Consider the following 51158-nt stretch of genomic DNA (forward strand, 5'->3'; position numbering starts at 1 on the left):
ATTTTTGGCACGCTGTTGAGTTCTCAAGGAACGGACGCTTCCTTTGTACTCACCCTCTCGGGCTTTCCTCCGGGCGCTTCCCTTCGGTCTTGCGTTTCCGACTCTATCAGACTCTTTCGTGTCCGATTTCCTCGGTGCCTTTCAGGTTCCCGCTTTCGCGTTTCCCTTTCCGGCGACTCCGACTTTATCAGAGATTCTGAGTCGGAATTTCCACTCTGTTTCGGTCCCGTTCAGACACACGAGTGTGCCGCGTTCCCTTCAGGTGGAGCCGTAAACGTACTGGAGCGGGCCGCCCGATGCAAATCGAGCGGCCCGCTCCAGGATCGTCGCTCGTCAGACCTCGACGACGACGGGAAGGATCATGGGACGTCGGCGGTAGTTGTCCGACACCCACTTGCCCACCGTGCGGCGGATGAGCTGCTGCAACTGGTGAGGTTCGACCACGCCGTCCTGCGCGGACTTGTTCAGGACCTCTTCGATCTTCGGCGCCACGCCGCTGAACGCCGAGTCCTCGATGCCGGAGCCGCGAGCGTGCAGGTTCGGGCCGCCGACGATCTTGCCGCTGCTGCTGTCCACGACCACGAAGACCGAGATGATGCCCTCGTCGCCGAGGATGCGGCGGTCCTTGAGGGACGCCTCGGTGACGTCGCCGACCGAGAGGCCGTCGACGTACACATAGCCCGCCTGGACCTTGCCGGAGATCCGGGCCTTGCCGTCGACGAGGTCGACGACGACTCCGTCCTCGGCGATGACGATGTGGTCCTTCGGGACGCCCGTCAGGGCGCCGAGCTCGGCGTTGGCGCGCAGATGACGCCATTCGCCGTGGACCGGCATCAGGTTCTTCGGCCGGCAGATGTTGTAGAAGTACAGCAGCTCGCCGGCGGAGGCGTGGCCCGAGACGTGGACCTTGGCGTTGCCCTTGTGGACGACGTTCGCGCCCCAGCGGGTCAGGCCGTTGATCACGCGGAAGACCGCGTTCTCGTTGCCCGGGATGAGCGACGACGCCAGGATCACGGTGTCGCCCTGGACGATCCGGATCTGGTGATCGCGGTTGGCCATTCGGGACAGGGCCGCCATCGGCTCGCCCTGGGAGCCCGTGCAGACCAGCACGACCTCGTGGTCGGGGAGGTCGTCGAGCGTCTTGACGTCGACGACCAGGCCCGCCGGGACCTTCAGATAGCCCAGGTCACGGGCGATGCCCATGTTGCGGACCATCGAGCGGCCGACGAACGCGACACGGCGTCCGTACTCGTGGGCGGCGTCGAGGATCTGCTGGATGCGGTGGACGTGGCTGGCGAAGCTCGCCACGATGATGCGCTTCTGGGCGTTCGCGAAGACCGTGCGCAGGACGTTGGAGATGTCCTTCTCCGGCGGGACGAAGCCCGGGACCTCGGCGTTCGTCGAGTCGGAGAGAAGAAGGTCGATGCCCTCCTCGCTCAGTCGCGCGAAGGCGTGCAGGTCGGTGAGGCGGCCGTCCAGCGGGAGCTGGTCCATCTTGAAGTCGCCGGTGTGGACCGCCATGCCCGCAGGCGTGCGGATGGCGACGGCCAGCGCGTCGGGGATGGAGTGGTTGACCGCCACGAACTCGCAGTCGAACGGGCCGATGCGCTCGCGGTGGCCCTCGGTGACCTCGAGGGTGTACGGGCGGATGCGGTGCTCCTGCAGCTTCGCCTCGATCAGGGCGAGCGTCAGCTTGGAGCCGATCAGCGGGATGTCCGCCTTCTCGCGGAGCAGGAAGGGGACGCCGCCGATGTGGTCCTCGTGGCCGTGCGTGAGCACGATGCCGTCGATGTCGTCGAGGCGGTCCCGGATGGAGCTGAAGTCCGGCAGGATCAGATCGATGCCGGGCTGCTCCTCCTCCGGGAAGAGGACGCCGCAGTCGACGATCAGCAGGCGGCCGCCGTACTCGAAGACGGTCATGTTCCGGCCGATTTCGCCGAGCCCGCCGAGCGGGGTGACGCGCAGGCCGTTCTTGGGAAGCTTCGGCGGGGCGCCGAGTTCAGGATGCGGATGACTCAAAAGACTCTCCTCACCACGCACGCCACGTACCGCGATGGCACGTGGCGTACATGACATTCGTGCACTTGCTGTTGTCTGTGCGCCGGCCGTGAGGGCCGGCGTTCTTCACGTATTCAGTTATGAAGTCTGTGTATTTAGAGCTGTACCCCGCCGGCAGCAAGGTCGATCTTGAGCTGGGCGGTTTCCTCCGGGGAGAGCTCCACCAGGGGGAGCCGGAGCGGGCCGGCGGGGAGGCCCTGGAGGGCCAGTGCCGCCTTGGTGGTGATGACGCCCTGGGTGCGGAACATCCCCGTGAAGACGGGGAGCAGCCGCTGGTGGATCTCGGTGGCCTTCTGGACGTCGCCGTTGAGGTGGGCGTCGAGGAGGGCGCGGAGCTCCGGGGTGACGACATGGCCGACGACGGAGACGAAGCCGACCGCGCCGACCGAGAGCAGCGGGAGGTTGAGCATGTCGTCGCCGGAGTACCAGGCCAGGCCCGAGCGGGCGATCGCCCAGCTGGCGCGGCCGAGGTCGCCCTTGGCGTCCTTGTTGGCGACGATCCGGGGGTGCTCCGAGAGGCGTACGAGCGTCTCGGTGTCGATCGGGACGCCGCTGCGGCCCGGGATGTCGTACAGCATGACGGGCAGTTCCGTCGCGTCGGCGATGGCCGAGAAGTGACGGTACAGGCCCTCCTGCGGGGGCTTGTTGTAGTACGGCGTCACGGCGAGCAGGCCGTGTGCGCCGGCGCGCTCGGCCGTACGGGCGAGCTCGAGGCTGTGGCGGGTGTCGTTGGTGCCGATTCCGGCGACGACGTGGGCTCGGTCTCCGACCGCTTCCAGTACTGCTCGTACGAGCAGGTCTTTCTCCGCGTCGCTGGTGGTCGGCGACTCGCCGGTGGTGCCGTTGACGATCAGGCCGTCGTTGCCTGCGTCCACCAGATGGGCGGCCAGCCGCTGGGCGCCGGGCAGGTCGAGTGCGCCGTCCGCCGTGAAAGGCGTGACCATAGCGGTGAGGACCCGCCCGAAGGGGGTCTGCGGAGTGGAGATCGGAGCCATGGGTAACACGCTACTCGCTGCTCAGCGCACAGTGTCCCCTCGGGGGACGTGACGTACGCCGTGTAATGAGGAGCCCGGCACTGCCTGCTCGGGGGTTCAAGCAGTGCCGGGTCCGTTTGATCAGCCTAGATGAACTTCATGAAACACCGCAATGCGGACACTTCGCGAGGTTGATCCGTACACCAGTGCCGCAGAGCCGGCACGGCAGTGACGGCTGTGGCAGCCGAGGCAGCGGAGGCTTATGGAGCGACGCGACCATTGGCGTTGAAGGCGGCGTAGGTGAGGGGCATGAGCTTGGCCCACCGCTCCTCCATCTTCTCGCCGACCATCTCGATCTCCCGCTGCGGGAACGAGGGGACCTTCGCCAGCTCGTGCTGGGTGCGCAGGCCGAGGAAGTGCATCAGCGAGCGGGCGTTGCACGTGGCGTACATCGAGGAGTACAGGCCGACGGGCAGGACGGCGCGGGCCACCTCGCGGGCCACGCCCGCGGCCAGCATCTCCTGGTACGCCTCGTACGCCTGGAGGTAGGAGTCCTCCATCGCGCGGCCGGTGAGCTCCTGCTGGGCCTGGGTGCCCTCGACGAAGACGTACTTGCCGGGGCGGCCCTCCTGGACCAGCTTGCGCGACGCGTCCGGGATGTAGAAGACCGGCTCCAGCTCCCGGTAGCGGCCCGACTCCTCGTTGTACGACCAGCCCACGCGGTGCCGCATGAACTCGCGGAAGACGAAGATCGGGGCGCTGATGAAGAAGGTCATCGAGTTGTGCTCAAAGGGGCTGCCGTGGCGGTCCCGCATCAGGTAGTTGATGAGCCCCTTCGAGCGCTCCGGGTCCTTGGAGAGCTCGTCGAGGGACTGCTCGCCCGCGGTGGAGACGCGGGCGGCCCACAGCACGTCCGAGTCGCCGGCGGTGTGCTTGACCAGCTCGACGGTCACTTCGCTGCGGAAGCTCGGCTTGGGCTGGGCGGGGGTGTCGGTCACCGGCGGGGTCCTTCCATCTGCATCGCTCGGGCGGCGCCCACTCTACGGCGCGGCGCCGACGGCGACGGACCGGGCGGCCGTCCGAGGGGTTCTTTGGTCAATTCGGCGAATTCAGGCACCGAATGGCCTCGGGATTCGTCTGTACCAGTAGAACCATCCCGTCACGAGAGCCAAGAGGTGTCCCTGATGTTCCGCCGGCCGGAGGCCGTCCCGTTCGCATTCGTCGCCGAGTCCGACCGCTTCCGCAGTAACGTCACTCCCCCGCCCCGCGAACGTCCCAGCGTGTCGCAGCTCATGGGCCGTACGCTGGTCGGGCTGACCGTCGTGTCCGGGCTGGTCGGCTCGCTGCTCTTCGGGCTTCCCGCGCTGGACACCGGCCAGTCGGCGGCGCATTCGCAGCGTTCCGAGGCGTCCGACGGCCGCTGACTCGCCCCCCGACCGCCCTCGGGCCGGGGCGCACCCCCCTGGCCCCCTGGGGTGGTCGGTCGGCAGCCGCCTCGATAGCCTCACCGGGCACAGCCCAATCGAGTGTGTGCTGGTGAGTGAGGTTCAGTCGTGCCCCTGCCCTTCCTGACGGCCGACCGTGCGTTCGACACGGCTGCGGACGACGTCGCGCTGCCCTTCGACGACCACGACCGCTGGCGGCGTCCGTACCGCCCAGGCCCCTGGCGGGTCGGGGCGGCGGCGCTGTCGCTGCTGCTCTCGTCGTTCGTGCTCCTCGCCGCGATGATCATCGCCTTCGCCGGGGCCCTGCCGGGCGCGGGAGCCTGCCTCGGCATCGGGCTCGTGCTGATCTGCTCGGCGCTGCGGCTGCTGCGGATGGGCGTCTGGGTCAGCCGGCACGGGCTGCGGCACGTCGCCTTCTTCACCACGTCCACGCTGCCCTGGAACGACGCCACGGCCGTGCGGACCGTCCAGCAGCCGGTGCGCTGGCTGGGGCTGCCCCGAACGGTGCAGGGCCAGGCGCTCGTGCTCCAGCGGCCGAGCGGCGAGCCGCTGCAGCTGCTCACCGACCACAACGCCGACTTCCTGTCGCGCGCGGAGGCGTTCGACCGGGCGGCGGACTCGGTGGAGGCGTGGGGCTCGCAGTACCGGGAGAACTGAGGGCGCCGCCGCCAGGCCGCGCCCCCGCTCTCCTCACCGCTCTCCTCATCGCGCCCAGAGTGCCGCGACCGGCCGGAGTGCCGCGGCCGCCCTCACACGCCCGACGGGGTGGACTGCCGCAAGGTGATCGCCTTCTGCATCGCCTTGCGGGCGCGCGGGGTGTCCCGGGCGTCGTGGTAGGCCACCGCCAGACGGAACCAGCAGCGCCAGTCGTCCGGGGAGTCCTCCGTCTCGGCCTTCCGCCGGGCGAAGATCTCGTCGGCCGCGTCGCGGTCGATGCGCCCGCCCGCCGTGCGCCGCGCCTCCTCCGCCGGGAGGCCGCCCTCGGCCTCCAGCTCGCGCGCGAGCCGGTGGGCGTTGCGCGCGAAGCTGGTGTTGTGCCAGAGGAACCAGACCCCCACGCACGGCAGCAGGAACGCCACCGCGCCCATCCCCATCGCGGCCGGCTCCCCGGTCAGCAGGAGCAGCACGCCTTCCAGCGCCACCACGCCGAAGACGAGGACCAGCACCGTGGCGAGGAAGAAGTACGTGATCTTTCCGCCCATGACCGTCAGTCCAGGTCGAGGAAGTTTTCCAGGCCGAAGGTGAGGCCTGGGGCGGACACCACACGGCGCACGCCGAGCAGGATGCCCGGCATGAAGCTGCTGTGGTGCAGGGAGTCGTGCCGGATGGTGAGCGTCTCGCCCTCGCCGCCGAGGAGGACCTCCTGGTGGGCGAGGAGGCCGCGCAGCCGTACCGCGTGGACCGGGACGCCGTCGACGTCGGCGCCGCGGGCGCCGTCCAGGGCGGTGACCGTGGCGTCGGGCTGCGGGGCGCAGCCGGCCTCGGCGCGCGCCGCGGCGATCAGCTGGGCCGTGCGGGCAGCGGTGCCGGAGGGGGCGTCCGCCTTGTTCGGGTGGTGCAGCTCGACGACCTCGACGGACTCGAAGTAGCGCGCGGCCTGCGCCGCGAACTTCATGGTGAGGACCGCGCCGATGGAGAAGTTCGGCGCGATCAGCACTCCGGTCCCCGGGGACGCGGCGAGGGAGGCGTCGAGCTGCGCGAGGCGTTCGTCGTTCCAGCCGGTGGTGCCGACCACCGCGTGGATGCCGTGGCCCACGCAGAAGTCGAGGTTGGCCATCACCGAGTCGGGCGTGGTCAGTTCGACCACGACCTGGGCGCCGGCGTCCACGAGGGCGTCCAGGCTGTCGCCCCGGCTGAGCGCCGCGACCAGTTCCATGTCGTCGGCGGCCTCGACGGCTCGTACGGCCTCGGAGCCGATGCGGCCCTTGGCGCCGAGAACGGCCACGCGCAGCTTGCTCATTGCACTTCCTTAAAGGGTTAGGAGACCGCTTCGTGCAGGCGGTCGGCCTGCTTGTCCTTCAGCGGGCCGATCACCGACAGGGACGGGCGCTGTCCCAGCACCTCGCGGGCCACCTCGCGCACCTCGTCGGGGGTGACGGCGGCTATCCGCGCCAGCATGTCGTCGACCGACATCTGCGTTCCCCAGCACAGCTCGCTCTTGCCGATGCGGTTCATCAGCGCGCCCGTGTCCTCCAGGCCGAGGACGGTGGAGCCGGAGAGCTGGCCGACGGCGCGGCCGATCTCCTCGTCCGACAGACCGTCCGCGGCGACCCGGTCCAGCTCGGTGCGGCAGATCTTCAGCACGTCGTGGACCTGGCTGGGGCGGCAGCCCGCGTAGACGCCGAACAGGCCGGTGTCGGCGAAGCCGGAGGTGTACGAGTACACGCTGTAGGCCAGGCCCCGCTTCTCCCGTACCTCCTGGAAGAGGCGGGAGGACATGCCGCCGCCGAGGGCGGTGTTGAGCACGCCGAGCGCCCAGCGGCGCTCGTCGGTGCGGGCCAGGCCCGGCATGCCGAGGACGACGTGCGCCTGCTCGGTCCTGCGGTTCAGCAGCTCGACGCGGCCCGCGGTGCGCAGGGAGCGGCGCCCGTCGCGGGGCGGGGTGGGCACGGCGTCCGTACGGGACAGGGCTCCGGCCTTCTCGAACGCCCGGCGGACCTGGCGTACGACCGTCGCGTGGTCGATGTTGCCCGCGGCTGCCACGACCAGATGCGTCGGGTCGTAGTGCTTCTTGTAGAAGCGGCGGATGCGGTCCGCGGTGAGCGCGTTGACGGTGTCGACGGTGCCGAGGACCGGCCGGCCCAGCGGGGTGTCGCCGAGCATGGTGTGCGCGAACAGGTCGTGCACGCAGTCGCCCGGGTCGTCCTCGGTCATGGCGATCTCTTCGAGGATGACGCCGCGCTCGGCGTCGACGTCCTCCTGGAGGATCAGCGAGCCGGTGAGCATGTCGCAGACCACGTCGATGGCGAGCGGCAGGTCGGTGTCGAGCACCCGTGCGTAGTAGCAGGTGTACTCCTTCGCCGTGAAGGCGTTCATCTCGCCGCCGACCGCGTCGATCGCCGAGGAGATGTCGAGGGCGGAGCGCTTGTGCGTGCCCTTGAAGAGGAGGTGCTCGAGGTAGTGCGTGGCGCCGTTGAGCGAGGGCGTCTCGTCCCGGGAGCCGACGTTCGCCCAGATCCCGAAGGTGGCGGAGCGGACGGACGGCAGGGTCTCGGTGACGACGCGCAGGCCGCCGGGGAGGACGGTGCGGCGGACCGTGCCGATGCCGTCCTTGCCCTTGAGCAGGGTTTGGGTACGGGCGACGGCCCGCGCCTCCGAGGAGGTGCGGGCCGTCGTCGTGGAACTACGCGACGTCACTTGGCAGCGTCGTCCTTGTTCTCGTCGGTCTCGTCGGCGCCTTCGCCCTCGATCACGGGGATCAGGGAGAGCTTGCCGCGGGAGTCGATCTCGGCGATCTCGACCTGGACCTTGGCGCCCACGGCCACCACGTCCTCGACGTTCTCCACGCGCTTGCCGCCGGCGAGCTTGCGGATCTGCGAGATGTGGAGCAGGCCGTCCTTGCCCGGGAGCAGGGAGACGAACGCACCGAAGGTCGTGGTCTTGACGACCGTGCCCAGGTAGCGCTCGCCGACCTCCGGCATGGTCGGGTTGGCGATGCCGTTGATCGTGGCGCGGGCGGCCTCGGCGGCCGGGCCGTCGGCGGCGCCGATGTAGATCGTGCCGTCGTCCTCGATCGTGATGTCGGCGCCGGTGTCCTCCTGGATCTGGTTGATCATCTTGCCCTTGGGGCCGATGACCTCGCCGATCTTGTCCACGGGGATCTTGACGGTGATGATCCGCGGGGCGTTCGGGGACATCTCGTCCGGGACGTCGATGGCCTCGTTCATGACGTCCAGGATGTGCAGACGCGCGTCACGGGCCTGCTTCAGCGCGGCGGCCAGGACCGAGGCGGGGATGCCGTCGAGCTTGGTGTCGAGCTGGAGCGCGGTGACGAAGGTCTTGGTGCCGGCGACCTTGAAGTCCATGTCGCCGAAGGCGTCCTCCGCACCGAGGATGTCGGTGAGGGCGACGTAGTGGGTCTGGCCGTCGATCTCCTCGGAGATCAGGCCCATGGCGATGCCGGCGACGGGGGCCCGCAGGGGCACGCCGGCGTTCAGCAGCGACATGGTGGAGGCGCAGACCGAGCCCATGGACGTCGAGCCGTTGGAGCCCAGCGCCTCGGAGACCTGGCGGATCGCGTAGGGGAACTCCTCGCGCGACGGCAGCACCGGCATGATGGCGCGCTCGGCGAGCGCGCCGTGGCCGATCTCGCGGCGCTTGGGGGAGCCGACGCGGCCGGTCTCGCCGACGGAGTACGGCGGGAAGTTGTAGTTGTGCATGTAGCGCTTGCGGGTCACCGGGGAGAGGGTGTCCAGCTGCTGCTCCATCCGGAGCATGTTCAGGGTGGTGACGCCCAGGATCTGGGTCTCGCCACGCTCGAACAGCGCCGAGCCGTGCACGCGCGGGATGGCCTCGACCTCGGCGGCGAGCGTACGGATGTCCGTGACGCCACGGCCGTCGATGCGGACCTTGTCCTTGATCACGCGCTCGCGGACCAGCTTCTTGGTCAGCGCGCGGTAGGCCGCGCCGATCTCCTTCTCGCGGCCCTCGAACTGCGGGAGGAGCTTCTCGGCGGCGATCTCCTTGACGCGGTCCAGCTCGGACTCGCGCTCCTGCTTGCCGGCGATGGTGAGCGTCTGTGCGAGCTCGCCCTTGACGGCGGCGGTGAGCGCCTCGAGGACGTCGTCCTCGTAGTCCAGGAAGACCGGGAACTCGCCCTCGGGCTTGGCGGCCTTGGCGGCGAGGTCCGACTGGGCCTTGCACAGCACCTTGATGAAGGGCTTCGCGGCCTCGAGACCGGCGGCGACGACCTCCTCGGTGGGAGCCTCGGCGCCGTCCTTGACCAGCTGGATGGTCTTCTCGGTGGCCTCGGCCTCGACCATCATGATCGCGACGTCGCCGTCCTCCAGGACGCGACCGGCGACCACCATGTCGAAGACGGCGTCCTCGAGCTCGGTGTGCGTCGGGAAGGCGACCCACTGGCCCTTGATCAGGGCGACACGGGTGCCGCCGATCGGGCCGGAGAAGGGCAGGCCGGCCAGCTGCGTGGAGCAGGAGGCGGCGTTGATCGCGACCACGTCGTACAGGTGGTCGGGGTTGAGCGCCATGATCGTCTCGACGATCTGGATCTCGTTGCGCAGGCCCTTCTTGAAGGAGGGGCGCAGCGGGCGGTCGATGAGGCGGCAGGTGAGGATCGCGTCCTCGGAGGGCCGGCCCTCACGACGGAAGAAGGAGCCGGGGATCTTCCCGGCTGCGTACATCCGCTCCTCGACGTCCACCGTGAGGGGGAAGAAGTCGAGCTGGTCCTTGGGCTTCTTGGAAGCGGTGGTGGCCGACAGCACCATGGTGTCGTCGTCCAGGTACGCGACGGCGGAGCCGGCGGCCTGCTTGGCCAGGCGGCCCGTCTCGAAGCGGATGGTGCGGGTGCCGAAGGAACCGTTGTCGATAACGGCCTCGGCGTAGTGGGTCTCGTTCTCCACTAGCGTTTTCTCCGATGCGTTCGTCTTTCGTCCGCTCGCCCGTGTGGCGGAGGACGGTGGCGGAGAAGCGCTCCTTCTGCGGGCCGGTCTTCGATCGAAGCACCCGGGGTTTGCTCTCCGGGGGCCACTACCGAGGACCGGCGGCGGGGAGGCGGCTTCTCCTCGTTCTGTTGTTGCTCTGTGCGACCAGACTAATTGGCCCGCGCGGGATCGCGCACGTACAGCTACGGCACAAACGGCGAAGGGAGCGGCCCCCTCAGTGTGGGAACCGCTCCCTTCACGGCGTCTTACTTGGCGCCGCCGGCCGCACCGCGGCGGATGCCGAGGCGGTCGACCAGCGTACGGAAGCGCTGGATGTCCTTCTTGGCCAGGTACTGCAGCAGGCGGCGACGCTGGCCGACCAGGATCAGCAGACCACGGCGGGAGTGGTGGTCGTGCTTGTGGGTCTTGAGGTGCTCGGTCAGGTCCGAGATGCGGCGGGAGAGCATCGCGACCTGGACCTCGGGGGAGCCGGTGTCGCCCTCCTTGGTGCCGAACTCGGTCATGATCTGCTTCTTCGTAGCGGCGTCGAGAGACACTCGGTACTCCTCTTGGTGTTCGATGCGCCCACGAGTGCCCCTGGTCTTGGTCTCAGGGGAGCTTCCGTGACTCGGAGGCGAAGGTCCGATGAGCGCGGCTCCCAGATGATCCAGAAGCGCGTATACAAACGGCCGTCACACAGAGTACCAGCAACCCGGGTGCCCCCTGCCGTCCGCCCGGACGGGGCGACGCGGCCGGACCGGGCCGGCGGGCTCTATTTGCTGGTCAGCGAGCGGGCCGCGTTGAAGACGTCCAGGACCGCGAGGCAGAGCGGCACCAGCGAGAGCAGCACCGCGCCCTCGGTCAGGTCGAGCAGCCGGCCCCAGAAGGGGGACAGCCCCTTCTTCGGGATGACCAGGCCGATCGCGGTGACCAGGGCGGCGCCGGCGGCGACCGCGGCGGTCAGCCAGATCGTACGGATGTCCAGGCCGGCGCGGTCCCCGTAGATCACCAGATCCTTGACCAGGTCGACCGGCGGGTTCAGGGAGAGGCCGAGCACCAGCAGCGCGATGGCGGCCAGGCCCGCCACCAGGGCGCAGGCGACCTGCGAGGTGTAGCGGAAGAGCCGGGCGCGCATCAGCATGGCCAGTCCGGCGCCGAGGGCGAGGAGCTGGGCCCACACGCTGTCGGAGAAGCCGAGCACGGCCGCGCAGGCGACGACGACGGCCGCGCAGCCGCCGACCAGGCCGAGGAGCATCTCGTGGCCGCGGCGGGCCTGGAGCGCGATGCGCTCGCCGTCGACGGGCTGGGCCTCGGGGGTCTCGTTCGGGTCGGCGTTGAAGTCGTCGTCGGCGGCGCTGCGCGGGGAGGCGTAGCCGATGGGCAGCCGGGCGAAGCGGGCCGAGAGGCCGGGCAGGAAGGCGACCAGGCCGATGGCGACGGGGGCGACGACGGCGGCGGTCTCGGTGGCGGAGGACTCGGTGACGATCGCCAGGAAGGTGGCGAGGGTCCCGACGGCGCTGAGGAAGGTGGTGGCGACGAAGGGCGCGTCTCCGCTGGGGGTCAGTGCGACGAGGGTGACCGAGGCGACCAGCACGGCGACGCAGCCGAGCAGGAACTGGAGCTTGCCGGGGCCCGCGCCGGCGTCCGCGCCGATGATGCCGGAGCCGGCGATGAGCAGCAGCGGCAGCGCGCCCAGGCCGAGGGCGACGGCGGTGGCGCGGTCGGCGTAGACCCGGGCCCGCACGCCCGCGAAGGCGGTCAGCAGCAGTCCGCCCGCGCCGGCGATGATGCCGGGCAGGCTGTGCATGTCGTGGCGGAGGGGGTCGGCGAACCAGAGCACGAAGCCCATCAGGACGAGCAGCATGACGCCGCCGACCTGGCCGGCGGCGCGCAGCAGTTCGTCGCTCCACAGGTGGCGGTCGCGCACCACGGCGGAGGCCACGGCGTCGGAGACGTCGTCGAAGACCGCCGGCGGCAGCGACTGGGCGAACGGGCGCAGGCTCAGCACCTCGCCGTCCAGGACCTGTTGGGCGGCGAGCGTGCGCGCTCCGTCGAGGACGGTGCCGTCGCGGCGCACCAGGTGGTAGCCGGTCGGGGCGCCCGCGGCCTGGGTCTGGCCCGTGAGGCGGAGGATCTCCGGGTAGACGTCGGCGACGGCGATGTCCTCGGGAAGAGCGACATCGATACGGCTGTCTGGCGCCACGACGGTGACGCGGCAGAAGCCGGTCGCTGCGGTCGTACTCACGTGTCTGGACCCCCTGATTCGCGGTTGCGCACGATGCGCGCGCCACCCTACCGGGACACCGGGGATGGGTCTGCAAGTAGGATCACCGTCGCGCGGAGGGAAGTCCGCAGCAAAGGCAGTCACGGGGGCGCCGGTGCGGAATTTGCACGTCCGTCTTCCGTACGTATCGAGGGATTGATGCTCCGGTGAGCCAGATCGTCGTGAAACGCCCGCCGAGGTCTTTGCCGCCTGAAGTGCCCACTGAGCAACTGACTCTGGAAGCACCTCCGGAGCTGCCCAGGGGTCAGCAGGAGGGCATGCTGATGCAGATCCTGCCGGTCCTCGGCATGGGCTCGTCGGTCGTCTTCTTCTTCTCGCCGCAGGCACCGCCGTTCATGCGCATCATGGGCGTGCTGATGCTGATCTCGACCCTGGCGATGGTCGTCGCACAGGTCGTCAGACACCGGCGCGGTACGCAGGGGCAAATGGCAGATGTCCGCCGCGACTACCTCAAATACCTTGCGCAGACGCGGCGTACGGTCCGCAAGACCGCGCGCAAGCAGCGCGACGCCCAGCTGTATCTGCACCCCGCGCCCGAACAGCTGTGGTCCGTGGTGGCCGAGGGCTCGCGGGTGTGGGAACGGCGGGTGGGCGACAACGACTTCGCGCAGGCCCGCCTCGGGCTCGGCGCGCAGCAGCTGTCGACCCCGCTGGTCGCGCCGGACACCGCGCCGGTGGACGAGCTGGAGCCGCTGGCGGCCGGCGCGATGCAGCAGTTCCTCGCCGTGCACGGCTCGCTGGACGGGCTGCCGATGGCGGTCTCGATGCGGGCCTTCTACCACGTGACGGTCTCCGGCGACCCGGAGTCCGCGCAGTCGTCGGCGCGGGCGCTGGTCTCCCAGCTGGCGACGCTGCACTCCCCCGAGGACCTGATGGTCGCCGTCGTGGCGGCGCCGGGCGCGGTCGAGCGCTGGGACTGGACGAAGTGGCTGCCGCATTCCCAGGCGCCAGGACCGATCGACGGCGCGGGCTCCAAGCGGCTGTTCGGGGACGACCTCGGCGAGCTGGAGCAGCTGCTGCTCAGCCGCCTCGACGGCAGGCCGCGGTTCAGCCGGGACAACAACCCGGTCATGGACCAGCCGCACATCGTGGTGGTGCTGGACGGTGGAATGGTGCCCCCGGACTCGCTGTTCGCGGCGGCCGAGGGCCTGCAGGGCGTGACCATCGTCGAGGTGGTCTCCGGCGATCTGGACGAGCCGCGCGGCGGCCTCTCGGTGGTCGTGCGGCCGGGGCGGCTGCGGCTGGAGATGGGCAGCCGGGTGGCGTACGAGGGCGTGCCGGACGGGATATCGCTGCCGGCCGCCGAGGCGCTGGCGCGTCAGCTCGCGCCGCTGCGGATGGGCGGGGGCGACGACGACGAGCCGCTGCTCGCCAACCTGGACTTCACGGATCTGCTGAACCTCGGCGACGCGGCCGGCGTCGACGTGGCCCGCACCTGGCGGCCGCGCTCGGTCGCGGAGCGGCTGCGGGTGCCGATCGGCGTCGGCGAGGACGGCCAGCCCGTCATGCTCGACCTCAAGGAGGCCGCGCAGGAGGGCATGGGCCCGCACGGTCTGTGCGTGGGCGCGACCGGCTCCGGCAAGTCGGAGCTGCTGCGCACGCTGGTGCTGGGCCTCGCGGTCACGCACTCCTCGGAGACCCTCAACTTCGTCCTCGCGGACTTCAAGGGCGGCGCGACCTTCGCGGGCATGTCGCAGATGCCGCACGTCGCCGCCGTCATCACCAACCTGTCGGACGACCTCACGCTCGTCGACCGTATGGGCGACGCGATCCGCGGCGAGCTGCAGCGCCGTCAGGAGCTGCTGCACAAGTCGGGCAACTACGCCAACATCCACGACTACGAGAAGGCGCGTGCGGCCGGGGCGCCGCTGGAGCCGCTGGCCTCGCTGGTCCTGGTGCTGGACGAGTTCTCCGAACTGCTCACCGCCAAGCCCGACTTCATCGACATGTTCATCCAGATCGGCCGGATCGGCCGTTCGCTGGGCGTGCATCTGCTGCTCGCCTCGCAGCGCCTGGAGGAGGGCAAGCTGCGCGGCCTGGACACCTACCTGTCGTACCGGATCGGTCTGCGGACCTTCTCGGCGGCCGAGTCGCGCACGGCGATCGGCGTGCCCGACGCGTACCACCTCCCCTCGGTGCCCGGCTCCGGCTATCTGAAGTTCGGCACGGAGGAGATGACCCGCTTCAAGGCGGCGTACGTCTCGGGCACCTACCGCACCGGCGGTCCCGATCTGTCGGTGGGCCAGCTGCCCATCGAGCGCCGCCCGGTGCTGTTCACCGCGGCGCCGGTGCCGGTGGTGTACGCGGCGCCCGACCCGGCCGCGCAGGCCGCCCGGCGCTCCTCCGACGACGACGCGCTCGCGGACACGGTGCTCGACGTGATCGTGCGCCGGCTCGAGGGCCAGGGCGTGCCCGCGCACCAGGTGTGGCTGCCGCCGCTGGACCAGGCGCCCACGCTGGACCAGCTGCTGCCCGGTCTAGCGCCGACCGCGGACCGCGGTCTGACGGCGACCGAGTACACGCGCCCGGGCGGGCTCGTCGTCCCGCTGGGACTCATCGACAAGCCCTTCGAGCAGCGGCGCGAGGTGCTGTACCGGGACTTCTCCGGCGCGGCGGGCCACATGATGGTGGTCGGCGGTCCGCAGTCCGGCAAGTCGACGCTGATGCGCAGCCTGATCTCGTCGTTCGCGCTGACGCACACGCCGAGCGAGGTGCAGTTCTACGCCCTGGACTTCGGCGGCGGCGGTCTGTCCTCGCTCGCCGACCTGCCGCACGTCGGCGGCATCGCCTCGCGTCTGGACCCGGAGCGGGTGCGCCGCGCGGTCGCCGAGGTGCTCGGCGTGCTCAACCGGCGCGAGGAGTTCTTCCGCGCCAACGGCATCGACTCCATCTCCACCTACCGGCGCAAGCGCGCCGCGGGCGAGCTGCCCGGCGAGGCGTGGGGAGACGTCTTCCTCGTCATCGACGGCTGGGGAGGCTTCAAGAACGACTACGAGATGCTGGAGCCGGTCGTCAACGACCTCGCCGCGCGGGGTCTCGGCTACGGCGTCCACGTCGTCATCACCGCCGCCCGCTATATGGAGGTGCGCGCCGCGCTCAAGGACCAGATGCTGGGCCGTCTGGAGCTGCGGCTCGGCGACACGATGGACTCGGAGTTCGACCGCAAGGTCGCGGCGAACGTGCCCGCGGGCGTCCCCGGTCGCGGTCAGGTGCCGGAGAAGCTGCACTTCATGACGGCTCTGCCGCGCATCGACTCGGTCAGCGACGCCGGCGACCTCTCGGAGGGCACGGCCGCCTTCGTCCAGTCGGCCAAGGCGAGCTGGGCGGGCCAGCCCGCGCCGGCGATCCGGCTGCTGCCGCGCCGCCTCCCGGCCGAGCAGCTGCCGAAGGGCTTCGAGTACCCGCAGCACGGCATCGCGATCGGCATCGACGAGACGAACCTGGAGCCGGTGTTCGTCGACTTCGAGACCGACCCGTTCTTCATGATCTTCGGCGAGAGCGAGTCCGGGAAGACGAATCTGCTGCGGCTCATGGCCAAGCAGATCTCCGAGCGCTACACCCCGGACCAGGCGCGGATCGTGGTCGGCGACTACCGGCGCACGATGCTGGAGGGCGTGCCCTCCTCGCACCTGCTGGAGTACGCGCCGATGTCGTCGGCGATGGAGGTCCACATGGACGCCATCGGCACGCTGATGAAGAAGCGCGCGCCGAAGCCGGACATCACCCCGCAGCAGCTGCGCGACCGCAGCTGGTGGACGGGCCCTCAGCTCTTCGTGGTCATCGACGACTACGAGCTGGTCGCCACCAACTCCGGCAACCCGCTGCAGGCGCTGGTGGAGCATCTGCCCTTCGCCCGCGACGTCGGCATCCGCTTCATCGTCGCGCGCAGCGCGGCGGGCGCCTCGCGTGCGATGTACGAGCCGTTCATGCAGCGGATGAAGGAGCTGGGCTCGCAGGGTCTGATCCTGTCGGGCGACCCGAGCGAGGGCGACATCCTGGGCAACGTCCGGGCGCGGCCGATGCCTCCGGGGCGCGGCACGTTCGTCTCCCGCAAGCGGGGCGCTCCGCTGGTGCAGGTGGGCTGGCTGCCGGACCGCTGAGCCGGCGCTGCACAGGTTCCGGCGGTCGTCAAGGCCGCCGGAGCCCACCGAGTACTGTGGTCGCGCACCTCGTTCGTCGTATCTGTGGGAGGGACCGCGCCGATGGCTGACGCAAGCGAGAAGGAACGCCAGAAGGAAGAGCTGTACGCCCTGGACATCTCGGGGGTGGAGTGGCTCGGCGCGCCCGGCACGCGCCAGGACGAGGAGCGGGTGGAGATCGCGCACCTGCCGGGCGGGGCGGTGGCGATGCGCTCGTCCCTGGACCCGGACACGGTCCTGCGCTACACGGAGGCGGAGTGGCGCGCGTTCGTGCTGGGCGCGCGCGACGGGGAGTTCGACCTCCAGTAGGAGGTTGCACGGACACGGCAAGGGGGGCTGCCCGCTGGTGCGGGCAGCCCCCCTCTGCTGTGGACTGGGTTCTGCTGTGGTCTGGGTCAGCCCATCATCATGCGGAACCGCGCGGCGTTGCCCTTGTCCGTGTCCTGGTAGCCGACGACGGCGTCGCCGAGCAGGCGCGCGATCGTGTGCAGGTCCTGGGTCAGGCCGTCCATGTCGGTGTCGATCTGGGCCTGAATGGCGATGTAGGCCTCGCGGGCCTCACCCTTCCATTCGCTGGCGACGGCGTTGACGTGGCCGAGCAGCACCCTGAGCTGCTCCTTCAGGTCCGAGGCGGTCTTGATGGTGTCGCGTGCCGCCTGGGTCACTGTGTCGTAATTGACGGCAGTGGTCATTCTTTGCTCCTAGTGACGAAGTTCAGCGGAAGGGGTGCGGACGGCTCACATGTCCAGGATGGCGCTGGACTTGCCGTTGGACGTCTCCATGTTGGAGAACGAGGCCAGGCGGCGGCGCTCTTCCTCGTCGAACCCGTCGGCGCTCATCTTCACCAGGTTCTGCAGGTTCTCGAGGTCCTGCTGAAGGCTCTTGAGCCGTTGGTTCAGGCGGTTCTGAACCTCGTCGTACTGCCCCTTCGCCGAGCCCTTCCAGCCGGACTCGATGAGGTTCACCACGCGGTTGAGGTCGCCGATGCGATCCCCCACGTTCCGCTGGTAATTGTCGATCTTGCCGGAGAGTTCTCCGATTTTGCCACTGGTTACATTCAGATCTTGACCCGACATCTTGCCCCTTCTCTCTACGACGGCGCTGTAGACGGAAGCCGATTGGATGCCGCCCCCGTGCCGGACTCAGCCCTCACCGAGTCCTACTGTCACTCTATCCACTCCATACGACAGTTCCAACTGCAAAGAAGCGTATGGAGACTTGGCTCACTGGGCCCTTTTGCGCCGGGTGTCCCGGATGACTGTGGCCGTACCAGCGATCACCGCAACCACTACGACGCCGATTCCCAACGCGTAGGTTGCATAGCGCTCGTTGCGTTCTTGCGGGGTCTCGCTCATCGCCAGATGCGCGGGCTCCGGCGCGGGCGGCTTGGGCGGTCCCGGGTCCGCGCGCGGGGCGTCGATCGGGCCCTCGTCGCCGTCCAGGGCGCGCACCGGGTCGACGACGCCCCAGCCGACGTAGTCGTCCCGGCCGTTGATGCTGCGCTCCGCGGTCTGCTCGATCTGCGCGACGATCTGCGCCACCGACCACGTGGGGTACTTGGCCTTCAGCAGCGCCGCGACGCCGGCGACGTACGGCGCGGAGAAGCTGGTGCCGTTGTCGACGCACTGGCCGTTGCCGGGGACGGTGGAGACGACGTCGACGCCGGGGGCAGCGACGCCGACGAAGTCGCCGGCCTGGGAGAAGACGGCGCGTTCGTTGTTGCGGTCCGAGGAGGCGACGGCCAGCACGCCCGGGAAGGCCGCCGGGTAGGTGTTCTTGAGCTTGCCGTCCATGCCGTCGTTGCCGGCGGAGGCGACCACGACGGCCTTCGCATTGATCGCCCGCTGGACCGCCTTGCCCAGCGTCGAGTCGGCCGCGAGGGTTTTGGTGGTGTCCTGCGAAATGTTGATGACGTCGGCCTTCTTGGCGATCGCGTGGTCGATCGCGGCGGCCATCGTCTTGTCGTTGCCGCTGTTCTTCTCGTCGTTCTGCCGGATCGGGATGATCGTCGCCTCGGGGGCCAGGCCCACGAAGCCGGTGCCCTCGCGGGGGCGCGCGGCGATGATGCCGGCGACCTTGGTGCCGTGGCCGACCTCGTCGACGGTGCCGTCGGTCTTGCCCCGCTTGTCGTCCGAGCCGGCGTCCTTGTCGGGCTTGAGCAGGTCCGCGCCCGCGGAGGCGTCGACCGCCGTCTTCAGCTGGACGTTGTCGTTGTCCACGCCGGTGTCGATGACCGCGACGCGCACGCCCTTGCCCTTGGTGTCCTGCCACAGCTCGTCGAGCAAAACCCGCTGGAGCTGCCAGGGGATCCCCTCGATCTGCTTCTTCATCGGGAAGGTGCACTCGCCGCTGCCGTCGAGGGTCAGCTCGCGCGGGACGTCGTCGGCGTACGCGGCCGGGGCCGCCGCCGCCAGCCCCGTCAGGGCTGTCGCGGCGGCCAGCAGAGCGGTCTTCCTGCCGAGGTGGAGCATCGGTCCTCGCACTCCCTCGTCACGAACCCTGCGGCTGGCGCGCGCTGTTGGTGTCCAGCCGCGGGCCCTTGGAGAGGAACTCCGACCACACGATCGGGACGAGAGACGGGACGATCTTGCCGTAGCCGAGCCGGATCTGGGCCTGGCTGGGCTCGGGGCGGCCGTCCTGCTGCTGCTCCTGGTCGCCCGCGCCGATGTCGGAGCGCTCCGCGTCGCTGTCGCCGTTGGCCTGCACCGCGTACCGCAGCCCGGTGTCGGTCACCAGGAACAGCGAGCCGTCGGGCTTCGTCTGCTTGCCGCGGACCTGGGTGTAGAGGAGACCCGAGCCGGGCGTGACGTACGTGCTGGTGCCGCCCGCGGTGATCTGGGCGGGGTACTCGGAGCCGGCCCAGGTGGACAGGGTCGTCCGGCCCTTGTCGTCGACGCCGCGCAGCACGCTGCACACGGTGTCGCGGTCGCCGCTCGCGGAGTTGACCTGCTTGGCCTTCAGGGCGGGCCAGCGGTACTGCGCGCCGAAGACCTCGTCGTCCGGGGCGAAGGAGGCCACGTCGACGCTGGTCGCCTCGCCGCGCATATTGAGCTTGAGCGTCTGCGGGGAGTTGATGAGCAGCCAGGCGGTGAACTCGGAGACCGGCTGGACCTTGCCCTGCAGAACGACGTAGTAGACCCGGCCCGCGCCGGTCTGCGCCTGCAGGACCATGCCGACCTTGTCCTGCTCGGGCTTGAGCCCGCCGCCGACGCCGGCCGCGGCGCCGACCGTCCCCGGGATCAGCGGGAAGTCGACGGGGCTGCCGTCGTGCAGGGTCGCCAGCCAGTCGTCGGTGACGGACTGCGGCTCGACCCGGTCGCCGACGAGCGCGCGGGTGAGGAAGTCGGCGTCGGTCTCGGTGCCGCGCACCAGGTACTTGGTGCCGGACGCGTCCACCAGATAACGGGCCTGGTCCTTCTGCCCCTTGACGTACAGGACCTGTCCGCCGCTCAGCTTCTGCTCGCCCTCGGTGAGCTTCAGATCGCGCTCGCCGAAGACGAAGGTCGCCTTCTGTACGGCGCCGCCCTTGCCGCCGCCCGGCTGCTCGCAGACCGCCCAGCGCTTGGACTTGGCCGCCTCCTTGTCGCTGGGCAGCCGGTCGGGTGCGTACGGGATGCCGAGGATCGGGCCGCGCGGGGGCTCTCCGGCGTCCAGGATGTCGTCGCTGACCGTGATGACCTTGAACTGCTCGGGGGTGAGCAACAGCCGGGCGGAGGCCAGGTTGAGGACCGGGTGCAGCAGGACCTTCTTGCTCTTTCCCTTGCCCGTCGAGAGCACGACGTAGCGCGAGGTGGAGTCCTTGCCGACGATGACGTTGGTGCCGGGTTTGGCCCAGTTCTTGGGGGCCTTGGGCTTGAACATCCCGTACGCCCCGAAGCCCGCGAGGATCAGCGCGCCCACGATCAGTCCGGGGACGATCGCGCGCAGGGGGCGGGGCGCCCCCTCCTCCGTGCCTGCGGGCGAGGGTTGGAGGAATGCCGCCACCGTGCGCTTCTTCGCAAAGGTGTATGCGTTGAGCTCATCCCGCCGTGATGCCATGAGTCCCCATTGGTAAAGAAGGCACTGTCTCCCCGAGGGGACCTTGTGGTGAGCGCGGTCCCCGGGCCCTGGTAGTCGGACCGGCCCCCTACTATGCCTGTTGATCGATGGTGGGTGTGGGGCGGGTAGGGTGATCCAACCGCCAGAAGCCTTGCTGGGCGGGGCCGGACAGGGGTGATCGGGATGAATTGGGGCCTAATGAACCGGGGGGTGCCTAAATAATGGCTTCCGCGACGCGGGTGCGTCCCGCAGGCCGCGGCCAGGCCCCCGCAGGGCCCGCCGCGACGCCCCGGACACCGGCCGCTCCCCGACTGCGGGCGCGGCCCGGGCACTTCGGATCGTTCCGACTGCAACAGCTCGTACTGATCGAGATCGCGGCCGCGCTGCTGCTCGTCGCCTGGGTCGTCGACCCGCTGCTGCTGGCGCCCGCAGGCGTGGTCGCCGTGCTGCTGGTGCTCCTCGCGCTGGTGCGCCGACACCGGCGCTCGCTCCCCGAGTGGCTCGCGACCGTCTTCGCGCTCCGCTCGCGCAGGCGCAGGGCCGCGGCGCTGGTCCTGCCGCCCGAGACCGAGCCGGGCCTCGCGCCCGCCGTCGAGTGCGATCCCGCCCTGCGCACCTACACGTTCAGCGACCGCGACCGCCGTCCCGTCGGCATGATCGGCGACGGCACCTTCCTGACCGCCGTCCTCCAGGTCGAGTCGGACGCCACGGCGCTGCGGCCGGACCGCACCGCGCGTCCGCTGCCCATGACGCTCGTACGGGACGTGATGGACGTCGACGGCGTACGGCTGGAGTCGGCGCAGATCGTCCAGCACACCCAGCCCGCGCCCGCCCCGCATCTGCCGGAGCAGTCGGTGGCCGCGCGCAACTACGCGCCGCTGCAGGCCCAGACCGGGTCGCCCGCGCTGCGCATCACCTGGATCGCGCTCAAGCTCGACCCCGAGCTGTGCAGCGAGGCGGTCGCCGCCCGCGGCGGCGGCCTCGAGGGCGCGCAGAAGTGTCTGGTGCGGGCCGCGGACCAGCTGGCGAGCCGGCTGACCGGCGCCGGGTTCCGGGCCACCGTGCTGACCGAGCAGGAGCTGACGGCGGCCGTCGCCACCTCCTCCTGCGCCAGCCCCATGGCCATCGCGCAGGCCGGCCGTGCGGACGCGCCCGCGCGGCGCACCCAGGAGACCTCCCGCACCTGGCGCGTCGACGACCGCAGGCACACCACGTACTGGGTGGGCCGCTGGCCCCAACTGGGCGGCGGCGGAGCGCCGATGCCGCAGCTCGTCGCACTGCTCACGTCCATCCCCGCGCTCGCCACGACCTTCAGCCTCACGCTGGGGCACGGCGACCGGCAGGGCGTCACCGTGACGGGCCATGTGCGCATCACCGGCCGCAGCGACGAGGAACTGGTCGCCGCACGCCACGAACTGGAGCGCGCCGCCCGCGGGATAAAGACCGGGCTGGTACGACTCGACCGCGAGCAGCTGCCCGGGATGCTCGCCACACTGCCGCTCGGGGGAGCTCGCTGATGTCTGCCGCACCTGCCGCGAAGCCGCGTATCGGCTTCGGACTGATAGGACCGCGCCGGGACCGGCACGCCATGTCCGTCGACCAGCTGACCGCGCTCGCGCTGCCGGTCGGCGACGACGGCGTGGTCATCGGCGTGGACGCCGAGAACAGACCCGCCGTTCTCGGCATCAACCGCCCCACTCCGTACGACGTCACGCTCATCGGCGGGCTGTGGACGGCGCAGGTGCTCGCGCTGCGCGCGGCCGCCACCGGCGCGCGGGTCACCGTCGAGACGGGCCGGGCCCCGGCCTGGACGGCGCTCGCACAGGCGGCGGGCGGCGGACAGCAGTGCATCGCGCTGCACGACGTGGGGCGCGTGCCGCCGCAGGGCGCATCGGCCGGCAGCCCGGTGGTCGTGGTGCGCGACTGCGGGATGCGGCCGCCGCGCGGCCGGGTGGTCTCGGCTCCGTGGCAGTCGGTGGTGACGCTGCTCCCCTACTTGAGCCCGGTCGCGCCGCGGCTGATGGAGAAGTCGGGTCTGGTCGGCGTCCAGCGGGTCTCGCCGGACGAGGCCCAGCAGATCGGGCGCATCATGCACCTCCCGCGGGCCGAGTCGGAGGCGCTGTCGACGCTCGCGGACGGGGTCACTCTCTGGTGCACGCCGCGGGACCGGCAGTTCGTCATGACGCAGGCCACGGACGCCGAGACCGGATTGTTGGGCAGTGCCCGACGGATGGACTGAGCGTCCCCGATTCCGTACAGAGTCGTCCCTATTTGACCCCCCGTTCACCCCTCGGTTCCCTCACGCTCTGCCGTACCCGCATTACTTGGGGGCAGGGCGTGACGTACGGGACACCGGACGTGGGGTGTACGGGCCTGCCGGACGAACGTTGATGACGATTAGGGTGGGTCAGGGAGCGGCACAAGAACCTCGGGCGTGCTCACGGCGTCCCAGAGGGAGAGCCGGGCCGGTCGGCAGAGTGCCGTCGCCCCCACCCACCACGGCACAAGGGTGCTGGACCACACCAGGAGGCAAAGTGAACGGCGATCGGGACGAGATCCACGGGGGCTGGAACGTTCCCGTCGATGATCAGTCCGACGCGGAGCCCGCCGAGCTGACGGGTGAGTTCACCATCGACTACACCCCGCCGGCCTGGTACACGCAGAACGCGTCGGGCGCCGACGTCTCGGGCGGGGCGGCGGGTCAGCAGTCGCCTCCTCCGCCGCCGCCGAACACCGCGCCGGTGGCCGTGCCGGGGCTGCCCGCGGGCAGTGGCTACGAGCCGAACTGGACGCCTGCGCAGCCGCCGGCCGCGGCTCAAGCGCCTGCTCCTGCTCCTGCTCCTGCTCCTGCGGTGCCTGCTCCTTCGCCCGCGGTGCCTGCTCCCGTTGAGCCGACGCCGCCGCCTGCCGCCGTCGAGCCGGCGCCTCAGGCTGCTCCGGCTCCAGCGCCCGCGCCCGCCGCCGAGCCCTTCGGGGGCGGCGATCTGGAGAGCGGGGCGACCATGCGGTTCTCGCCGGCCGCGCTGAAGCGTGAGATGGCCGAGCTCGCCGCGGCCCAGGACGCAGCGGCCCCGGTGCCCGCGGAGGAGCCCGCCGCCGCCGGGCCCGAGACGCCTGCCTCCCCTGCCCCCGCGCCCGTCGTCGACGCCGTCGCCGAGCCGGCCCCGGCCGAGGAGCCCGTAGCCGAGCCCGAGCCCGCGGTGGCCGAGTCCGCAGCCGCTGAAGACTCCGCCGCCGGGACGGACTCCGGCCAGGAGGCCGAGGCTCAGGACGTCGCAGCCCAGGACGTCGAGGACGACGCCGAGCCCCGCGAGGAGGCCGCGCCCGAGCCGGTGCCCGAGGCCGCTTCCGACGCCGTGCCGCAGCACGCCCCGGTGGCGCCCGCCGACGCCGTGCCGCAGGACGCGGTCCCGGCCGACGAGCCCCAGGACGCTCCGCCCGCGCCGGCGCCCGTGCAGCCCTGGGCGCAGACGCCGCCCGCCCAGAACTCCCCGCAGGACTCCGGACTGCCTCCGCTGCCGCCCGCCTTCCAGCCGGCCGCTCCGGCGCCGGCGCAGCAGTGGCCCCCGTCCCCGCAGACGGCGGAGCAGTCCGCCCCGCCGCAGGGCCACCCGCAGCACCAGCCGCAGCCTCAGCTGCCTGCGCAGACCACCCCGCAGTCCGCGCCCGCCTGGCAGACGCCGGCCGCAGCCGCGCCGCTGCCGCCCGCGACGCCGGACCCGAACGCCCAGGCTCCCCAGGGCGGTTACGGCTTCCCGCAGGCCGGCCAGCCCGCCCCGCAGGCTCCCCAGACCGCGCAGGGCGGTTACGGCTTCCCCCAGCCCGGCCAGCCGGGCCAGCCGACCCCCCAGACCCCGCAGGGCGGTTACGGCTTCCCGCAGCAGGGTGGCCAGCCCGGCCAGCCGAACGCCCAGGCCCCGCAGGGCGGATACGGCTTCCCGCAGCCGGGCCAGCCGGGCGCTCCCGGCCAGCCCACCCCGCAAGCCCCCCAGACCCCGCAGGGCGGATACGGCTTCCCGCAGCAGGGTGGCCAGGCGAACGCCCAGGCCCCCCAGGGCGGCTACGGCTTCCCGCAGCCCGGCGCGAACGCGCCCGTACCGCCGCAGGCGCAGGCGCACACGCAGACCCCCAGCCTGCCCGCGCAGCAGAGCCACCCGCACCAGCCCCAGCCCCAGAGCCCCCAGCAGCCCCAGCCGCAGGGCCAGCCGCAGCCCACGCCCCAGAACCAGGGCCAGAACCAGGGCCAGGCTCCGGCCGGCCCGCCCGCCGATCCGCGTGCCGGGGCCGCCTGGCCCACGCCAGTCGCGCACGACCAGCGCGAGCGTTCCGTGCCGGGCGCCCCGCTCGGCTACACCGCGGCCGTCGAGCTCTCCTCCGACCGCCTTCTGCGCAACAACAAGCAGAAGGCCAAGTCCAGCCGCAACCCCTCCGCCGGCGCCCGCTTCAAGCTCGGCGGCAAGAAGGAGGAGGCCGAGCGGCAGCGCAAGCTCGAGCTGATCCGCACGCCGGTGCTGTCGTGCTACCGGATCGCGGTCATCAGCCTCAAGGGCGGCGTCGGCAAGACGACGACCACGACCGCGCTCGGCGCGACGCTGGCCACCGAGCGGCAGGACAAGATCCTGGCGATCGACGCCAACCCGGACGCGGGCACGCTCGGCCGCCGGGTGCGCCGTGAGACCGGGGCGACGATCCGCGACCTGGTCCAGGCGATCCCGTACCTCAACTCGTACATGGACATCCGCCGGTTCACCTCGCAGGCGCCCTCCGGTCTGGAGATCATCGCCAACGACGTGGACCCGGCCGTCTCGACGACCTTCAACGACGAGGACTACCGGCGCGCGATCGACGTGCTGGGCAAGCAGTACCCGATCATCCTCACCGACTCCGGCACCGGTCTGCTCTACAGCGCGATGCGCGGCGTCCTGGACCTGGCCGACCAGCTGATCATCATCTCCACGCCGTCCGTCGACGGCGCCTCCAGCGCGTCGACGACGCTGGACTGGCTGTCGGCGCACGGGTACGCGGACCTGGTGCAGCGCTCGCTGACGGTCATCTCCGGAGTCCGCGAGACCGGCAAGATGATCAAGGTCGACGACATCGTGCAGCACTTCCAGACGCGCTGCCGCGGAGTGATCGTGGTGCCCTTCGACGAGCACCTGTCGGCGGGCGCCGAGGTCGACCTCGACATGATGCGGCCCAAGACCCGCGAGGCGTACTTCAACCTCTCGGCGCTGATCGCGGAGGACTTCGTCCGCGCTCAGCAGCAGCAGGGCCTGTGGACGGCGGACGGCAATCCTCCGCCGCACCTGGCGCCCCCGATGCCGAGCCACGGCGGCCAGCCGCAGCCGCAGGGCCAGCCGCAGTGGCAGGGCCAGCCCCAGGCGCCGGGCCAGCCCGGCGCGCCCGGGCAGCAGCCGTATCCGCCGCAGCAGCCGCAGCCTCCGTACGGCGGACCGCAGCCGCCCCAGCAGCCCTATCCGCCGCAGGGCTGGCAGCAGTCGCCGCCCTCGCAGGCGCAGTCCCCGGCGAGCCCGGCCGGCCCCCCGGTCGCCGGCCAGCCCGGACCGCAGCCGCAGCCCTACCCCGGCCAGCCGGGCGCTCCCGGCCAGGGCGCCCACCCGGGCCAGCAGGGCTTCCCCGGCGCCGCGTACCCCGGCCACCCGGGTGCTCCCGGACAGGCCGCCTACCCCGGTCAGCCCAATCAGCCCGCATCTCCTGAGCAGCCCGATCCGCAGGGTCCCGGGGCGCCCGCCGGATGGCCTCCGCAGCAGCCCGGACAGGCGCCGCCAGCCCCTCAGCAGTAACGCTGCAGAGGTCTCGACCAATGAGGGCCCACACCGTCTCCCACGGTGCGGGCCCTCAGCGTATTTCCGCAGCCCACACGGGGTCTGACGGGCCGTTGACTCGACTTGACCGGCGCTGATAGACCTTCGCTTCACCAACTGGCGAACGAGAGATCAACCTGCCTTCTCCAAGCGAGTGATGACGCGAGGTCACCGTCCATGGTCACGAAGATTCCGTCCGGCGTCCGACTTCTCCTGGCCTCCGGCGCAGCCGCCGCGCTGGCGGCCACCGCCCTGGCTCCCTCGGCCCGCGCGGCCGACGACGGCGGCAAGAAGGTCCTCACCGTCGCCGTCTCGCAGAGCGTGGACTCGCTGAGCCCGTTCCTGGCACAGCGGCTCGTCAGCACCACCATCCACCGACTGGCCTACGAGTACCTGACGAACTACGACGTCAAGGACGCGCGTCCGATCCCCGGCCTGGCCACCTCCTGGAAGCCGTCCCCGGACAAGCTGACGTGGACGTACACCATCCGGAAGGACTCCAAGTGGTCCGACGGCGAGCAGGCCACCGCCGAGGACGCCGCGTGGACGTTCAACAAGATGATGACGGACGAGAACGCGGCCACCGCCAACGGCAGCTTCACGGCCAACTTCAAGAAGGTCACCGCGCCGAACCCCGAGACGCTGGTCATAGAGCTGAAGAAGCCGCAGGCCACGATGGTGGCGCTGGACGTGCCGATCGTGCCGAAGCATGTGTGGGAGAAGGTCGGGGACTTCTCGAAGTTCAACAACGACAAGCAGTTCCCGATCGTCGGCAACGGCCCCTTCGTCGTGACCGACTTCAAGGTCGACCAGTACGTCAAGCTCAAGCCGAACAAGGACTTCTGGCGGGGCGCGCCCAAGTTCGACGAGCTGGTGCTCAAGTACTACAAGGACGGCGACGCGGCGGTCGCGGCGCTGAAGAAGGGCGAGGTCTCCTTCGTCCAGGGCCTGACGCCCGCTCAGGCGACCGCTCTCGAGAAGACGCCGGACATCAAGGTCAACGACGCCCCCGGCCGTCGCTTCTTCGCGCTCGCCACCAACCCCGGGGCGCGGTCGCAGGACGGCAAGTCCTTCGGCAACGGCCACAAGGCGCTGCTCGACCCGGCCGTCCGCAAGGCGCTCTTCCACGCCACCGACCGCAAGACCATCGTCGACAAGGTCTTCCAGGGGCACGCCGTGGAGGGCGAGGGCTATATCCCGCCCCGCTTCGGCGACTACTTCTGGCAGCCGTCCGCGGACCAGAGGATCGCGTACGACCCGGGCAAGGCGGCCGCGCTGCTGGACCAGGCGGGCTACCGGAAGAACGGCGACGGCAAGCGCGTCGGCAAGGACGGCAAGGCGCTCGACTTCCGCATCCTGTGCCATGCCACCGACCCCAACGACAAGGCGATCGGCAAGTACCTCCAGGAGTGGTGGGGCGATCTGGGCATCGGACTGAAGGTCGACTGCCTCGACAACGTCTCCGACCCCTGGCTCAAGGGCGACTACGACCTGGCCTTCGACGGCTGGTCCGTCAACCCCGACCCGGACTTCGTCCTGTCCATCCACACCTGCTCGGCGCTGCCGGCCACGCCCAAGGACTCGGGCGCGACCGACAACTTCATCTGCGACAAACAGCTCGACGAGCTGTACGCCCAGCAGACCGTGGAGTACGACCCGGCCAAGCGCAGCGAGCTGGTCAAGCAGTTGCAGTCACGGCTGTACGACACCGGGTACATGAACGTCATGGCCTATCCGAACGCCGTCGAGGCGTACCGCACCGACCAGATCAAGTCCATCAAGACGATGCCGGAGGCCGGCGGGAACCTCTGGGGCCAGGACGGCTACTGGAGCTGGTGGTCGGCCGAGCCGGCCGAGGGCTCGGCGGGCTCCGGCGGCGGCTCCTCGACGGGCGTGGTGATCGGGATCGCCGCGGCCGTCGTCCTGGCCGCGGCCCTCGGGTTCTTCTTCGCCATGCGCCGCCGCACGACCGCGGAAGACCGTGAGTAGTCGATGACCACGACGAGCACGACCGGCACCGCCGCCGTCGCGCGGGCCTCCGAAGCCCGCGCGACGAGCGGCAGCGCACGCGCGTATCTCCGCTATGTGGCGGGCAAGCTGGGCGGCGCGACGATCTCGCTGCTCGCGGTGCTGGTCACCAGCTTCTTCCTGTTCCGGATCATCCCCGGCGACCCGGTGAAGGCCATGACCCATGGCATGCCGACGTCGGCCGAGCAGCTGGACACGCTGCGCCGCCAGTTCGGGCTCGACCAGCCGATGTGGCAGCAGTTCACCGACTACTGCGCCAAGGCGCTGACCGGCGACCTCGGAACCTCGTACCAGTTCCGCGCCCCCGTGGGCGAGCTGATCGCCCAGAAGCTCCCGGCGACGCTGCTGCTCACCGGGGTCGCCGTGGTGATCTACTCGGCGCTCGGGCTCTGGCTCGGCACCCGCTCCGCCTGGCGGCACGGCAGCCGCGGCGACCGGCTCAACACGGGCGTCGCCCTGACGCTGTGGTCGGTGCCGTCCTTCTGGCTCGGGCTGCTGCTGATCATCACGTTCTCGGTGGGGGTCGGGCCGATCCCCGGCCTGTTCCCGACCGGCGGCATGGAGTCGGGCGACGCCACGGGCTTCGCCTACTTCCTGGACGTCGCGCACCACATGGTGCTGCCGGTGCTGACGCTGGTGGCCGTCGGCTACGCGCAGACGCTGCTGGTGATGCGCTCCTCGCTGCTGGACGAGATGGGCGGCGACTATCTGACGACGGCGCGGGCCAAGGGGCTGCGGGACGACTCCGTACGCCGCCGGCACGCCGTCCCCAACGCGCTGCTGCCGACCGTCACCATCGTGTTCATCAATCTGGGCCATGTGGCGGCCGGGTCGATCCTGGTCGAGACGGTCTTCTCCTGGCCGGGGCTCGGCGGGCTCTTCTACCAGGCGCTGAGCGTGCCCGACCTGCCGCTCGTCCAGGGCCTGTTCGTGGTCTTCGCGGGGGCGATGATCCTGATGAACCTCCTCGCCGACCTGCTCTATCCGCTGCTCGACCCCCGGGTGGGCCGATGACGACGTCGCTGACCTGGACCCGCCGCCGACACGCGGTCTCCCGGTTCTGGAGCTCCTACCGCACACACCGGGCCGGGCTCTTCGGGCTCGGCGCGCTGGCGGTGATCGCCCTGGTCGCTCTCGCCGCGCCGCTGCTGGTCGGCTCGGACGTCCAGAGCGTCACCCAGGCGCCGGGGAGCGCCCTGGAGTCGCCGAGCGCGCGGTTCCCGCTGGGGACCGACCAGTTCGGGCGGTCGCTGCTGGGGCTGCTGGTGTGGGGGGCGCGGATCTCGCTGACCGTGGGGCTGCTGGCGGCGGCGCTGTCGGTGGCGATCGGCACGCTCGTCGGCATCGTCGCCGGGCACTACGGCGGCTGGTTCTCGACCCTGCTGATGCGGGTGACGGACTGGTTCCTGGTGATGCCCACGCTGGTGCTGGCGATCGTCCTGGCCACGGTCATGTCCCGGAGCGTCTGGACGGTGATCCTGGCGATCGGCGTCACCAGCTGGCCGACCACGGCCCGGCTGGTGCGGGCGCAGACGATCGCGGTCGAGTCGCGTCCGTACATCGAGCGTGCCCGGGCGCTGGGCGGCGGGCACGGGCATGTCATGAGCCGCCATGTGCTGCCCAATGTGATGCCGCTGGTGCTGGCCCAGACGACGCTCGGGATCTCCACGGCGATCCTCACCGAGGCGACGCTCGCCTTCCTCGGCCTCGGCGATCCGACGGTCGTCTCCTGGGGCGGCATGCTCCAGGACGCGCGCGAGGCGGGCGCGGTCTCCTCGGGCCACTGGTGGTACCTGGCGCCGCCCGGGATCGCCGTCGCCCTGGTCGCGCTCGCCTTCACGCTGTGCGGCCGGGCGATCGAGTCCGTGCTCAACCCGAGGCTGGGGGTGGCTCGTTGAGCCTGCTCGAGGTCAGGAAGCTGCATGTGACATACGGCGCCGGGGCCCGCGCCGTGCCCGCCGTACGCGGTGTGGACCTGAGCGTGGCCGCGGGCCAGAAGCTGGGCGTCGCCGGCGAGTCGGGCTGCGGCAAGTCCACGCTCGCGCTCGCCCTGCTCCGGCTGCTGCCCGCCTCCGCCCGGCTCACGGGCGAGATCCTGCTCGACGGCGAGGACGTCCTCACCATGAAGTGGGGGCGGCTGCGGGCGGTGCGGTGGGCGGGGGCGTCGATCGTCTTCCAGGGCGCGATGCACTCGCTCAACGCGGTGCACCGCATCGGGGAGCAGATCGCCGAGCCTATTCTGCTCCACCACAGGACGACGCCGGCCGAGGCCAAGAAGCGCGTCGCCGGCCTGCTCCAGCAGGTGGGGCTGCCGGCCGCGCGCGCCGACGCGTATCCGCACGAGCTCTCCGGCGGTCAGCGCCAGCGCGTGATGATCGCCATGGCGCTGGCCTGCGACCCCCGGCTGATCGTCGCCGACGAGCCGACCACGGCGCTCGACGTGATGATCCAGGCGCAGATCCTGCGGCTGATCGAGCAGCTGGTCGCTGAGCAGGACATCAGCCTGCTGATGATCAGCCACGATCTGGCGGTGCTGGCGGAGACCTGCGACCGGCTGGCGGTGATGTACGCGGGGCGGGTGGTCGAGGAGGGTCCGGCGCGGGCGGTGTACGACGCGGCCCGGCATCCCTATGGACAGGCGCTGTCCGCGGCGTTTCCGCGGATCGGCGACCCGCTCTCGCGCCGCTCGCCGCGCGGACTCGCCGGCGATCCGCCGGATCCGTCCGACCTGCCCGGCGGCTGTACGTTCCACCCGCGCTGCCCGGTCGCGCTGGACGCGTGCGCCGAGGACGACCAGGTCCTGGCCGGCGCCGGGCACCGGGCGGCGTGCGTCCACGCGGCAAGGAGCCAGTCATGAGCGCCACTCCCCTCCTCTCGGCCGCCGGCCTGCACGTGACCTTTCCCGGGCGGCGCGGCGCCCCGGCCGCGCGCGCGGTGGACGGGGTCGACCTGGACGTCGGCGCGGGCGAGATCGTGGCGCTCGTGGGCGAGTCGGGGTGCGGCAAGACGACGCTGGCGCGGTCGCTGCTCGGCCTGGTCGCGCCGACGTCCGGGCAGGTGACGTTCGGCGGCGTCCCGCTCGCGTACGACTCCCGCGCCCTCAAGGCGTACCGCAAGCGCGTCCAGCTGGTGCTCCAGGACCCCAGCGGCTCGCTGAACCCGCGGCACACGGTGTACGACGCGGTGGCGGAGGGGCTGCGGATCCACGGGTACGCGGGCGACGAGCGGGCGGCGGTCTCCGAGGCCCTCGCCCGCGCCGGACTGCGCCCGCCCGAGCGCTTCTTCCTCCGCTATCCGCACGAGCTGTCGGGCGGTCAGCGCCAGCGCGTGGTCATCGCCGGGGCGCTGGTCCTGGAGCCCGAACTGATCGTCGCGGACGAGCCGGTGGCGTCGCTGGACGCGTCGGTACGGGGCGAGATCCTGGCGCTGCTGCTGCGTCTGCGGGACGAGCTGGGCCTGTCCGCGCTGGTGGTGACGCACGACCTGGGCCTGGCGTGGAACATCGCGGACCGGGTCGCGGTCATGTACCTGGGCCGGATCGTGGAGACGGGCCCGGTGGAGGAGGTCCTGACCTCCCCTCAGCATCCGTACACGCAGGCGCTGCTGTCGGTCCTGCCGGAGTCGGAGGGCGACCCGGTGGTCCTCACGGGCGAGCCCCCGGACCCGTCCCGCATCCCGACGGGCTGCCGCTTCCACGCCCGCTGCCACATCCTGTCCTCGGGCGAGGCGGACAGGGCGGGCGTCTCCGACGCCTGCCGCACAAGAGACCTGCCGGTCCTGACGGGAGGGGTCGGGGCGGGGGTGGCGTGCCACTGGGCGTGAGGGGTCTCCCCCTGACCTGAGGTCTCCGCCCCCAGCCCCCTCCGGGGCGTCGCCCGAGCCGTACGAGGGGACGCGGAGGGGTCGTGTTCTGGACGTAAAGCGGCGCAGGTCGCGCGAAGCGCGCTGAGGAAAGCAGTCCAGAACACGAGCCCCGGAGCGGCCCCGGGCCCGCACCTGCCGGAGGCAGCCTCACACCGGAGAGACCCGCACCGCCAGCAGCCTCAGGCCGGAGAAGCCCGCACCCCCGCCGCCCCACCCCTCACCGGTCCGCCGTAAGCTCCTTGCACTTCTTCACGTCCGCCGCGATCGCCTCCAGCAGCGCCTCGATCGACTCGAACTTCTCCTGGCCCCGCACATACGCCAGGAAGTCCACCGCCACGTGCAGGCCGTACAGATCAAGGCCCACCCGGTCGATCGCGTACGCCTCCACCGTGCGTTCCGTGCCGTCGAACTGCGGGTTCGTGCCCACCGAGATCGCCGCCGGCATCCGCTCCCCCGCCGCCGTCAGCCAGCCCGCGTACACCCCGTCCGCCGGGATCGCGGTGTGCGGCAGGGTCTCCACGTTCGCGGTCGGATAGCCCAGCTCGCGGCCGCGCTGCGCGCCGCGGACGACCACTCCCTCGACGCGGTGCGGGCGGCCCAGGATCTCTCCCGCGCCCTCGACGTCGCCCTGGGCGACCAGGCGTCGGGTCAGCGTCGAGGAGAAGGGCTCGCCGCCGCCCGCCTCGCCGCTCACATACAGGTCGACGACCTCGACCTCGTAGTCGTACGTCGCGCCGAGCTCCGCCAGGAACGCCACGTTCCCCGCCGCCCGGTGCCCGAAGCGGAAGTTCGGGCCCTCGATGACGGCCAGCGCGTGCAGCTTGTCGACGAGGACCTTCACGATGAAGTCGGCGGGCGACAGCTTCGAGAACTCCGTCGTGAACGGCAGGATCAGCACCGCGTCCACGCCCAGCTCCGCCATCAGCTCCGCGCGCCGGTGGTGCGGCGCGAGCAGCGGCGGGTGGCTGCCGGGGCGGACGACCTCGCTCGGGTGGGGGTCGAAGGTCACGACGACCGACGGCGCCCCCAGCTCGCGCGCCCGCTCCACCGCGCGGCCGATGATCAGCTGGTGCCCGCGGTGCACCCCGTCGTAGGAGCCGATGGTGACGACGCTGCGTCCCCAGTCCTCGGGGATGTCCTCCAAGCCACGCCAGCGCTGCACTGTGACCGCTCCTCGCCCGAACCTGTGTACGTGATTGCCGATTACGCAGGTCTAAGACTGCCATGCCCGCGGCTCCCGGTTCGCATCGGCACCGGGCTGGCGAGGGTCTCGACCGTCCGGCGCGCGCTCGGGCCGACCACCGCCGCCCACTCGTCCGGCGCCCTGGCCAGCCATCCCACGACGAGCGCGGCGAAGCCGGGGACCTCCCTGGCCAGCTCGACGAGCCGCCGGTCGAAGCAGGTCGCGCCCTCGGGGGTGCGGACCAGCAGCATCCCGGTGCGGTGCACCAGCTCGCGGGTGCGGGCGTCGGGACGGCTCCCGCAGCCCAGCGCGGCGGCCCGCAGCAGCGCGTCGAGGACGGCGAGGTCCCGGGTCTCGTACTGCTCGTAGTCCAGCAGCGCGGCCAGCAGCTCGGCCCGCAGCGACCGCGACGCCAGGCTGCCGGGCGCGGCGAGGACGGGGGCGAGGGCCCGCCGCACCTGCACCGGCCGCCCCCTCAGCAACGCGGTGACCAGCGGGAACAGCACCGCACGCGCGCCCGGTCCCTGTTCCAGGCGGCGCTCGACGTACGCCGCGACGTGCACCGCGCCCTCGGGCCAGTGCTCGACGTACTCGCTGACGAGGTCCGCCGCCCGGCGGGCCAGGGCGGGCGTGGTCACCTCGGCGAGGGCGCACAGCACCTCGCGCGCGCCGCCCCCGGGCTGCAGGAGCCGGGCCTGGAACGCGGCCAGCACCGAGTCGGGGTGGGTGGCGAGGGCCGGGGTCAGCGCGCTCACCGGCAGGCCCGTGTCGCCCGCCACGAACGCCGCGAGCGCCTGCGCCAGGTAGCGGGAGCGGGTGTGCGGGTCGCGTACGAGCAGGGCGAGCGCGGGGCCGTGCAGGGCGAGGTCGCCGGGGCGGGCGAGCAGGGCGAGCGCGGCGTACCTCAGCAGCTCGCGGTCCGCTTCGCCGCTCGCCAGCGGCGCGGCGGCGAGCCCGTAGGCGGCGGCCGCGAGGCGGCGCTCGGGCCGTGGGTCGTGGGCCCAGCGGTCCACGGCCCGGCACAGCGCCGACGGCTCGTCCTCGGCGAGCGCGACGAGCAGCTCGTCGGCCCGTGGGTGGGCGGTGGCGACGAGCGCCTCGGTGAGGTCGTCGACGGCCAGGCCGCGGCGGGCGTAGAGAAGGGCCTGCGCGGCGGCGGCGACGGTGGGCCGCAGCCCGGCGTCCGGGTCCGCCGGCAGGGGCGTCTCGTCGTCGAACCAGCCGCACAGCAGGGGCTGTACGGCCGCGGGGTCGGCGGCGAGCCGTCCGGCGACGGCGTCCAGATAGCGCGGCTGGGCCGCCCGCGCCCAGGGCGGCCCGTCGGCCGGCACGAGCCTGCGCAGCAGATCGAGCCGTTCGGCCTCGCTCAGCCGCAGCCGCTCCCAGAACCAGGGCCCGAACTCGGCGAGCCCGCCGGGGGCTGGACGGCCTCCTGCGGGCACGGAACGCTGGGTGATCCGCTCGGCGAGCAGCCGCAGCACGGGGAGGTGGGCCTCGGCGTCGGGGACGCGCAGCAGCGTCTCGCTCAGCAGCCGGGCGCCCCACCACCGCGCGTCGTCGAACCGCGCCCGCGCCTCCGCGTCGCACGCCACCGCACAGCCCGAATCCGCGTCGCACGCCTCCCCGTAGCCCGAACCCGCGTCACACGCCACCGCACAGCCCGAATCGCCGTCACACGCCTCCCCGTAGCCCGAATCCGCGTCACCCGTATCGGTGTCGTCCGCCCCCTGCTCGTACGCCGGCCGGTCCACGGCCTCGACCAACTCCGCCAGCCTGCGCGACAGTTCCGCGGCGCCGCGCCTGCGGCCCAGGAGCAGCAGGGCCTGGACGACCGTGCCGAGACGGTGGCGCGGCGCCGGCAGGGTGGGCGGCGGCGAGGGATCCGCGTCCGCCCCGGGCCGCGACGGCGCCTGACCGCTGCCCCGGCCCGCGCCGGGCCCCTCCCCAAGCCCCTCGCCCGGCCCGCTCGCGCCCAGGCGCGACGGCAGTCCCGCCGGCGCCCCCGGGCGCCACTGGTGCACCAACGAGTGCAGCGCCGCGTCCAGGTCCAGATGCGCGGCCTGGACCCAGTCCGCGAGCTCCTCGTGCGCGAAGCGGTAGCCCGCGCCCGCGGGGACCAGCAGGCCCTCGGTGAGGACCGCGGAGGCCCAGCCGGCGGCCCAGGGGAACAGCTCCTCGAAGGACTCTCGGTCCAGCTCGCCCTGGCCGGGGCCGAGGCACCGCCGGGCCGCCTCGTGGACCCGGCCGGCCGCCTTCGCGGCCAGCCTGCGCACGGCGGACCCGCGCAGCCGCGGTCTGGAGGCCGCGGCGACGCGGACCGCGATCCGCAGGCAGAGCAGGTCCAGATGGGCGGCGAAGACCTCTTCGCGACCGGGCCGCCCCAGGATCTCCCCGGGCCTGCCCGGCGTCTCCCCCGGCCTGCCCGGCGCCTCGCCGGGCAGCGCCTCCCGTACCTCCGCGAGCAGCCGCAGCGCCAGCGGGTGCCGCTCGTCGGCCGCGGCGACGGCGCCGGCGGGCAGTCCGTACCGCGCGCGGGCGTGCTCCGCCTCGAGGGCGGACAGGTCGCCGAGGCGGAGCGCGGGCGGCAGCCGGTCCGCAGGACCGGCCGGCCGGTGGAGGGCCTGGGGCGGGTAGAGCGCGCCGGTCTGCTCCCAGTGCTCGGGCCGGCAGCCGACGATCATCCGCACCCCGCAGGCGGCCAGCCAGCTCACGGTCCCCTCGGTCCACTCGCGCAGCCGGTGGGCGAGGACCGGCGGCATCTCCTCGGGCCCGTCCAGCAGGACGAGCAGCGGCCGCCCGGCCTCGCGGGCCAGCCGTGCCACCCGCTCCGGGGTGACGTGGTCCATGCCGCCCCGCGCGCCGGACGCGGCGAGGATCCGTCCGGCCTGGTGCAGGGCGCGCGCGACCGCGTCGGCGACGGAGGAGTCGTCGGCGCGCAGATCGGCGCCGCGCAGCCACACGGTGGGGGCGGGCTCCGCGCCGCGGGCGCGGCGGGCGGCGAGCGCGGCCAGCTCGGTCGTACGGCCCGTTCCCGGGTCGCCGACGAGTCCCATCACCAGTGCGGTGAAGGAGGCGAACTCCCTGACCACGTCCGGTCGTTCGACGGGGTCCGGCCAGTCGCTCGGCCCGCCCATGGCGCCCGCGGAGCCCGCGGACGTCGCGGTGAGCTCCAGGACGGCGGCGAAGTTCAGGTCCGCGCCGTAGCCGGGGACGGTGGCCGCGTTGCGCCGGAGCAGTTCGGCGAGCGGCCCGTCCGGCGGCAGGCCGGCGGCCCGCAGGGGCAGGGCGAACCCGGCCGCGCGGCGGTCCGACCGCAGCGCGGTGCCGAGGACGGCGAGCACCGAGCCGGTCGCGGCGTCCAGCACGGGCCCTCCGGCCGCCTCGCCGCCCAGCCGCAAGGCGTCGCTGCCGTCCGTCCCGATCGCGAGCTCCATGGCGTCGCCGAGCAGGTGGAAGCGGTCGGTCGCGGTGTACGTCACCTGTGCGGCGCCGAGGATCCGCGCCTCGCGCCAGCCGCGTGCGGCCAGTCGCACATAGGCACCCGGCTCGACTCGCTCCCGCGCGCTCACAGGCAGCGGCCTGACCCCGAGCCCCTCGGTGCGCACCAGCGCGAGTCCGGCCTCGGGCAGGGGTGTGATGGCGTCGGCCTCGGCGAGGCACGTCCGGTCGCCGTGCGCGTGCAGCACGACGCGTACCAGCCCGTCGACGGCCTCGTGGCTGGTCACCACCGTGCCGTCGTCGTCGGCGACGAACCCGGTCCCACGCGGCCGGCCCGCCAGATCGCAGATTCGTACCAGCGTCGCCAGGTTCCCGCGTCCCATGCTCCGACGCTAGTTCGGCAAGATCAGCGGGAGAAGGCCGTGCGGCGAAAGCGCCCCCCAGTGCCCCCGCGGTTCACTCCGAGCGCCCGTCCGATGGGGTGAAAGGCGGGGTCGGGGCGGATAGACCCTCTGGCGAGGGGGATCGTGGAACGGGCAGCGGCCCTGCCCGTTCCACGATGGAGCCGCTCGCGCGGTGCAACCGGTCACGCGATGGAGCCGCTCGCGCGGTGCAGCCGCTCGCGCCACGGCGGAGCCGGTCGCGGCGAAGGCCCGGCGGGCGGGCTCAGCCGAAGACGGCGAGGCTCTTGGCCTTGCCCTTCTGCTCCTCCACCAGCGCCAGGAAGCGCCCGTCGGGCGCGAAGGCCGCCACCGGCGAGGCGTCGAACGTCGGCATGTCCAGCCGTACGCCGTTGGCCAGCAGCCGGGCGTTCTTCTCGGACACGTCCCAGCGCGGGAACGCGGCCTCGGCGGCCTCGGCGATCGGCATCACGGTGAGCTCCTTCTGGAGCTCGTCGAGCGTCTTGGCCGCGTCCAGCCGGTACGGGCCGACCCGGGTGCGGCGCAACGCCGTCAGATGGCCGCCGACGCCGAGGCCGGCCCCGAGGTCGCGGGCGAGGGCGCGGATGTACGTGCCGGAGGAGCAGACGACCGAGACGACCAGGTCGAGGACCGGCGTCCCGTCCTCGGCGACGGCTTCGCGCACGTCGTACACCTGGAACGAGGAGACGGTCACCGGACGGGCCGGGATCTCGAACTCCTCGCCCCCGCGCACGCGTGCGTAGGACCGCTTGCCGTCGATCTTGATGGCGCTGACCTTGGACGGCACCTGCATGATGTCGCCGGTCAGCTCGGCCACGCCCGCGTCGACGGCCTCGCGGACGACCGCGGAGGCGTCCGTCGAGGACGTGATCTCGCCCTCGGCGTCGTCGGTGACGGTGTTCTGCCCCAGCCTGATCGTGCCGAGGTACTCCTTCTCGGTGAGCGCGAGGTGGCCGAGGAGCTTGGTGGCCTTCTCGACGCCCAGCACCAGCACGCCGGTGGCCATGGGGTCGAGCGTGCCCGCGTGCCCGACCCGCCGGGTCCTGGCGATCCCGCGCATCTTGGCGACCACGTCGTGCGAGGTGAAGCCGGACGGCTTGTCGACGATGACGAGCCCGTCGGGAGTCGCCTTCTTCGGCCCGCGGCCCGCCTCCGGGCGCTGGGAGCCGCCCTCGCCGCCTTGCGACACTGCCTTCGTTCCTCGCTCGTTCTCTTCCCCGGCTGCCGCCGGGAGGGTCCCGCTGTCGTCGACGGCGGCGGGCCGGTCGGCCCGCCCGCCTGCGGTGTCGCTCATTCCGCGGAGTCGTCCTCGTCGTCCGGCTTGCGGTACGGGTCGGCGTCGCCGGCGTAGGTCGCGCCGGAGGACGCGTCGCGCACCTTGGCGTCGGAGGCCCGCGCCTTGTCGAGGAGGTCCTCGATCGTCTTGGCGTTCTCCGGGAGGGCGTCCGCCACGAAGGTCAGGGTGGGCGTGAACTTCGTGCCCGCCGCCGCGCCGACCGCCGAGCGCAGGACGCCCTTGGCGCTCGCCAGCCCCGCGGCCGCGCTCGCCCGGTCCTCGTCGTCGCCGTAGACCGTGTAGAAGACCGTGGCCTCCCGCAGGTCACCGGTGACCCGGGTGTCCGTGATGGTCACGTGCGTACCCAGGCGCGGGTCCTTGATGCCGCGCTGCAGCTTCTCGGCGACCACCTCCCGGATGAGGTCCGCCAGCTTCTTCGCCCGAGCGTTGTCGGCCACTGGTCCTTCTCCTTATTTCCTTGCTCAGTCTTCGTCGCCGTGCAGCCGCCGTCGTACCGACAGCAGCTCCACTTCGGGCCGGGCGGCGACCATGCGCTCGCACCGGTCCAGTACGTCTGTGAGGTGCCCCGTGTCCCCGGAGACGACCGCCAAGCCGATTCTGGCCCTGCGGTGCAGATCCTGGTCCCCGACCTCTGCCACGCTCACCGCGTACTTGCGCTGGAGCTCGGCGACTATCGGTCGGACGACGGAGCGCTTCTCCTTCAGCGACCGTACGTCGCCGAGAAGCAGATCGAAGGACAGAGTCCCCACATACATGTATGTCCGGATGTCCCGCCGGTACGGGTTCGAGGGTCCGGGGCTGGTCCCCCGGACGGCACAGCCGCGCCCTCCCAGTGCCTGGCAGGGACACAAGAACCGTACACGCAACGGCCGGGGCCGCTCGACGGATTTCTCCGCCGACCGGCCCCGACTGATGAGGTACGGATCAGCCTCGCGGCTTCTCGCGCATCTCGTAGGTCGCGATGACGTCGTCGATCTTGATGTCGTTGAAGTTTCCGAGGTTGATACCGCCCTCGAAGCCTTCGCGGATCTCGGTGACGTCGTCCTTGAAGCGACGCAGACCCTGGATGTTGAGGTCCTCCGCGATGACCTTGCCGTCGCGGATGAGCCGGGCCTTGGTGTTGCGCTTGACCTCGCCGGAGCGGATGAGAACACCCGCGATGTTGCCCAGCTTGGACGAGCGGAAGATCTCGCGGATCTCCGCCGTGCCGAGCTCGACCTCTTCGTACTCCGGCTTGAGCATGCCCTTGAGGGCCGCCTCGATCTCCTCGATGGCCTGGTAGATCACCGAGTAGTACCGGACGTCGACGCCCTCGCGCTCGGCCATCTGCTGAGCACGGCCGGCCGCGCGGACGTTGAAGCCGATGACGATGGCGTCGGAGCCCATGGCCAGGTCGATGTCCGACTCGGTCACGGCGCCCACACCGCGGTGCAGGACGCGGATGTCGACCTCTTCGCCGACGTCGAGCTGGAGCAGCGAGGACTCGAGAGCCTCCACCGAACCGGACGCGTCGCCCTTGATGATGAGGTTGAGCTCTTGCACCAGACCGGCCTTGAGCGCCTCGTCCAGGTTCTCCAGGGAGAACCGGACGCCCTTGCGGGCGAAGTTGGCGTTCCGCTCGCGAGCGGCGCGCTTCTCGGCGATCTGGCGGGCGGTGCGGTCCTCGTCGACGACCAGGAAGTTGTCGCCGGCGCCGGGGACGTTGGTGAGACCCAGGACCAGGACGGGGGTCGACGGACCCGCTTCCTCGACGTTGTTGCCGTTGTCGTCGAGCATCGCCCGGACTCGGCCGTACGCGTCGCCCGCGACCATCGTGTCGCCGACGCGGAGCGTTCCGCGCTGGACGAGCACGGTGGCGACGGCGCCGCGACCGCGGTCGAGGTGGGCCTCGATCGCAATACCCTGCGCGTCCTGCTCGGGGTTGGCCCGCAGGTCGAGCGAGGCGTCCGCGGTCAGGACCACGGCCTCCAGCAGGGAGTCGATGTGCAGACCCTGCTTGGCGGAGATGTCGACGAACATCGTGTCGCCGCCGTACTCCTCGGCGACCAGACCGAACTCGGTGAGCTGACCGCGCACCTTCGTCGGGTCCGCGCCCTCGACGTCGATCTTGTTGACCGCGACCACGATCGGCACGTCGGCCGCCTTGGCGTGGTTCAGCGCCTCGATCGTCTGGGGCATCACGCCGTCGTTCGCCGCCACCACGAGGATCGCGATGTCGGTGGACTTGGCGCCACGGGCACGCATGGCGGTGAACGCCTCGTGACCCGGGGTGTCGATGAAGGTGATCTTGCGCTCTTCGTCGTTCACCTGGGTGGCGACCTGGTAGGCGCCGATGTGCTGCGTGATGCCGCCGGCCTCGCCCGCGACGACGTTCGTCTTGCGGATCGCGTCCAGCAGTCGGGTCTTGCCGTGGTCGACGTGACCCATGACGGTCACGACCGGCGGACGTGCGACGAGGAACTCCTCGCCGCCCTCGTCCTCGCCGAACTCGATGTCGAAGGACTCGAGAAGCTCGCGGTCCTCCTCCTCCGGGCTGACGATCTCGAGGACGTAGTTCATCTCGTCCGCGAGCAGGCGCAGCGTCTCGTCGGAGACGGACTGCGTGGCAGTGACCATCTCGCCGAGGTTCATCATCACGGCGACGAGCGACGCCGGGTTGGCGTTGATCTTCTCCGCGAAGTCGGTGAGGGACGCACCGCGCGACAGACGGACGGACTGTCCGTTGCCACGAGGCAGCATCACACCGCCGACCGACGGGGCCTGCATGGCCTCGTACTCCTGGCGCCTCTGACGCTTCGACTTGCGACCACGGCGCGCGGGGCCGCCGGGACGGCCGAAGGCGCCCTGCGTGCCGCCACGGCCGCCGGGACCGCCCGGACGTCCGCCGAAGCCGGGACGGCCACCGCCGCCGCCGGGACCGCCGGGACGACCGGCGAAGCCGCCGCCGCCACCGGGACGACCGCCGCCGCCACCGCCGGGACGGCCTGCGCCGCCGCCGGGACCGCGACCGCCGCCGCCGGGACCGCCGCCGGGGCGGGGTCCGGCAGCAGGACGCTGCGGCATCATGCCCGGGTTCGGGCGGTTGCCCGCGGGGCCGCCGCCGGGACGGGGCGCCTGCGGACGCGGCATGCCGCCGGGGGTCGGACGAGCGCCGCCCTGACCGCCCTGCGGACGCGGAGCGCCGCCGGGGCCGCCCTGCGGACGCGGGGCGCCGGGAGCGCCGCCGTGGCCGCCGGGACGAGGCGCGCCGCCGGGACGGGGCGCCTGCGGGCGCGCCATGCCGGTGGAGCCACCCGAGGTGAAGGGGTTGTTGCCCGGACGGGGACCGGCCGGACGAGCGCCGCCGGGGCGCGGAGCGCCCTGACCGCCGGACGCGGGGCGCGCGGGGCGCTCACCACGACCGCCGTCTCGCTGGCCGCCGTCGCGCTGACCGCCGGCCGGAGCCGGACGGGCGGGACGGGGACCGGGAGTGGCGCCTGCGGGACGCGGGGCCTGCGGCGCCGCGGGCTGGGCCGGGGCCGGAGCCGAGAACTCGGCAGCGGGCACCGGAGCCGCCGGAGCGGGCTTGGCCGGCGCGGGCTTGGGACCCGGACGCGGACCCGGAGAGGGGGCCGCGGAGGGGGTGCTGCTCGCCGGAGCCTCGGCTGCGGCCGGCTTGGGGGCCGGGGCGCCGGGCTTGGGGGCAGCGGGACGGGCCGACGTCGCCGGGGAGGGCGCGCCGGGCTTGGCAGGCGCGGCCTTGCGGGGCGCGCCAGGCTTCGCAGCGGACTTGCCGGCGTTGCCGCCGGGCCCCTGCAGTGCGTCAGTCAACTTGCGTACAACCGGCGCCTCGATCGTCGAGGACGCCGAACGGACGAATTCACCGAGTTCTTGGAGCTTGGCCATGACGACCTTGCTCTCTACGCCGAACTCCTTGGCGAGTTCGTATACCCGGACCTTAGCCACTTCGCTCCTTTTAGGTCCGGGTTACCGCCGGACCGTCGCTACTTCATGGGCGTACTCATCGCGTACTCATCGAGTGCTCATCGCAATCTCGACCTACTTCCAACTCGCGAGGTACCTGACCGCACGGGACTCCGTGCCGTACTTCTTCCTTACAGTGCTGCCTGCTCTACATACCGGCGTACATCCGCCACATCGAGCGGTCCCTGGAGCCTGAAGGCCCGGGGGAACGCCCGGCGGCGGACCGCCAGGTCGAGACAGACCGAGGCGGGATGCACATACGCACCCCGGCCGGGCAGCGTACCGCGATGATCGGGGACGCATGCGTCCTCGGTCGCCACGATGCGCAGCAGATCGCTCTTGGCCGCTCGCTCCCGGCACCCCACACAGGTGCGCTCAGGGCATGCGCGGGCATGCGTCCGGCCAGACACGTTTAAGTCTACCTCCCCGCACCGACCTCACCCCTTTGGGGCAAGAATCGAACGGTTGTTGTCGTGATCTCGCCATCACAGAACGCAGTCACGGCGAGATCTATTCCACAGACGCGGGTCCCGGGACCGATCCCGGGACTGATCCCAGGACTGAGGTGCTGCCGAGGGGCACGCAGTCGCGGACCCCGCGAACCGCGGCCCCGCGGACCGTCCCGAGCCCACCGGGCCCGAAACGCTCAGCGCTGAGCCGCGCCCTGGTCCTCGGTCTGCTCCGTGTCCGGGCGGATGTCGATGCGCCAGCCCGTCAGACGGGCGGCCAGGCGGGCGTTCTGCCCCTCCTTGCCGATCGCCAGCGAGAGCTGGTAGTCCGGCACCGTCACCCGCGCCGAGCGGGCGGCCAAGTCGACGACCTCGACCTTGCTGACGCGGGCCGGCGAGAGCGCGTTCGCCACCATCTCGGCCGGGTCGTCCGACCAGTCGACGATGTCGATCTTCTCGCCGAGCAGCTCGGCCATGACATTGCGCACGCGGCCGCCCATCGGGCCGATGCAGGCGCCCTTGGCGTTGAGGCCGGAGCGGGTCGAACGCACCGCGATCTTGGTCCGGTGACCGGCCTCGCGGGCGATCGCCGCGATCTCGACGCTGCCGTCGGCGATCTCCGGGACCTCGAGCGCGAAGAGCTTCTTCACCAGATTGGGGTGGGTGCGCGAGAGCGTGACGGACGGACCGCGCACGCCCTTGGCCACCCGTACGACGTACGTACGAAGGCGCAGACCGTGCGTGTACTCCTCGCCCGGCACCTGCTCCTGCACCGGAAGGATGGCTTCCAGCTTGTCGTCCAGCTTGACGAGGACGTTCTTGGGGTCCTTGCCCTGCTGGACCATGCCCGCGACGACGTCGCCCTCACGGCGGGCGTACTCGCCGAAGGTGACGTCGTTCTCGGCGTCCCGCAGCCGCTGCTGGATGACCTGGCGGGCGGTGGTGGCGGCGATCCGTCCGAAGTCCGAGGGAGTGTCGTCGAACTCCTTGGGCTCCTGGCCCTCCTCGAGGTCGGCCGGGTCCTCCTTCGCCCACACCGTCACATGACCGGTGTCGCGGCTGAGCACCACGCGGGCGTGACGGCGGCTGCCCTCGGTGCGGTGGTACGCGATGAGGAGGGCCGACTCGATCGCCTCGACCAGCAGGTCGAAGGGGATCTCCTTCTCCTGTGCCAAGCCCTTCAGGAGCTTCACGTCGATGTCCACGGCTACGCCTCCTCTTCTTTCTGAATGGCGTTCTTGTCCTTGCGGTTGAACTCGATCTCCACACGGGCCTTGGCGATGTCGGCGAAGGCCAGCCGGCGGGCGGTGGGCTTGCGCCCCTTCACGCCCGGCGCCTCGAGGTCGAGTCCCTCGTCGTCCACGGTGAGAATGCGGGCCACCAGCTCTTCGCCGTCGGCGAGCTGGAACTTCACCAGCCGGCCGACGGCGCGCAGGTAGTGGCGGTGCTGGGTGAGGGGGCGGTCGGCGCCGGGCGAGCTCACTTCGAGGACGTACTCGCCCTCTCCCATCGCGTCCGTCTCGTCCAGCTTCTCGGAGACGACGCGGCTCAGCTCGGCGCAGGCGTCCAGCTCGACGCCCTCGTCGGAGTCCACGACGATCCTCAGCATGCGGCGGCGACCTGCCCGGGACACCTCGATCTCTTCCAGATCCAGGTCCGCGGCGCTGACGAGCGGTTCCAGCAGCCCGCGCAGCCTCTCGCTCTGGGTGGTGCTCATCCGGGTGACTCCTCGGCCGCGTGTGCTGTTGTGGGATCGTCGCGTGTCAGATCAAAGGGTATCCGGTCCCGAGGGGTGTTGCCGTCCACCTGCGCCGGACCCGCGGGTACGCTCGCCAGCGGCGTTGATCACTGCTCACGAGGGAGACACACGTGGGGCGCACCGGGACGACACGCAGACGTGCGCTCGTGGTGAGCGGGGCGGCGGCCGCCGCGGTGTTGACGGGCTGTTCGAGTGAACCGGCGGACGGGGGGCGTACGCAGGACGCGGCCGCCGACCCGGCGCGCGCGCAGGCCGCGCGGGCCGCGCAGAAGCGGCGGCTCGCCGCGGCGAGCGGCGCGCTGCGGGACCGGTACGACGCCGTCATCGCCCAGCACCCCACGCTGGCCGGGCAGTTGAAGGATCTGCGGGCCGCCGCGGCCGAGCACGCCGAGGCGCTCGGCGGCCGCCGCCCGGCCTCCCGTCCCGGCGTCCCCGCCGAGGCGGGGGCGGCGCTGAAGGAGCTGGCCGCGGCCGAGCGCGGCGCGTCCGCCGCCTACACGGCCGCGCTCATGGACGCGGAGCCGGAGCTGGCACGGCTGTACGCCTCGGTGGCCGCGGCCGGGGCGGCGCACGCGTATCTGCTGACGAAGGGGCCGGGGCGATGACCGCGCTGGACGCCGTGCAGGCCGCGCTCGCCGCGGAGCACGCCGCCGTGTACGGGTACGGGGTCGTCGGCGCCCGGGTCGGCGAGGACCGCGCGGACGAGGCGGCGGCGGCGCACGGAGCGCACCGGGCGCGGCGGGACGCGCTCGCGCGCGCCGTGCGCGACCTGGGCGGTAGACCGGCGGCCGCCGAGGCGGCGTACGCTCTGCCCTTCGCCGTGCCGGACACGGCGGCGGCTGTGCGCCTCGCGGCGCAGCTGGAGGACCGGGTCGCGGGCGTCTACTCCGATCTCGTACGGGCCGCGGAGGGACCGCTGCGGCGGCAGGCCGCCGAGGCGCTGCTGGAGGCGGCGGTCCGCGCGGTGCGCTGGCGGGGCAGCGGCGTAGCCTTTCCGGGGCTCGCCGAGCGGACGCGGACTGTGAGAGAGCGCTGAAAGGGAACGACGAACGCATGGCTTTCGAACCGCCGGAGCGGCTCGTGCGGGCACTCGGGGAGAGTGACCCATGGCTGGGGCAGCTGCCCACGCTCGCCAAGGGGGCGGTGGACCGACTCGGGCTCGAGGTCGAGCGGGTGGTGGCGCCGGGGGGCAGGAGCGCTCTGGTCCTGCTCGTACGGCGGCCCGACGGCGAGGCGGCGGCGCTGAAGCTCTGCCCGCCGGCCGCGGCGCCCGGGCTGGAGCGTGCCGCGCTGGAGCACTGGGACGGCTGGGGCGCGGTGCGTCTGCTCTCCGCCGACGACGCCGACGACGGCCTTCTGCTGCTGGAGCGGCTGCACACCGAGGTGTCCCTGCGCTCCCTGCCGGAGGCGAAGGCGCTGCTGGAGGCGGCGGGGACGGTGCGGAGGCTATGGGTCGAGCCGCCCGCCGACTGGCAGGCGCACGGCTTCGAGACGGTCGCTGAGCGGACGGCGCGTCAGGCCGGGGCGGTGCGGGCGTTCGGGGAGGACCCGAGTGCGGCGGCGCTGGTGTCGGCGGCGCTGGCCGTGCGCGACGAGTTGACGGCGCTGCCGCCCGAAGTCGTCCTGCTGCACGGCAACTTCCGCCAGGGCAAGGTGCTGGCGGCGGACCGCACGCCGTGGCTCGCGGTGGGTCCGGAGCCGCTGGTAGGCGAGCGCGCCTACGATCTGGCGCGGCTGGCCCGGGACCGGGTGGAGGACCTGATCGCCTCCTCGGCGGGCGCCTCGGCGGCGCGGCGCCGGGTGAACAAGCTGGCCGACTCGCTCGAGGTGGACCGCGAGCGGCTGCGCGGCTGGACCCTGTTCCGGGCCGTGGAGTCGGCGGTCAGGGCCATCGCGGCGGGGAGACGGCAGGAGGGCGAGCTGTCCCTGGAGTTCGCGGGCTGGCTCTAGCCGGCCGCCGGGCGACCCGACCCTGGAGTCCGCCGGCCGGCTCCAGCCGGCCAATGGGCGACCCGACAGTTCCCCGGCTGCCTACAGCCCGCCCATGGGCAACCCGACCCTGGAGTACACGGGCCGACTCCAGCCAGCCGCCGGGCGACCCGACCCTGGAGTCCGCCGGCCGGCTCCAGCCGGCCAATGGGCGACCCGACAGTTCCCCGGCTGCCCACAGCCCGCCCATGGGCAACCCGACCCTGGAGTACACGGGCCGACTCCAGCCAGCCGCCGGGCGACCCGACCCTGGAGCTCGCGGGCCGGCTCCAGCCAGCCGCCGGCCGCGGCCGACGAGGCTGCGGGCCTGGGGGCGTCGCCCCCAGGCCCGCAGGCTCGTCCAGGCCCAGTCTCCGCTAGCCCCGCAGGCGGGCGATCGCCTCCGCGACCGGGAGCTCCTCCCGCTCCCCGGTGCGCCGGTCCTTCAGCTCCACGACGCCCTCGGCCGAGCGGCGCCCGGCCACCAGGATGTGGGGCACGCCGAGCAGCTCCGCGTCCGTGAACTTCACGCCCGGGGAGACCCCGGGGCGCTCGTCCACCAGCACCCGCAGGCCCGCGGCGGCCAGCTGGTCCGCCACGTCGAGGGCGAGCTCGGTCTGGAGCGCCTTGCCCGCGGCCACCACGTGGACGTCGGCGGGGGCGATCTCCCGCGGCCAGCACAGGCCCTTGTCGTCGGCCGTCTGCTCGGCCAGCGCGGCCACGGCGCGCGAGACGCCGATGCCGTACGAGCCCATCGTCACGCGGACCGGCTTGCCGTTCTGGCCCAGGACGTCGAGCTGGAAGGCGTCCGCGTACTTGCGGCCCAGCTGGAAGATATGGCCGATCTCGATCGCCCGGTCCAGCTTCAGGCCGGTGGCGCACGTCGGGCAGGGGTCGCCCTCCTCGACCACGACGACGTCGAAGTAGTCGTCGACCTGGAAGTCCCGGCCCGCGACGACGTTCTTCGCGTGCTTGCCCTCCTTGTTGGCGCCGGTGATCCACGCGGTGCCGGGGGCGATCCGGGGGTCGGCGATGTAGCGGACCTTCTCCAGGCCCTGCGGGCCGACGTAGCCGCGGACCAGGTCCGGGCGGTCCACGAAGTCCTCGGCGGTGACCAGCTCGACCTGGGCCGGCGCCAGGTGGTCGCCGAGCTTGCCCAGGTCGACCTCGCGGTCGCCGGGCACGCCGACCGCGACGATCTCGCCGTCGACCTTGACCAGCAGGTTCTTCAGGGTCGCCGACGCGGGGACGCCCAGGTGCTCGGCGAGCGTCTCGATGGTGGGGGTGTCGGGGGTGTCCAGCTCCTCGACGGGGCCGTGCGCCGCGGCGTCCTGCGCCTCGGTGCTGAACGTCACCGCCTCGGTGTTCGCCGCGTAGTCGCACGAGGGGCAGTAGACGAAGGTGTCCTCGCCCGCCGCCGCCGGGGCCAGGAACTCCTCGGACGCCGAGCCGCCCATGGCGCCCGAGACCGCGGAGACGATCTTGTGCTGGAGCCCGAGGCGCTCGAAGATCCGGACGTACGCCTCGCGGTGCAGGGCGTAGGAGTCGCCGAGGCCCTCGTCGGTGGTGTCGAAGGAGTACGAGTCCTTCATCAGGAACTCGCGGCCGCGCAGGATGCCCGAGCGGGGACGCGCCTCGTCGCGGTACTTCGACTGGATCTGGTAGAGGATCACCGGCAGGTCCTTGTAGGACGTGCACTGGTCCTTGACCAGCTGGGTGAAGATCTCCTCGTGCGTCGGGCCGAGGAGGTAGTCCGCGCCCTTGCGGTCCTTGAGCCGGAACAGCTCGGGGCCGTACTCCTCCCAGCGCCCGGTGGCCTCGTACGGCTCCTTGGGCAGGACGGCCGGCAGCAGCACCTCCTGCGCGCCGATCTCGTCCATCTCCTCGCGCACCACGCGCGTGACGTTCTCCAGGACCTTCTTGCCCAGCGGCAGCCAGGACCAGATGCCCGCGGCGTTGCGCCTGACGTAGCCGGCGCGCACCAGGAGCTTGTGGCTGAGCGTCTCGGCGTCCGCCGGGTCGTCGCGCAGTGTCTTGACCATCAGACGGGACATGCGCTGGACCTGGGCCATGGGGAAATCTCCTGCGTCAAGAAAGAGTGATGCTCAGGAGGTTAGCCGGGCGGCCCGGGCGGGCGGAAATCAGTTCGCGCGCAGCAGCGGGAGCGGGGCCCCCATCACGGCGTACGGACTGGGCGCGCTGGGGAACATCACCTGGCGCGCGAGGTCCTGGTAGCCGAGCGTGCGGTACAGGCCGCGGGCGGGGCTCTCGACGTCGATGGCCGAGAGGATGGAGCGCGGCTGGTCGGCCTCGTCCGTGATCTTCGTGATGAGGGTCCGGCCGATGCCCCGGCCCTGGAAGTCGGGGTGGACGTGGAGCTCGGTGATGACGAAGGCGTCGTCCAGCCAGCTGTCGGCGCCGTTGCCGCGCAGATAGGGCTCGACGACGGTGGACCACCAGTGGGTGCGGTCGTTCGGCATGCCGTATACGAATCCGACCAGGCGTCCCGACTCCGTCGTCGCGCCGAGCGCGCGCGCCCCGGGGTCCATCAGGTGCCGTAGGACGATGAAGCGGCGCACGTCGATCTCGTCGTCGCTGAGACCGAAGGCGAGGGCCTGCACCGCGAGGGCCTCGTCCACCCGGTCGGAGAGATCGACCGGGCCGATCACGACGCTCGGGGTCTCGGGTCCGCCGTCGAAGAGTGCTGCCATGCCGGGAACCCTACTTGGCGCCGCGCGCGGTCCAAACAGCGCGTTCCCACGGATCGGGGCCGCGCGCCGGGCGGTTGTCCCCTCCGGCGCCTGCGGATCGGGGGGAGGCGGACTCAGAACAGGACGCTCATGAACGCGCCGACCTCGCGGAAGCCGACCCGTCGGTAGGAGGCCCGCGCGGCGGTGTTGTAGTCGTTGACGTACAGGCTGACCACCGGCGCGACGTCGGCGAGGGCGTAGCGCAGCACGGCCGCCATCCCGGTCTCCGACAGTCCCCGGCCGCGGTACTCGGGCGCGACCCAGACCCCCTGGATCTGGCAGGCCTGCGGCGTCGCCGCGCCGATCTCGGCTTTGAAGACGACCTTGCCCTCGTCGTCGACGCGGGCGAACGACCGTCCGGCGGCGACGAGTTCGGCCACCCGCGCCTGGTAGAGCAGCCCGCCGTCGCCGGTCATCGGCGAGATGCCGACCTCCTCGGTGAACATGGCCACGCACGCCGGCATGATCACGCTCATCTCGTCCTTGCGGACGCGGCGGACCAGCGGGTCCGGCTCGATGTGGTCGGAGAGCCGCTCGGTGACCATCAGGGGCTGATGGCCGCGTACGTCTCTGGCCGGGCCCCAGCTGGGCTCGAGCAGCCGCCACAGCTGGGAGGTGGGCTCGGCGGGGCCGACGATGGAGGAGCAGCGGCGGCCGGCTCTGCGGGCTCGGTCGGCGAAGCCGCGCACGGCTTCGGGGGTGGCGCAGATGGGGACGAGGTTGGCGCCGGAGTAGCAGAGCGAGCGGAGCCGCCCGTCCGCGTACCAGCCCCACATCTCGCCGCCGAGTCGCCAGGGGTCGAGTCCGGCGACCTGCACGCGGGACGTGACGAAGGCGTTCGCCACGGGCTCGCTCTCGAGGATGGCGAGCGCTGCGCCGAGGTCACTGGGGTCGAGGACCCGGGTGGTGGTCTGCGTCAACACGAGGGGGCCTCACCATACGGTCTGCTGGTCTTGGCACTGTACCTGCCAGGTCGGCGGGGTGCCGAGCCCAGCAGAAGGCCCCGCGCACGCCAGGGGCGGGTGCGGGGCCGAGTGCTCGGTCGCAGCGGGTGGGTCAGCTGACCGACACCTCGGGCTCGCCGGAGGCGATGCCGTCCCGCTCCATCTGCTCCGCGATCTTGAGCGCCTCTTCGATGAGGGTCTCGACGATCTTCGACTCCGGGACCGTCTTGATCACCTCGCCCTTGACGAAGATCTGCCCCTTGCCGTTGCCGGACGCCACGCCCAGGTCAGCCTCGCGCGCCTCGCCCGGACCGTTCACCACACAGCCCATCACCGCCACGCGCAGCGGGACCTCCATGCCGTCCAGACCCGCGGCCACCTGGTCGGCCAGCTTGTACACGTCCACCTGCGCGCGCCCGCACGACGGACACGAGACGATCTCCAGCCGCCGCTGCTTGAGGTTCAGGGACTCCAGGATCTGCAGCCCCACCTTGACCTCCTCGGCCGGCGGCGCCGACAGCGAGACCCGGATCGTGTCCCCGATCCCCTCGCTCAGCAGCGCCCCGAACGCCACCGCGGACTTGATCGTGCCCTGGAACGCCGGACCCGCCTCCGTCACGCCCAGGTGCAGCGGGTAGTCGCACTGCGCCGCCAGCTGACGGTAGGCGTTGACCATCACCACCGGGTCGTTGTGCTTCACCGAGATCTTGATGTCGCGGAAGCCGTGCTC

The 51158-nt window shown here is 71.9% G+C and carries 41 protein-coding genes; 15 read left to right on the plus strand and 26 right to left on the minus strand.

Annotated elements, in window-relative coordinates:
- Positions 1–333: 333 nt before the first annotated feature.
- The 3 genes from AB0M39_RS28115 to thyX all read right to left on the minus strand — a co-directional run bounded on the left by AB0M39_RS28115 (position 334) and on the right by thyX (position 4030).
- Positions 334–2019, minus strand: coding sequence for a ribonuclease J (locus AB0M39_RS28115; RefSeq protein ID WP_365368721.1), 1686 nt, complete (start codon positions 2017–2019; stop codon positions 334–336).
- A gap of 134 nt (positions 2020–2153) precedes the next feature.
- Entirely contained in the window at positions 2154–3053 is a 900-nt protein-coding gene (gene dapA, locus AB0M39_RS28120; protein ID WP_365368722.1) for a 4-hydroxy-tetrahydrodipicolinate synthase, read from the minus strand.
- A 239-nt stretch (positions 3054–3292) separates the two neighbouring features.
- Positions 3293–4030 (minus strand): FAD-dependent thymidylate synthase, encoded by a 738-nt coding sequence (gene thyX, locus AB0M39_RS28125; protein ID WP_365368723.1) that lies wholly within the window; start codon positions 4028–4030, stop codon positions 3293–3295.
- Between the two features lie 186 nt (positions 4031–4216).
- Between thyX and AB0M39_RS28130 the strand changes: the two genes are divergently transcribed.
- Positions 4217–4456, plus strand: a complete 240-nt coding sequence (locus AB0M39_RS28130; protein ID WP_365368724.1) for a hypothetical protein — start codon at positions 4217–4219, stop codon at positions 4454–4456.
- Positions 4457–4585: 129 nt separating this feature from the next.
- Positions 4586–5134 (plus strand): hypothetical protein, encoded by a 549-nt coding sequence (locus AB0M39_RS28135; protein ID WP_365368725.1) that lies wholly within the window; start codon positions 4586–4588, stop codon positions 5132–5134.
- Between the two features lie 92 nt (positions 5135–5226).
- Here the strand turns inward: AB0M39_RS28135 and AB0M39_RS28140 are convergent, their stop codons facing one another.
- The 6 genes from AB0M39_RS28140 to eccD all read right to left on the minus strand — a co-directional run bounded on the left by AB0M39_RS28140 (position 5227) and on the right by eccD (position 12322).
- Positions 5227–5679, minus strand: a complete 453-nt coding sequence (locus AB0M39_RS28140) for a hypothetical protein (protein WP_365368726.1) — start codon at positions 5677–5679, stop codon at positions 5227–5229.
- A gap of 5 nt (positions 5680–5684) precedes the next feature.
- Positions 5685–6437, minus strand: coding sequence for a 4-hydroxy-tetrahydrodipicolinate reductase (gene dapB / locus AB0M39_RS28145; RefSeq protein ID WP_365368727.1), 753 nt, complete (start codon positions 6435–6437; stop codon positions 5685–5687).
- A 17-nt stretch (positions 6438–6454) separates the two neighbouring features.
- The gene (locus AB0M39_RS28150; protein ID WP_365368728.1) at positions 6455–7834 is read right to left on the minus strand and encodes a pitrilysin family protein; all 1380 of its coding nucleotides are present in this window, start codon (positions 7832–7834) and stop codon (positions 6455–6457) included.
- Positions 7831–10056, minus strand: a complete 2226-nt coding sequence (locus tag AB0M39_RS28155) for a polyribonucleotide nucleotidyltransferase (RefSeq protein ID WP_365368729.1) — start codon at positions 10054–10056, stop codon at positions 7831–7833. Before AB0M39_RS28155 ends, AB0M39_RS28150 begins: the two co-directional genes overlap by 4 nt.
- A gap of 287 nt (positions 10057–10343) precedes the next feature.
- Positions 10344–10634 (minus strand): 30S ribosomal protein S15, encoded by a 291-nt coding sequence (gene rpsO, locus AB0M39_RS28160; RefSeq protein ID WP_030351649.1) that lies wholly within the window; start codon positions 10632–10634, stop codon positions 10344–10346.
- Between the two features lie 215 nt (positions 10635–10849).
- Positions 10850–12322 carry a type VII secretion integral membrane protein EccD gene (gene eccD / locus AB0M39_RS28165; protein WP_365368730.1) on the minus strand — a complete coding sequence of 491 codons (1473 nt, stop codon included), beginning with the start codon at positions 12320–12322 and terminating at the stop codon, positions 10850–10852.
- Positions 12323–12507: 185 nt separating this feature from the next.
- Here eccD and eccCa point away from each other — a divergent pair, with 185 nt between their 5' ends.
- Together eccCa and AB0M39_RS28175 are read left to right on the plus strand one after the other, a co-directional pair.
- The gene (gene eccCa / locus AB0M39_RS28170; RefSeq protein WP_365368731.1) at positions 12508–16461 is read left to right on the plus strand and encodes a type VII secretion protein EccCa; all 3954 of its coding nucleotides are present in this window, start codon (positions 12508–12510) and stop codon (positions 16459–16461) included.
- A gap of 102 nt (positions 16462–16563) precedes the next feature.
- Positions 16564–16809, plus strand: coding sequence for a DUF397 domain-containing protein (locus AB0M39_RS28175; protein WP_365368732.1), 246 nt, complete (start codon positions 16564–16566; stop codon positions 16807–16809).
- A gap of 86 nt (positions 16810–16895) precedes the next feature.
- Here the strand turns inward: AB0M39_RS28175 and AB0M39_RS28180 are convergent, their stop codons facing one another.
- The 4 genes from AB0M39_RS28180 to eccB all read right to left on the minus strand — a co-directional run bounded on the left by AB0M39_RS28180 (position 16896) and on the right by eccB (position 20538).
- Positions 16896–17192 (minus strand): WXG100 family type VII secretion target, encoded by a 297-nt coding sequence (locus AB0M39_RS28180; protein ID WP_365368733.1) that lies wholly within the window; start codon positions 17190–17192, stop codon positions 16896–16898.
- Between the two features lie 45 nt (positions 17193–17237).
- Complete coding sequence (locus AB0M39_RS28185; RefSeq protein WP_365368734.1) at positions 17238–17576, minus strand: WXG100 family type VII secretion target; 339 nt, start codon at positions 17574–17576, stop codon at positions 17238–17240.
- 147 nt (positions 17577–17723) lie between these two features.
- A complete protein-coding gene (mycP, locus tag AB0M39_RS28190; RefSeq protein ID WP_365368735.1) occupies positions 17724–18971 on the minus strand; it encodes a type VII secretion-associated serine protease mycosin in 1248 nt (415 codons plus the stop codon).
- 19 nt (positions 18972–18990) lie between these two features.
- Entirely contained in the window at positions 18991–20538 is a 1548-nt protein-coding gene (gene eccB, locus AB0M39_RS28195) for a type VII secretion protein EccB (RefSeq protein WP_365368736.1), read from the minus strand.
- 221 nt (positions 20539–20759) lie between these two features.
- Here eccB and eccE point away from each other — a divergent pair, with 221 nt between their 5' ends.
- The 8 genes from eccE (at position 20760) to AB0M39_RS28235 (ending at position 32213) form a co-directional block, all read left to right on the plus strand.
- Positions 20760–22055, plus strand: a complete 1296-nt coding sequence (gene eccE / locus AB0M39_RS28200) for a type VII secretion protein EccE (RefSeq protein ID WP_365368738.1) — start codon at positions 20760–20762, stop codon at positions 22053–22055.
- The gene (locus AB0M39_RS28205; protein WP_365368739.1) at positions 22055–22777 is read left to right on the plus strand and encodes a hypothetical protein; all 723 of its coding nucleotides are present in this window, start codon (positions 22055–22057) and stop codon (positions 22775–22777) included. Before eccE ends, AB0M39_RS28205 begins: the two co-directional genes overlap by 1 nt.
- Before the next feature lie 295 nt (positions 22778–23072).
- Positions 23073–26342, plus strand: coding sequence for an SCO5717 family growth-regulating ATPase (locus AB0M39_RS28210; RefSeq protein ID WP_365368740.1), 3270 nt, complete (start codon positions 23073–23075; stop codon positions 26340–26342).
- A 198-nt stretch (positions 26343–26540) separates the two neighbouring features.
- On the plus strand, positions 26541–28352 hold the full coding sequence (locus AB0M39_RS28215; protein ID WP_365368741.1) for an ABC transporter substrate-binding protein: 1812 nt from the start codon (positions 26541–26543) through the stop codon (positions 28350–28352).
- Positions 28353–28355: 3 nt separating this feature from the next.
- Positions 28356–29405: an ABC transporter permease gene (locus AB0M39_RS28220; RefSeq protein ID WP_365368742.1), complete on the plus strand. Its 1050-nt coding sequence runs from the start codon at positions 28356–28358 to the stop codon at positions 29403–29405.
- Positions 29402–30289 carry an ABC transporter permease gene (locus tag AB0M39_RS28225; protein WP_365368743.1) on the plus strand — a complete coding sequence of 296 codons (888 nt, stop codon included), beginning with the start codon at positions 29402–29404 and terminating at the stop codon, positions 30287–30289. The genes AB0M39_RS28220 and AB0M39_RS28225 overlap by 4 nt, the downstream gene beginning before the upstream one ends.
- Positions 30286–31248, plus strand: coding sequence for an ABC transporter ATP-binding protein (locus AB0M39_RS28230; protein WP_365368744.1), 963 nt, complete (start codon positions 30286–30288; stop codon positions 31246–31248). Before AB0M39_RS28225 ends, AB0M39_RS28230 begins: the two co-directional genes overlap by 4 nt.
- Entirely contained in the window at positions 31245–32213 is a 969-nt protein-coding gene (locus tag AB0M39_RS28235) for an ABC transporter ATP-binding protein (protein WP_365368746.1), read from the plus strand. Before AB0M39_RS28230 ends, AB0M39_RS28235 begins: the two co-directional genes overlap by 4 nt.
- A gap of 259 nt (positions 32214–32472) precedes the next feature.
- Here AB0M39_RS28235 and AB0M39_RS28240 read toward each other — a convergent pair whose 3' ends face one another.
- The 9 genes from AB0M39_RS28240 to rimP form a co-directional block, all read right to left on the minus strand.
- The gene (locus AB0M39_RS28240; RefSeq protein WP_365368747.1) at positions 32473–33417 is read right to left on the minus strand and encodes a bifunctional riboflavin kinase/FAD synthetase; all 945 of its coding nucleotides are present in this window, start codon (positions 33415–33417) and stop codon (positions 32473–32475) included.
- A gap of 41 nt (positions 33418–33458) precedes the next feature.
- Complete coding sequence (locus AB0M39_RS28245; RefSeq protein ID WP_365368748.1) at positions 33459–37259, minus strand: serine protease; 3801 nt, start codon at positions 37257–37259, stop codon at positions 33459–33461.
- Positions 37260–37542: 283 nt separating this feature from the next.
- Entirely contained in the window at positions 37543–38592 is a 1050-nt protein-coding gene (gene truB, locus AB0M39_RS28250; protein WP_365368749.1) for a tRNA pseudouridine(55) synthase TruB, read from the minus strand.
- Entirely contained in the window at positions 38589–39032 is a 444-nt protein-coding gene (gene rbfA, locus AB0M39_RS28255) for a 30S ribosome-binding factor RbfA (RefSeq protein ID WP_365368750.1), read from the minus strand. The genes truB and rbfA overlap by 4 nt, the downstream gene beginning before the upstream one ends.
- A gap of 24 nt (positions 39033–39056) precedes the next feature.
- Complete coding sequence (locus tag AB0M39_RS28260; RefSeq protein ID WP_365368751.1) at positions 39057–39350, minus strand: DUF503 domain-containing protein; 294 nt, start codon at positions 39348–39350, stop codon at positions 39057–39059.
- A 169-nt stretch (positions 39351–39519) separates the two neighbouring features.
- A complete protein-coding gene (gene infB / locus AB0M39_RS28265; protein ID WP_365368752.1) occupies positions 39520–42540 on the minus strand; it encodes a translation initiation factor IF-2 in 3021 nt (1006 codons plus the stop codon).
- Positions 42541–42689: 149 nt separating this feature from the next.
- The gene (locus tag AB0M39_RS28270) at positions 42690–42968 is read right to left on the minus strand and encodes a YlxR family protein (protein ID WP_365368753.1); all 279 of its coding nucleotides are present in this window, start codon (positions 42966–42968) and stop codon (positions 42690–42692) included.
- A 236-nt stretch (positions 42969–43204) separates the two neighbouring features.
- The gene (gene nusA, locus AB0M39_RS28275; RefSeq protein WP_365368754.1) at positions 43205–44212 is read right to left on the minus strand and encodes a transcription termination factor NusA; all 1008 of its coding nucleotides are present in this window, start codon (positions 44210–44212) and stop codon (positions 43205–43207) included.
- Positions 44213–44214: 2 nt separating this feature from the next.
- Positions 44215–44724, minus strand: coding sequence for a ribosome maturation factor RimP (gene rimP / locus AB0M39_RS28280; protein WP_365368755.1), 510 nt, complete (start codon positions 44722–44724; stop codon positions 44215–44217).
- 152 nt (positions 44725–44876) lie between these two features.
- On the opposite strand from rimP, the gene AB0M39_RS28285 reads away from it, so the two are divergent.
- From AB0M39_RS28285 to AB0M39_RS28295, 3 genes are read left to right on the plus strand one after another with little or no spacing between them, the layout of a single operon-like run.
- Positions 44877–45371, plus strand: a complete 495-nt coding sequence (locus AB0M39_RS28285) for a hypothetical protein (protein WP_365368756.1) — start codon at positions 44877–44879, stop codon at positions 45369–45371.
- Complete coding sequence (locus tag AB0M39_RS28290; protein WP_365368758.1) at positions 45368–45802, plus strand: DUF4439 domain-containing protein; 435 nt, start codon at positions 45368–45370, stop codon at positions 45800–45802. Before AB0M39_RS28285 ends, AB0M39_RS28290 begins: the two co-directional genes overlap by 4 nt.
- Before the next feature lie 17 nt (positions 45803–45819).
- Entirely contained in the window at positions 45820–46716 is an 897-nt protein-coding gene (locus tag AB0M39_RS28295; RefSeq protein ID WP_365368759.1) for an aminoglycoside phosphotransferase family protein, read from the plus strand.
- 395 nt (positions 46717–47111) lie between these two features.
- Here AB0M39_RS28295 and AB0M39_RS28300 read toward each other — a convergent pair whose 3' ends face one another.
- The 4 genes from AB0M39_RS28300 to AB0M39_RS28315 all read right to left on the minus strand — a co-directional run.
- Positions 47112–48806, minus strand: coding sequence for a proline--tRNA ligase (locus AB0M39_RS28300; protein ID WP_365368760.1), 1695 nt, complete (start codon positions 48804–48806; stop codon positions 47112–47114).
- A 69-nt stretch (positions 48807–48875) separates the two neighbouring features.
- Complete coding sequence (locus tag AB0M39_RS28305; protein WP_365368761.1) at positions 48876–49445, minus strand: GNAT family N-acetyltransferase; 570 nt, start codon at positions 49443–49445, stop codon at positions 48876–48878.
- A gap of 113 nt (positions 49446–49558) precedes the next feature.
- Complete coding sequence (locus AB0M39_RS28310; RefSeq protein WP_365368762.1) at positions 49559–50407, minus strand: GNAT family N-acetyltransferase; 849 nt, start codon at positions 50405–50407, stop codon at positions 49559–49561.
- A gap of 133 nt (positions 50408–50540) precedes the next feature.
- Positions 50541–51158, minus strand: a 618-nt coding sequence (locus AB0M39_RS28315; protein WP_365368763.1) for a flavodoxin-dependent (E)-4-hydroxy-3-methylbut-2-enyl-diphosphate synthase, incomplete at its 5' end; no start/stop codon positions are given.

The sequence above is a fragment of the Streptomyces sp. NPDC051907 genome (genome assembly GCF_040681075.1).
Taxonomy (GTDB): Bacteria; Actinomycetota; Actinomycetes; order Streptomycetales; family Streptomycetaceae; genus Streptomyces.

Bases quoted from the DNA above. Each gene is read 5' to 3' on its own strand.
- dapA (WP_365368722.1), bottom strand. From the start codon at position 3,053: ATGGCTCCGATCTCCACTCCGCAGACCCCCTTCGGGCGGGTCCTCACC.
- AB0M39_RS28130 (WP_365368724.1), top strand. From the start codon at position 4,217: ATGTTCCGCCGGCCGGAGGCCGTCCCGTTCGCATTCGTCGCCGAGTCC.
- AB0M39_RS28140 (WP_365368726.1), bottom strand. From the start codon at position 5,679: ATGGGCGGAAAGATCACGTACTTCTTCCTCGCCACGGTGCTGGTCCTC.
- dapB (WP_365368727.1), bottom strand. From the start codon at position 6,437: ATGAGCAAGCTGCGCGTGGCCGTTCTCGGCGCCAAGGGCCGCATCGGC.
- AB0M39_RS28175 (WP_365368732.1), top strand. From the start codon at position 16,564: ATGGCTGACGCAAGCGAGAAGGAACGCCAGAAGGAAGAGCTGTACGCC.
- AB0M39_RS28180 (WP_365368733.1), bottom strand. From the start codon at position 17,192: ATGACCACTGCCGTCAATTACGACACAGTGACCCAGGCGGCACGCGAC.
- AB0M39_RS28185 (WP_365368734.1), bottom strand. From the start codon at position 17,576: ATGTCGGGTCAAGATCTGAATGTAACCAGTGGCAAAATCGGAGAACTC.
- mycP (WP_365368735.1), bottom strand. From the start codon at position 18,971: ATGCTCCACCTCGGCAGGAAGACCGCTCTGCTGGCCGCCGCGACAGCC.
- eccB (WP_365368736.1), bottom strand. From the start codon at position 20,538: ATGGCATCACGGCGGGATGAGCTCAACGCATACACCTTTGCGAAGAAG.
- eccE (WP_365368738.1), top strand. From the start codon at position 20,760: ATGGCTTCCGCGACGCGGGTGCGTCCCGCAGGCCGCGGCCAGGCCCCC.
- AB0M39_RS28205 (WP_365368739.1), top strand. From the start codon at position 22,055: ATGTCTGCCGCACCTGCCGCGAAGCCGCGTATCGGCTTCGGACTGATA.
- AB0M39_RS28215 (WP_365368741.1), top strand. From the start codon at position 26,541: ATGGTCACGAAGATTCCGTCCGGCGTCCGACTTCTCCTGGCCTCCGGC.
- AB0M39_RS28220 (WP_365368742.1), top strand. From the start codon at position 28,356: ATGACCACGACGAGCACGACCGGCACCGCCGCCGTCGCGCGGGCCTCC.
- AB0M39_RS28225 (WP_365368743.1), top strand. From the start codon at position 29,402: ATGACGACGTCGCTGACCTGGACCCGCCGCCGACACGCGGTCTCCCGG.
- AB0M39_RS28235 (WP_365368746.1), top strand. From the start codon at position 31,245: ATGAGCGCCACTCCCCTCCTCTCGGCCGCCGGCCTGCACGTGACCTTT.
- AB0M39_RS28245 (WP_365368748.1), bottom strand. From the start codon at position 37,259: ATGGGACGCGGGAACCTGGCGACGCTGGTACGAATCTGCGATCTGGCG.
- truB (WP_365368749.1), bottom strand. From the start codon at position 38,592: ATGAGCGACACCGCAGGCGGGCGGGCCGACCGGCCCGCCGCCGTCGAC.
- AB0M39_RS28260 (WP_365368751.1), bottom strand. From the start codon at position 39,350: ATGTATGTGGGGACTCTGTCCTTCGATCTGCTTCTCGGCGACGTACGG.
- rimP (WP_365368755.1), bottom strand. From the start codon at position 44,724: ATGAGCACCACCCAGAGCGAGAGGCTGCGCGGGCTGCTGGAACCGCTC.
- AB0M39_RS28290 (WP_365368758.1), top strand. From the start codon at position 45,368: ATGACCGCGCTGGACGCCGTGCAGGCCGCGCTCGCCGCGGAGCACGCC.
- AB0M39_RS28295 (WP_365368759.1), top strand. From the start codon at position 45,820: ATGGCTTTCGAACCGCCGGAGCGGCTCGTGCGGGCACTCGGGGAGAGT.
- AB0M39_RS28300 (WP_365368760.1), bottom strand. From the start codon at position 48,806: ATGGCCCAGGTCCAGCGCATGTCCCGTCTGATGGTCAAGACACTGCGC.
- AB0M39_RS28305 (WP_365368761.1), bottom strand. From the start codon at position 49,445: ATGGCAGCACTCTTCGACGGCGGACCCGAGACCCCGAGCGTCGTGATC.